The sequence below is a fragment of the Bacillus norwichensis genome, from assembly GCF_014836955.1.
GTDB lineage: Bacteria > Bacillota > Bacilli > Bacillales > Bacillaceae_C > Siminovitchia > Siminovitchia norwichensis.
This window is the reverse complement of sequence record NZ_JACSPV010000019.1, coordinates 1-57671: the sequence shown is the minus strand read 5'-3', so window position 1 is coordinate 57671 and position 57671 is coordinate 1. Positions and strand designations below refer to the sequence as shown.

The 57671-nt window shown below is 40.4% G+C and carries 62 protein-coding genes (1 of these 62 running past the window's edge); 51 read left to right on the top strand and 11 right to left on the bottom strand.

Features of this window, described 5'->3' with window-relative positions:
• The 37 genes from H9631_RS12240 to H9631_RS12055 all read left to right on the top strand — a co-directional run.
• A protein-coding gene (locus tag H9631_RS12240; protein WP_191813157.1) for an AAA family ATPase crosses the window boundary here: on the top strand, positions 1 to 537 show its 3' portion. Its footprint begins 792 nt before the window's first position; only the last 537 of its 1329 coding nucleotides appear in the window; the start codon falls outside the window, past its left edge; it ends in the stop codon at positions 535 to 537.
• Between the two features lie 3 nt (positions 538 to 540).
• Positions 541 to 1068, top strand: a complete 528-nt coding sequence (locus H9631_RS12235) for a hypothetical protein (RefSeq protein ID WP_191813155.1) — start codon at positions 541 to 543, stop codon at positions 1066 to 1068.
• Positions 1065 to 2159, top strand: a complete 1095-nt coding sequence (locus H9631_RS12230; RefSeq protein WP_191813153.1) for an ATP-binding protein — start codon at positions 1065 to 1067, stop codon at positions 2157 to 2159. The genes H9631_RS12235 and H9631_RS12230 overlap by 4 nt, the downstream gene beginning before the upstream one ends.
• A gap of 11 nt (positions 2160 to 2170) precedes the next feature.
• Complete coding sequence (locus tag H9631_RS12225) at positions 2171 to 2761, top strand: hypothetical protein (protein ID WP_191813151.1); 591 nt, start codon at positions 2171 to 2173, stop codon at positions 2759 to 2761.
• A 10-nt stretch (positions 2762 to 2771) separates the two neighbouring features.
• Positions 2772 to 2921 (top strand): hypothetical protein, encoded by a 150-nt coding sequence (locus H9631_RS12220; protein WP_191813149.1) that lies wholly within the window; start codon positions 2772 to 2774, stop codon positions 2919 to 2921.
• Positions 2911 to 5511, top strand: coding sequence for a DEAD/DEAH box helicase family protein (locus H9631_RS12215; RefSeq protein WP_191813147.1), 2601 nt, complete (start codon positions 2911 to 2913; stop codon positions 5509 to 5511). Before H9631_RS12220 ends, H9631_RS12215 begins: the two co-directional genes overlap by 11 nt.
• Before the next feature lie 43 nt (positions 5512 to 5554).
• Positions 5555 to 5926, top strand: a complete 372-nt coding sequence (locus tag H9631_RS12210; RefSeq protein WP_191813145.1) for a DUF7448 domain-containing protein — start codon at positions 5555 to 5557, stop codon at positions 5924 to 5926.
• A gap of 46 nt (positions 5927 to 5972) precedes the next feature.
• Entirely contained in the window at positions 5973 to 8189 is a 2217-nt protein-coding gene (locus tag H9631_RS12205) for an AAA family ATPase (protein WP_318246806.1), read from the top strand.
• A gap of 313 nt (positions 8190 to 8502) precedes the next feature.
• Positions 8503 to 8811 carry a MazG-like family protein gene (locus H9631_RS12200; protein WP_191813141.1) on the top strand — a complete coding sequence of 103 codons (309 nt, stop codon included), beginning with the start codon at positions 8503 to 8505 and terminating at the stop codon, positions 8809 to 8811.
• Positions 8804 to 9196, top strand: coding sequence for a RusA family crossover junction endodeoxyribonuclease (locus H9631_RS12195; RefSeq protein ID WP_191813139.1), 393 nt, complete (start codon positions 8804 to 8806; stop codon positions 9194 to 9196). Before H9631_RS12200 ends, H9631_RS12195 begins: the two co-directional genes overlap by 8 nt.
• 4 nt (positions 9197 to 9200) lie before the next feature.
• Positions 9201 to 9413, top strand: a complete 213-nt coding sequence (locus tag H9631_RS12190) for a hypothetical protein (protein ID WP_191813137.1) — start codon at positions 9201 to 9203, stop codon at positions 9411 to 9413.
• A gap of 5 nt (positions 9414 to 9418) precedes the next feature.
• Entirely contained in the window at positions 9419 to 9571 is a 153-nt protein-coding gene (locus tag H9631_RS12185; protein ID WP_191813135.1) for a hypothetical protein, read from the top strand.
• Positions 9572 to 9910, top strand: coding sequence for a beta barrel domain-containing protein (locus H9631_RS12180; protein WP_191813133.1), 339 nt, complete (start codon positions 9572 to 9574; stop codon positions 9908 to 9910).
• An 18-nt stretch (positions 9911 to 9928) separates the two neighbouring features.
• Complete coding sequence (locus H9631_RS12175) at positions 9929 to 10447, top strand: hypothetical protein (protein ID WP_191813131.1); 519 nt, start codon at positions 9929 to 9931, stop codon at positions 10445 to 10447.
• A gap of 192 nt (positions 10448 to 10639) precedes the next feature.
• Positions 10640 to 11215 carry a hypothetical protein gene (locus H9631_RS12170; protein WP_191813129.1) on the top strand — a complete coding sequence of 192 codons (576 nt, stop codon included), beginning with the start codon at positions 10640 to 10642 and terminating at the stop codon, positions 11213 to 11215.
• A gap of 68 nt (positions 11216 to 11283) precedes the next feature.
• Positions 11284 to 11610, top strand: coding sequence for a hypothetical protein (locus tag H9631_RS12165; RefSeq protein ID WP_191813127.1), 327 nt, complete (start codon positions 11284 to 11286; stop codon positions 11608 to 11610).
• Entirely contained in the window at positions 11607 to 11900 is a 294-nt protein-coding gene (locus H9631_RS12160; RefSeq protein ID WP_191813126.1) for a hypothetical protein, read from the top strand. The genes H9631_RS12165 and H9631_RS12160 overlap by 4 nt, the downstream gene beginning before the upstream one ends.
• Positions 11897 to 12205, top strand: a complete 309-nt coding sequence (locus tag H9631_RS12155) for an HNH endonuclease (RefSeq protein ID WP_318246805.1) — start codon at positions 11897 to 11899, stop codon at positions 12203 to 12205. The genes H9631_RS12160 and H9631_RS12155 overlap by 4 nt, the downstream gene beginning before the upstream one ends.
• Positions 12206 to 12347: 142 nt before the next feature.
• Positions 12348 to 12719, top strand: coding sequence for a hypothetical protein (locus H9631_RS12150; RefSeq protein ID WP_191813124.1), 372 nt, complete (start codon positions 12348 to 12350; stop codon positions 12717 to 12719).
• Positions 12716 to 14401, top strand: a complete 1686-nt coding sequence (locus H9631_RS12145) for a terminase large subunit (protein WP_191813122.1) — start codon at positions 12716 to 12718, stop codon at positions 14399 to 14401. Before H9631_RS12150 ends, H9631_RS12145 begins: the two co-directional genes overlap by 4 nt.
• Before the next feature lie 14 nt (positions 14402 to 14415).
• Positions 14416 to 14553 (top strand): hypothetical protein, encoded by a 138-nt coding sequence (locus tag H9631_RS12140; protein WP_191813119.1) that lies wholly within the window; start codon positions 14416 to 14418, stop codon positions 14551 to 14553.
• 34 nt (positions 14554 to 14587) lie between these two features.
• The gene (locus tag H9631_RS12135) at positions 14588 to 15805 is read left to right on the top strand and encodes a phage portal protein (RefSeq protein ID WP_191813216.1); all 1218 of its coding nucleotides are present in this window, start codon (positions 14588 to 14590) and stop codon (positions 15803 to 15805) included.
• The gene (locus H9631_RS12130) at positions 15768 to 16346 is read left to right on the top strand and encodes an HK97 family phage prohead protease (RefSeq protein ID WP_191813118.1); all 579 of its coding nucleotides are present in this window, start codon (positions 15768 to 15770) and stop codon (positions 16344 to 16346) included. The genes H9631_RS12135 and H9631_RS12130 overlap by 38 nt, the downstream gene beginning before the upstream one ends.
• 12 nt (positions 16347 to 16358) lie before the next feature.
• The gene (locus tag H9631_RS12125; protein WP_191813116.1) at positions 16359 to 17546 is read left to right on the top strand and encodes a phage major capsid protein; all 1188 of its coding nucleotides are present in this window, start codon (positions 16359 to 16361) and stop codon (positions 17544 to 17546) included.
• A gap of 18 nt (positions 17547 to 17564) precedes the next feature.
• Positions 17565 to 17834 carry a hypothetical protein gene (locus H9631_RS12120; RefSeq protein WP_225221008.1) on the top strand — a complete coding sequence of 90 codons (270 nt, stop codon included), beginning with the start codon at positions 17565 to 17567 and terminating at the stop codon, positions 17832 to 17834.
• The gene (locus H9631_RS12115) at positions 17827 to 18114 is read left to right on the top strand and encodes a phage head-tail connector protein (protein WP_404801739.1); all 288 of its coding nucleotides are present in this window, start codon (positions 17827 to 17829) and stop codon (positions 18112 to 18114) included. The genes H9631_RS12120 and H9631_RS12115 overlap by 8 nt, the downstream gene beginning before the upstream one ends.
• On the top strand, positions 18107 to 18427 hold the full coding sequence (locus H9631_RS12110; RefSeq protein ID WP_191813112.1) for a head-tail adaptor protein: 321 nt from the start codon (positions 18107 to 18109) through the stop codon (positions 18425 to 18427). The genes H9631_RS12115 and H9631_RS12110 overlap by 8 nt, the downstream gene beginning before the upstream one ends.
• A complete protein-coding gene (locus H9631_RS12105) occupies positions 18417 to 18821 on the top strand; it encodes a hypothetical protein (protein WP_191813111.1) in 405 nt (134 codons plus the stop codon). Before H9631_RS12110 ends, H9631_RS12105 begins: the two co-directional genes overlap by 11 nt.
• On the top strand, positions 18818 to 19156 hold the full coding sequence (locus H9631_RS12100; protein ID WP_191813109.1) for a hypothetical protein: 339 nt from the start codon (positions 18818 to 18820) through the stop codon (positions 19154 to 19156). The genes H9631_RS12105 and H9631_RS12100 overlap by 4 nt, the downstream gene beginning before the upstream one ends.
• A 2-nt stretch (positions 19157 to 19158) precedes the next feature.
• Positions 19159 to 19737, top strand: coding sequence for a major tail protein (locus tag H9631_RS12095; protein ID WP_191813107.1), 579 nt, complete (start codon positions 19159 to 19161; stop codon positions 19735 to 19737).
• Positions 19737 to 20066, top strand: a complete 330-nt coding sequence (gene gpG, locus H9631_RS12090) for a phage tail assembly chaperone G (RefSeq protein ID WP_191813105.1) — start codon at positions 19737 to 19739, stop codon at positions 20064 to 20066. The genes H9631_RS12095 and gpG overlap by 1 nt, the downstream gene beginning before the upstream one ends.
• 230 nt (positions 20067 to 20296) lie before the next feature.
• Positions 20297 to 23794, top strand: coding sequence for a phage tail tape measure protein (locus H9631_RS12080; RefSeq protein ID WP_225221007.1), 3498 nt, complete (start codon positions 20297 to 20299; stop codon positions 23792 to 23794).
• 11 nt (positions 23795 to 23805) lie between these two features.
• On the top strand, positions 23806 to 24651 hold the full coding sequence (locus H9631_RS12075) for a phage tail domain-containing protein (RefSeq protein WP_191813102.1): 846 nt from the start codon (positions 23806 to 23808) through the stop codon (positions 24649 to 24651).
• A 61-nt stretch (positions 24652 to 24712) separates the two neighbouring features.
• On the top strand, positions 24713 to 26179 hold the full coding sequence (locus tag H9631_RS12070) for a serine hydrolase (protein WP_191813100.1): 1467 nt from the start codon (positions 24713 to 24715) through the stop codon (positions 26177 to 26179).
• A gap of 12 nt (positions 26180 to 26191) precedes the next feature.
• The gene (locus H9631_RS12065; protein WP_191813098.1) at positions 26192 to 28189 is read left to right on the top strand and encodes a phage tail protein; all 1998 of its coding nucleotides are present in this window, start codon (positions 26192 to 26194) and stop codon (positions 28187 to 28189) included.
• A gap of 42 nt (positions 28190 to 28231) precedes the next feature.
• The gene (locus H9631_RS12060) at positions 28232 to 28624 is read left to right on the top strand and encodes a phage holin family protein (protein WP_191813096.1); all 393 of its coding nucleotides are present in this window, start codon (positions 28232 to 28234) and stop codon (positions 28622 to 28624) included.
• Positions 28625 to 28674: 50 nt separating this feature from the next.
• Positions 28675 to 29652, top strand: coding sequence for a LysM peptidoglycan-binding domain-containing protein (locus H9631_RS12055; protein WP_191813094.1), 978 nt, complete (start codon positions 28675 to 28677; stop codon positions 29650 to 29652).
• Positions 29653 to 29839: 187 nt separating this feature from the next.
• On the opposite strand, the gene H9631_RS12050 is transcribed toward H9631_RS12055, so the two are convergent.
• The 4 genes from H9631_RS12050 to H9631_RS12035 all read right to left on the bottom strand — a co-directional run bounded on the left by H9631_RS12050 (position 29840) and on the right by H9631_RS12035 (position 32405).
• A complete protein-coding gene (locus H9631_RS12050; RefSeq protein WP_191813092.1) occupies positions 29840 to 30541 on the bottom strand; it encodes a hypothetical protein in 702 nt (233 codons plus the stop codon).
• A 21-nt stretch (positions 30542 to 30562) separates the two neighbouring features.
• Positions 30563 to 31150: a hypothetical protein gene (locus tag H9631_RS12045; RefSeq protein ID WP_191813090.1), complete on the bottom strand. Its 588-nt coding sequence runs from the start codon at positions 31148 to 31150 to the stop codon at positions 30563 to 30565.
• A gap of 110 nt (positions 31151 to 31260) precedes the next feature.
• Positions 31261 to 32055 carry a helix-turn-helix domain-containing protein gene (locus H9631_RS12040; RefSeq protein WP_225221006.1) on the bottom strand — a complete coding sequence of 265 codons (795 nt, stop codon included), beginning with the start codon at positions 32053 to 32055 and terminating at the stop codon, positions 31261 to 31263.
• A gap of 182 nt (positions 32056 to 32237) precedes the next feature.
• Entirely contained in the window at positions 32238 to 32405 is a 168-nt protein-coding gene (locus H9631_RS12035; RefSeq protein ID WP_191813086.1) for a hypothetical protein, read from the bottom strand.
• Between the two features lie 335 nt (positions 32406 to 32740).
• Here H9631_RS12035 and mprF point away from each other — a divergent pair, with 335 nt between their 5' ends.
• The 4 genes from mprF to H9631_RS12015 all read left to right on the top strand — a co-directional run bounded on the left by mprF (position 32741) and on the right by H9631_RS12015 (position 39801).
• Complete coding sequence (gene mprF, locus H9631_RS12030; protein WP_191813084.1) at positions 32741 to 35272, top strand: bifunctional lysylphosphatidylglycerol flippase/synthetase MprF; 2532 nt, start codon at positions 32741 to 32743, stop codon at positions 35270 to 35272.
• Between the two features lie 247 nt (positions 35273 to 35519).
• Positions 35520 to 36008 (top strand): CarD family transcriptional regulator, encoded by a 489-nt coding sequence (locus H9631_RS12025; protein ID WP_404801738.1) that lies wholly within the window; start codon positions 35520 to 35522, stop codon positions 36006 to 36008.
• Between the two features lie 273 nt (positions 36009 to 36281).
• Entirely contained in the window at positions 36282 to 39242 is a 2961-nt protein-coding gene (gene fdhF, locus H9631_RS12020) for a formate dehydrogenase subunit alpha (RefSeq protein WP_191813080.1), read from the top strand.
• On the top strand, positions 39235 to 39801 hold the full coding sequence (locus tag H9631_RS12015) for a DUF1641 domain-containing protein (RefSeq protein ID WP_191813078.1): 567 nt from the start codon (positions 39235 to 39237) through the stop codon (positions 39799 to 39801). The genes fdhF and H9631_RS12015 overlap by 8 nt, the downstream gene beginning before the upstream one ends.
• Positions 39802 to 40512: 711 nt before the next feature.
• On the opposite strand, the gene H9631_RS12010 is transcribed toward H9631_RS12015, so the two are convergent.
• Complete coding sequence (locus H9631_RS12010; protein ID WP_191813076.1) at positions 40513 to 41451, bottom strand: helix-turn-helix transcriptional regulator; 939 nt, start codon at positions 41449 to 41451, stop codon at positions 40513 to 40515.
• Between the two features lie 87 nt (positions 41452 to 41538).
• Between H9631_RS12010 and H9631_RS12005 the strand changes: the two genes are divergently transcribed.
• Positions 41539 to 41982 carry a VOC family protein gene (locus tag H9631_RS12005; protein ID WP_191813074.1) on the top strand — a complete coding sequence of 148 codons (444 nt, stop codon included), beginning with the start codon at positions 41539 to 41541 and terminating at the stop codon, positions 41980 to 41982.
• Positions 41983 to 42059: 77 nt separating this feature from the next.
• Here H9631_RS12005 and opp4C read toward each other — a convergent pair whose 3' ends face one another.
• The 5 genes from opp4C to H9631_RS11980 form a co-directional block, all read right to left on the bottom strand.
• Complete coding sequence (gene opp4C, locus H9631_RS12000) at positions 42060 to 42971, bottom strand: oligopeptide ABC transporter permease (RefSeq protein ID WP_191813072.1); 912 nt, start codon at positions 42969 to 42971, stop codon at positions 42060 to 42062.
• A 13-nt stretch (positions 42972 to 42984) separates the two neighbouring features.
• On the bottom strand, positions 42985 to 43935 hold the full coding sequence (locus H9631_RS11995; protein WP_191813070.1) for an ABC transporter permease: 951 nt from the start codon (positions 43933 to 43935) through the stop codon (positions 42985 to 42987).
• 76 nt (positions 43936 to 44011) lie between these two features.
• Complete coding sequence (locus tag H9631_RS11990; RefSeq protein WP_191813068.1) at positions 44012 to 45667, bottom strand: peptide-binding protein; 1656 nt, start codon at positions 45665 to 45667, stop codon at positions 44012 to 44014.
• A gap of 87 nt (positions 45668 to 45754) precedes the next feature.
• Positions 45755 to 46750 carry an ABC transporter ATP-binding protein gene (locus tag H9631_RS11985; RefSeq protein ID WP_404801741.1) on the bottom strand — a complete coding sequence of 332 codons (996 nt, stop codon included), beginning with the start codon at positions 46748 to 46750 and terminating at the stop codon, positions 45755 to 45757.
• 20 nt (positions 46751 to 46770) lie between these two features.
• The gene (locus H9631_RS11980; protein ID WP_191813063.1) at positions 46771 to 47754 is read right to left on the bottom strand and encodes an ABC transporter ATP-binding protein; all 984 of its coding nucleotides are present in this window, start codon (positions 47752 to 47754) and stop codon (positions 46771 to 46773) included.
• A 382-nt stretch (positions 47755 to 48136) separates the two neighbouring features.
• Here H9631_RS11980 and H9631_RS11975 point away from each other — a divergent pair, with 382 nt between their 5' ends.
• Positions 48137 to 48583 (top strand): GNAT family N-acetyltransferase, encoded by a 447-nt coding sequence (locus H9631_RS11975; RefSeq protein WP_191813061.1) that lies wholly within the window; start codon positions 48137 to 48139, stop codon positions 48581 to 48583.
• Between the two features lie 456 nt (positions 48584 to 49039).
• Here the strand turns inward: H9631_RS11975 and H9631_RS11970 are convergent, their stop codons facing one another.
• Complete coding sequence (locus tag H9631_RS11970; protein ID WP_191813059.1) at positions 49040 to 49189, bottom strand: lmo0937 family membrane protein; 150 nt, start codon at positions 49187 to 49189, stop codon at positions 49040 to 49042.
• A 378-nt stretch (positions 49190 to 49567) separates the two neighbouring features.
• Here H9631_RS11970 and rodA point away from each other — a divergent pair, with 378 nt between their 5' ends.
• The 8 genes from rodA to H9631_RS11930 all read left to right on the top strand — a co-directional run.
• Positions 49568 to 50743, top strand: coding sequence for a rod shape-determining protein RodA (gene rodA, locus H9631_RS11965; protein ID WP_191813057.1), 1176 nt, complete (start codon positions 49568 to 49570; stop codon positions 50741 to 50743).
• A gap of 519 nt (positions 50744 to 51262) precedes the next feature.
• Positions 51263 to 51433 carry a hypothetical protein gene (locus tag H9631_RS11960; RefSeq protein WP_191813055.1) on the top strand — a complete coding sequence of 57 codons (171 nt, stop codon included), beginning with the start codon at positions 51263 to 51265 and terminating at the stop codon, positions 51431 to 51433.
• 33 nt (positions 51434 to 51466) lie between these two features.
• Positions 51467 to 52882, top strand: coding sequence for a purine-cytosine permease family protein (locus H9631_RS11955; RefSeq protein WP_191813053.1), 1416 nt, complete (start codon positions 51467 to 51469; stop codon positions 52880 to 52882).
• Between the two features lie 517 nt (positions 52883 to 53399).
• A complete protein-coding gene (locus H9631_RS11950; protein WP_191813051.1) occupies positions 53400 to 54758 on the top strand; it encodes a purine-cytosine permease family protein in 1359 nt (452 codons plus the stop codon).
• On the top strand, positions 54755 to 55573 hold the full coding sequence (locus tag H9631_RS11945) for a carbon-nitrogen hydrolase family protein (protein ID WP_191813049.1): 819 nt from the start codon (positions 54755 to 54757) through the stop codon (positions 55571 to 55573). Before H9631_RS11950 ends, H9631_RS11945 begins: the two co-directional genes overlap by 4 nt.
• Positions 55563 to 56210 (top strand): cyclase family protein, encoded by a 648-nt coding sequence (locus H9631_RS11940; protein WP_191813048.1) that lies wholly within the window; start codon positions 55563 to 55565, stop codon positions 56208 to 56210. Before H9631_RS11945 ends, H9631_RS11940 begins: the two co-directional genes overlap by 11 nt.
• A 21-nt stretch (positions 56211 to 56231) precedes the next feature.
• Positions 56232 to 57386: an iron-containing alcohol dehydrogenase gene (locus H9631_RS11935; protein WP_191813046.1), complete on the top strand. Its 1155-nt coding sequence runs from the start codon at positions 56232 to 56234 to the stop codon at positions 57384 to 57386.
• 73 nt (positions 57387 to 57459) lie between these two features.
• Positions 57460 to 57671, top strand: a 212-nt coding sequence (locus H9631_RS11930) for an arginase family protein (RefSeq protein WP_191813044.1), incomplete at its 3' end; no start/stop codon positions are given.

The window sequence follows — 57671 nt, the reverse complement described above, 5'->3', positions numbered from 1 at the left end:
ATCCAACAGATTGACGAGATTAATAGAAAAGTCAGGGCCAATCTTGATAAGGATAAAGCTGAAACAGATGCGAATGATTACAGAGCGCAATATGAAAAGTTGACAACTACCATTGAAGATGTTCGAAAGCAGAAAACGGAATTACTGGCAAATGCAGATTTACCACTTGAAGGTCTATCAGTAGAGGATGGAGATTTAATTTATAAAGGTCAAAAATGGGACAACATGAGTGGAGCTGATCAGTTACGAGTTTCCACAGCGATTGTCCGTAAATTGAAACCAGACTGCGGATTTATCCTACTAGACAAATTGGAACAGATGGATATTGATACACTAAATGAGTTTGGCCAATGGCTTGAACAGGAAGGTCTACAGGCGATTGCTACTAGGGTATCCACTGGTGACGAGTGCTCCATCATTATTGAGGATGGTTATGTCGCTGGACAGGAGCAAGTACAGCCACCTGTGCAACAGGCACCAACAGTTCAAGCACCATCTGCACCTGAACAGAAAACATGGAAAGCTGGTGAATTTTAAAAAGTGGGCGCATTTATTGATATAACTGGAAATAAATTCGGCCGTCTGACCGCAATTAAAAGAATAGGAACAAAAAGAGGTTCAGCACTATGGCTATGTGAATGCGAGTGTGGTAATACCGCGGAAGTTAATACAAGCAGGCTGAATTCCGGAAACACAAAATCATGTGGTTGTATCCATACTGAACAACTAGCGAAACGAAACCGCAAAAACAGGACACATGGTGACGCTGACAGTAGATTGTATGGAGTATGGCATGGAATGAAACAACGATGTTATGACATAAATCGTAAAGATTACCATGCTTATGGAGGTAGAGGGATAACTGTTTGTGACGAATGGAAGGACAGTTATTCCGCCTTTCAAAAGTGGGCATTAGAAAACGGATATGACGGTGAAGCTCCTTATATGCAATGTACATTAGACAGAATTGACGTCAATGCTCCTTATGCTCCATGGAATTGTAGATGGGTTGATGCCAAAACACAAGCGAATAACAGAAGGAGAAGAAAGGAGAAGGTCATCAAATGAATATCACTAAAGGAAAAGTAGCTAAGGCTCAAAAGTGTTGTATTTATGGTCCGGAGGGAATCGGAAAATCTTCTTTAGCAGCACAATTCCCGGATCCACTTTTTATAGATACGGAAGGTAGTACCGGAAATATGGACGTGGCAAGACTTGATAAACCAAGCAGCTGGACGTTTTTGCATCAACAAATTGATTTCATTAAACAAAACCGCCCTTGCAAAACCCTAGTCATTGATACGGTTGATTGGGCCGAAAGATTAGCTATTGAATTTGTGACCAGTAGAGCAAACAAAGATAGTATTACAAGTTTTGGATATGGTGAGGGTTTTATCCAATTAGAAGAAGAGTTCGGCAAATTCCTAAATAGATTATCAGATTTAGTTGAAATTGGAATCAATGTTGTCTTAACGGCTCATGCGAAAATTACTAAATTTGAGCAACCAGACGAAATGGGAGCCTATGATCGTTGGGAATTAAAGTTAGGAAATAAAACCACCGCTAAAACTGCAGCTTTAACAAAAGAATGGGCTGATATGGTCTTGTTTATGAACTATAAGACTTTCAGTGTTGCCGTAGACGATAAAGGAAGAAAGCACAAGGGGCAAGGTGGGGTCCGAACGATTTATGCAACCCACCATCCCGCCTGGGACGCTAAAAACCGCCATGGGTTACCGGACGAATTTCCTTTGGACTATGCTCATATCGCTCATATTTTTGATAATGGCACACAGGTACCGCCTGAACAGCCACAAACGCAGCCGCAGCCACAGGAACAACCACCTATAGAAATACAGCCGCCAGTGGATCCAGTCCAGACAACGACACCTGAGCCAATTCAAACGGCACCTGAACAACAAAACGTATCAGCAACTGAATTGAATCCAGCCATACCACAGTCATTGCGTGATTTAATGACACAAAACGGTGTATCTGAAGAAGAAATTCAAGCAGTCGTTAGTCAAAAGGGATACTACCCACTGGAAACGCCAATCACAAATTATGATCCAAGCTTCATTGATGGAGTATTAGTCGGTGCATGGGCGCAAGTATTCGGGATGGTTCAGGATTTTAGACAAAGCTTACCATTTAATTAGGAGGAATTTTCATGAGTCAAGAAATAGAACGTGAATTAGGTTGGGATGACCAAATAGAAAAAGATGGTCCTGAATTCGTCTTGCTTCCAGAAGGTGATTATAACTTTACTGTAAATAAATTTGAGAGAGCAAGGTTTCAAGGAAGTGCTAATCTTCCAGCTTGTAACCAAGCAAAATTAGAAATAACAATTCACTGCCCTACACATGGTGATCAAGTGGTTTTTCATAATTTGTACCTTCACACAAAAACAGAAGGATTCTTGTCTGAATTCTTTACTGGAATTGGCCAAAAGAAAAAAGGTGAAAGATTACAAATGAACTGGAATACTGTCCCAGGTGCAAAAGGCAGATGTCAATTAGAGCACAATAAATACACGGTTAAAGGCGAAGAACGTGTTAATAACCAAATTAAAAAGTTTTATCCATATGAAGAATTTTTAAAGCATAGTGGGGGACAAAATCAGCAGCCGCCACAACAAACGTATCAAGCACCACAGCAACAATATCAGCAACAGCAGCCGCAACAACAAACGGCTCAAAATCAAACGCCTTTTCCAACAGGTCAACAGCAACAAGGCGGATTTACACCGGGGCAATTTTAGGAGGTAAACGATGAAATCATTTGTTGAAACCTATAAATGTCATGATTGTGTTCTTGAATTTGGTGTTGATAGAGCAATGTATCGTCCTTTATGTCCTTCTTGTGGGGAACATTTGGATATTACAGAAACGACAGATACGGAGGTAAACGATGAAACTTAGAGATTACCAACTGGCTGCGCGTGAAGCTATTCAAATGGAGTGGGAAAAGGACATTAAGAAAACTTTACTTGTTCTTCCTACTGGATGCCATGCAGAAGATGAAAAGCTATTACTGGCCAACGGAGAAAGTATTAAAGTCCAAGATATTCGATTAGGAGATCGACTACTTGGGTTAGATGGAAAGGGTAGAAACGTTCTTCATATTCAAAAAGGTCACTCGGATTTATTTCGAGTGACTCCAGTTAAGGGAGAATCGTTTGTTGTTACCAGAGATCATAAACTTACTTTAGTTCACACGTCAACCGGAGAATTGGTTGATGTAACAGTAGAAGATTGGCTGTCTTGGAGCAAAAATAAGAAACATTTGCATAAATTGATTCGCAGTTCGGCGATTAACAATTTTCCTGATGCTGAGAAAAACACATTGCCTTTAGCACCGTACACACTTGGCGTAATGCTCGGTGATGGCGGGATGAAGTATTCGATAAATGTAACGACGCCTTATAAAGAGATTGCAAAAGAATTAGAGCTTGAGGCTGATCATTGGGGAATGTGGTTAGAAGAACTCCCAGCTGGAAAGGCTACAACTTACGTTTTTAAAGGCGGACAAGTCGGTTGCAAAGGTGGTAAATTACATCAGGTTTTATCCGATTTGGGATTACGAGGATGTGGGGCTGGCGAAAAGTTCGTACCACAAAAATATAAAACATTACCTATCGATTATCGCTTAGAAGTCATTGCAGGGCTTTTAGACACAGATGGCCATTACAGGGTTGGAGGATATGATTTTATTTCAAAGTCACGTCAATTAGCCAACGATTTAGCATTTATGTGTCGATCGGTTGGTTTAGCGGCATATGTCAAAGAAACAACCAAACGTTGTCAAAATGATTTTTCTGGCAAATATTTTAGAGTATCGATTAGTGGTGACTGTTCAATTATTCCATGCCGAGTAAAGAAAAAGCAATCAACGAAGAGAAAACAAAAGAAAGATGTCCTTCGTACAGGTTTTCGTATTGATAAATTAGATCCGGGTAATTATGTCGGAATAACTGTTGATGATGACAATCGTTATTTGATGGATGATTTTACAATTACTCATAATTGCGGAAAGACAATTGTCTTTTCCAAAGTCATTGAAGATAGAGTGAAAAAGGGCGAGCGAGTCCTCGTCCTTGCCCACAGGGGCGAACTCCTGGAACAAGCTGCAGACAAATTGGAGAAAAGTACAGGCTTAAAATGTGCTACTGAAAAAGCCGAGCAAACATCAATCGGCAGCTGGTACCGTGTTGTGGTAGGTAGCGTACAGACGATGATGCGGGAAAAGCGTCTGCAAAAATTTAGTAAAGATTTCTTTGACACGATCATCATTGATGAAGCCCATCATTGTATTTCAGACAGTTATCAACGTGTGTTGAATTACTTTGAGTCGGCAAATGTTCTTGGTGTAACGGCTACACCAGACAGGGGAGACATGAAGAACCTCGGCTCTTATTTTGAATCACTAGCATTTGAATACCAATTGCCCAAAGCAATTAAAGAAGGTTATCTCAGCCCGATCAAGGCCTTAACGATCCCACTTGAATTAGATTTAACAGGTGTCGGCCAACAGGCAGGAGATTTTAAGACAAGTGATTTAGGCACAGCACTGGATCCTTATCTTGAATCAATAGCTGATGAAATGTGGAAAAATGCCAAGGATCGTAAAATTGTCGTCTTTCTTCCACTAGTGAAGACAAGTCAAAAGTTTACCGAAATCTTGAATAAGAAAGGGTTCAAGGCAGCTGAGGTAAATGGAGAGTCGCAAGATCGTGCGGAGATATTGGAAGATTTCGATAATGATAGATATAACGTGCTTTGTAACTCCATGCTACTTACGGAAGGTTGGGACTGCCCTAGTGTTGATTGCGTTGTCGTGTTAAGGCCAACAAAGGTACGTTCTCTTTATAGCCAAATGGTCGGGCGTGGTACCCGGCTGTTTGAAGGAAAAACTGAATTATTGCTGCTTGATTTCCTTTGGCATACAGATCGGCATGAGTTATGCCATCCAGCGCATTTGATTGCTGAAAATGAAGAAGTGGCCAAAGCTATGACGAAACAAATTGAAGAAGCTGGCATTCCGCTTGATTTAGAAGTTGTCGAACAGCAAGCCGAGGAAGACGTTATTGCTCAACGTGAAGAAGCTCTTGCCAAACAACTAGCTGAAATGAAAAAGCGCAAGCGTAAACTGGTGGATCCTCTTCAATTCGAAATGAGTATCCAAGCCGAAGACTTATCAAGCTATGTGCCAGCGTTCGGCTGGGAAATGGGGCCGCCAAGTGAAAAGCAAGTGAAGCAATTAGAAAAGCTGGGCATCCTTCCTGACGAAATCGACAATGCAGGCAAGGCTACCAAACTATTAGAACGTTTGGATCGGCGTAAAGAACAAGGATTGACTACTCCAAAGCAAATAAGGTTCCTGGAACAACGTGGATTCCAACATGTGGGAACATGGCCTTTTGAAACCGCCAAAAAGTTAATTGATCGAATTGCCGCTAATGGCTGGCGCACACCAGCTGGGATAAATCCAAAGGAATATCGCGCTGAGTAGATATACACTGTGAAGCAAATAAATCAAAAAAAGGAGAATTCAAATGTACGGAAATTACTTAAATGTTGATGTGTTATTAGGTAAAACGTTGAGCGAAATCAAGAATAACAACAATCACGAATTGCTTTTTTATACAACTGATGGTGAGAAATACAAAATGTATCACGATCAAGATTGTTGTGAATCAGTGGGGATTGAAGAGATTATTGGAGATTTAGGTGATTTAATTAATTCGCCAATCACTATGGCAGAAGAAGTCACTAACCAAGGTGAAACTGACTGGGGAAGTCAAACTTGGACGTTTTACAAATTTGCAACAAATAAAGGTTATGTGACTATTCGCTGGCTTGGAGAATCGAACGGTTATTATTCAGAATCCGTCGATTTCGTAAAAGTAGAAAATGAAGAAAGTTAACCGCACAGTTCGGAGAAAGTATGACATAAGTCGCAAGAGAAAGTTGGTGAAACGTTTGGAAATAAAGGTGGATTTAATAGCATTACTGGAATATATTGATCCGACTTTTTTGGATTATCAAGAATGGGTCAATGTTGGAATGGCCCTGAAACATGAAGGCTATACAGCTGATGATTGGGACGATTGGAGCAAACGGGATGGTGGACGTTACAGTCCTGGTGAATGCTTCAAAAAATGGACCACGTTTGAAGGTAATGGCGTGACAGGTGCAACAATCACGCAAATGGCCAAAGAAAACGGCTGGGAGCCGAAGCGAAGAAAAGAAGATCACGAGCTTGATTGGAATGACGAAATTACCGGTAATGATGATTATGTCGTCATCGATAAAAACTGGATTGAAGGTATGGAAATCAGAGAGCCTACAAACTGGAATCCAGTCAGGGAATTGACCACATATCTGGAAACATTGTTCGAAGCATCAGAGAGTGTTGGATATGTCGTTTCCACATGGCAAAACGATGAAGGGAAGTTTTTGCCCACGAAAGGAAATTGGGATAGGACAGCTGGTGAGCTTATTCAAGCCTTAAATCAGTCAGATGGAGACATTGGCGCTGTCCTTGGTGACTATAACCCAGAAGCAGGCGCTTGGATCCGGTTCAACCCGCTTGATGGTAAAGGCGTAAAAAATGAAAACGTCACGGAATATAAATACGCTTTGGTCGAGTCAGACACGATGGACTTGGAAAAGCAAAACGCCATTCTCAGAGAATTGGAATTGCCTATTGCTGCATTGGTTTATTCCGGTAAAAAGAGCATTCATGCAATTGTAAAAATCAATGCTGCCAATTATGAAGAATACCGGAAGCGCGTTGATTATCTTTACAACGTCTGTAAAAAGAATGGCCTGAACATTGATAACCAAAACAGGAATCCTTCCCGGTTGTCTCGGATGCCGGGCGTTGAACGGAATGGCAAGAAACAATTTTTAATTGATACGAACATCGGAAAAAGCAGTTGGGAAGAATGGCATGATTGGATCGAAGACGTGAATGACGATTTACCGGATCCTGAAAGCTTAACAGAGTTTTGGGATAACATGCCGGAGCTGGCGCCTCCGTTAATTGAAGGAGTGCTACGGCAGGGGCATAAGATGTTGATGGCCGGACCGTCTAAGGCGGGAAAGTCATTTGCCTTAATTGAATTATCTATTGCTATTGCTGAAGGCATGCGCTGGCTAGGTTGGAAATGTACCCAAGGAAAGGTTTTATACGTGAATTTGGAACTTGACCGTCCATCCTGTCTCCATCGTTTCAAAGATGTGTACCAGGCCCTTGGATGGCAGCCTAACAATCTATCAAATATTGATATATGGAATCTACGTGGGAAGTCGGTCCCTATGGACAAGCTGGCTCCCAAGCTGATCAGACGTGCAGCCAAAAAGAATTATATTGCCATCATCATTGACCCGATCTATAAGGTATTGACTGGTGACGAAAACAGTGCTGATCAGATGGCCCATTTTACGAATCAGTTTGACAAGGTTTGTACGGAACTAGGGTCCAGTGTTATTTATTGTCATCACCATTCAAAGGGTTCCCAAGGTAATAAAAAATCAATGGACCGCGCCAGTGGTTCCGGGGTATTCGCTAGGGACCCAGATGCCTTAATAGATTTAGTAGAGCTTGAATTGACGGACGCTTTAATGCAACAGGAAGAAAATAAGGTTGTCTGCGATATTTATAAAAAAGCAATCGAACAACATAACTTTGATTATTTGGACGAACATGTTTCCCAGGATGATCTATTGAGCGCAGTCTCTATGGAAGCACACGCAAAACGGGCAATTCCAGAGCAGTTACCGAATGTACAGCAAGTAGTAAAAGAAGCTATGAATAAGGTCCGCATCCGTTCTGCATGGCGTGTTGAAGGTACGTTGCGCGAGTATCCGAAGTTTGATCCGGTCAATATGTGGTTTAGCTATCCGGTCCACTTGGTGGATGAAGTAGGCAGCCTAAAAGACATTGAGCCAGAAGGAGAAGCGCCACCTTGGAAAAAGAATTTCTCCAAGAAAAAGAGCGCAGAAGAACGGAAAAAGGAACGAAACGAAGCACTCGAAACTGCCTTTGAAGCATGTAGTATTGATGAAAAAATTACTTTAACTGCCATTGCTGAATACATGGGAGTGTCTGAAAAAACTGTCCGAAATCGGATAAAAGACCATGGTGGCTTTTGGATTGATGACGGAGAAATAGGAAGAAAGTAAAAAGGAAAAACTCGAAGAATTTCCCTTTCCCTCTATAGTGAAAAAGTCGAATATTTTCCTTTCCTTCTCTAGGGAAATTATCGAACATTTTCCCCGCTTTCTCTATGAGGGAAAATCTCGATAAATATCGACTTTTTCCCGAGGAAAGGAAAAAGTATATTACTACGTAATATAAAGGTTTCCCTTTCCCTCAAGGTCAAGGGGGTAAGTAGTCGTGCGTAAGCTATCGCACGACGACATACTTCCCCTATCCTTGACGAAAGAAAAATTTCAATGAACAAAATCCAAAATGTAAAATATTGGAGGAAAAAATATGCTGGACGATTTAACGATAATAATTAAAAAATGGGCCACTGAACGAAACCTTCATGAAGCGGATCCTAACAAACAGATTTTAAAGTTGGCTGAAGAGTTTGGGGAGTTATGCGAGGGCATGGCGAAGGATAAGCCTCATCAAGTCGAAGACTCCATAGGTGACATGTATGTTGTACTTACAATTTTGGCTATGCAATTAGGAACAAGCATAGAGAAATGCGCGTTACTAGCATATGAAGAAATTCAAGACAGAAAAGGCAAAATGGTTAATGGCGTGTTCGTGAAAGAAGCTGATTTGAATGACTGAATTTTTTATGGCCATGATTCCGCCAACAACGACACATCAACAAAAACAGGTGACTGTACGAAACGGTAAACCAGTATTTTATGAACCGGAAGATTTGAAGGCAGCGCGTGCGAAATTGATGGCTCATTTAAGTCAGCATGTTCCCGACAAAAAATATACTGGACCGGTTAGGTTGATTGCTAAATGGTGTTTTCCAATTACAGAAAATAAAAAAGATGGACAATACAAGGATACCAAGCCTGATAACGGAAATATGAATAAATTGCTCGAAGATTGCTTGGAGGATTTAGGCTTTTATAAAAATGATGCACAGATTGCTAGTTTGATTGTTGAAAAGTTTTGGGCCAAGATTCCAGGTATTTATATCAAAATCGAAGAGGTATAAGTGTATGGATTATAAAGCCTTTTATGCAGAGGTAGCTGATTGGATATACCAAAGCAATCACATGGCTATGAAGCATGGTTTAAACAGCAAAGAGTTTTGGAGTTGGGTTACTACTTCCACAGGTGAGCTTTGCGATAAATATAAAAATAATCCATTGGCACAAAAACAAATGATCATGCTGTACCAATGGCTTGAAGATTTTTCTCAAGGAGGATGATTTCTGTGAACGAAACGGACGAAAGCAAAGAGTGGTACGTAAAACAATTATTAGAAATGCCAAGCAACGGCTATGACCGCGATTCGTTGGAAAGGATGAACGTTGATCAATTATACAAACTTTATTGTGAGCGCATCGACAGGCAGGGGATGGTTTGAATGAGTGTAGAAATAGGTCAAACAATTTATGTCAGTGTAAGTAACATGTTTACGGAATCCGAGCCTAATTTAACTGAATATGTGGTAACGAAAGTAAATACAATGAGTTTCTATGCTCATAGAAAAGGCGACGATTTCGCCGAACGCAGATTTGATAAAAGGACAATGATCCATAATTCTTTTTGCGAAACATATAAAGCATATTTCACGGAAAAAGAGTATTGGGATAAGATTGCACTTCTCAAAGAAAAAATGCTTTTATGCAGCGAAATCCGACGATCGGTAGTAGATTTAGATATTAAAAAATTACGTCAGATACAAGCGCTTATTAATGCGTAGCATAAAGGGGTGACAGCAATGCCTAAACTAACTGACGAATACGTTGTACTTATATCTAAAACAGCCATAGAAGCATACGAGGATCATAAAAAGCAACAGGAGAAAAAGAGGCATGACAGACGCCTACGGAATATAAAACTTCTCCTCCGAAATTACCGTTTTTTTGTAAAACATTGTAAAGATATAAAGTTAGAGATCGATGACATCAATGAAGAAATTGAACTGGCATTTTTGGATTCTGATGAATTCAAATTGGAATCTATTAAACGTAGCAAGGAAAAAACATTGGTTATGGTTCGGTACATTGATAAAATGCTGGCTGTCTACAAAGTGATGTGTGAGCAGTCCGGGGATCCAGAAGAGATTCGGAGATATCAGACGATCTATCAATTCTACATTTCAGATACCAAAATGACAGCTGAGGAAGTTGCTGCAGGGCACTCCGTGCACAAACGAACTGTTTATAAAGACATAGATAATGCGTGTAAAACCTTGGCAGTATTGATGTTTGGCGTTGAGGGGGTGAAGTTTAGTTGACGTCAAAAAGAGGGCACACTTGTAGCATTCTTTATGTGTTAACATGATAGTATGCAACAATTATAAGCGTGCGGAAACACGCGAAATTGTGTTGATGTATCTGTCATCGGCGCTGTCCTGATGGAAAAGGGATGGCGCTAACTTAATTTAATTGGTAAGATATCCCTATATATATGTGTAGGGGGAGATGTCTTGAAACGTATCATTATGTTCTTATTAGTGTCTATAATTCTAGTCGGGTGTTCAGTTGAAAGAGTGTCAACCGAAGAAAGAGAAAAACTGCAAGAGCAAGAGAAAGAGCAAGAGAAAGAGCAAGAGAAAGAGACATTGAAGCAAACGGATCACTTGGATGCCTACGAAGAGGTTGACGGGATCGAGGAAGAAGGGCAAGAAAAAGACTTCGTAACAGAAGCAGAAGAAAATGCTGAGGAATATCCTGCGAAACCTGGTGCCATGCTTTATGATAAAACAGACGAAAAGTTTAAAGGTATGAACTACCATTTCAAAGGTGAGTTAGTCAAAATTGAAAAGGTTGAAGGTCTATTTGGGAATATGGAAGATGCCTTTTTGGTTAAAAATGATAATGGGTATATAATGCCTATCTTTCCACCGTATGCGATGACTGCTTCTGCAGGCGATGAAATAGAAGTGTGGGGTCCTTTATCCGGTGATGGGTATGCTTCATCAGACTTAGGGGTTGACAACGTAGTTGGCGTTGCAGGAGCGATGAACGCCACGAGGGTTGATATTAACGGGGAGATGCAATAAAAGATATATGTCGAGACATTCACTTTTAGTGAGTGTCTTTTTCATTTTATAAAAGGGGAGTGTTGATCATGGCGGACAATAAGTCGCGCGAAGATATGATGAAGTTTTTAAAAGCCGCACAGCGAGAAGCAAGAAAGGCCACACAAGCGTTAAAGGAACTGGAGGACCAGAAGAGAGATAAGTACCTTGTCATAACGTTAGATGAGTTAGGTGGCGTTCCAAGAGTTTTTTATAAAGGCGAAGAGATTACGATGAAGGAATTTATTAATTTCCAGTGGACAACAAGGACTGATGTTTATGGTAGTACAGATATTATCATTGATTACTATGATAAACCTACAAAAGAAAAAGTGGTTGCTGTGAAGAAATCAATTCGAGAAGGTGTAGTATCATGACCAAACCACTAACCGCACTTTGTAATCACTGTGAAAAGATTACTGATGTTGATTTCAAAATGAAGCATCATCCGAACAGAATAGAGGAAACGTATTTCAAATGTGAGCACTGTTATTATCATTACACTTCATTTGTGACAGACGGTAGAGTACGGAAGCTACAGCGTAAGAAGGATAGCATCAAGGGATTACGCAATGCAGCTAAACGTTTGGAGTTGCAAGAAGAGATCAACGAGAGAATGTCTCTACTTAAATATAATTTAATAAACTTTGGACGTGCTGATCTGTGACTAAACGTAACAAAAGAATTGGCCAGAAAGTTTATGACAGTAAAGCATGGCAGCTGTTAAGACAGGCATACTACGATAGTCAACATGGTATATGCGAATGGTGTGGTAGTCCAGGGGACATTGTTGACCACATCGAACCAATCACAAGTGAGAATGTCAATGATATTTGGATCACATTGAACTGGGAAAACCTTCAATTGCTTTGTCTTTCTTGTCACAACAAGAAGACTTTCCGGAAACATTTTGCGATTCGTGAAGGATTTGGGTTCGATGAAAACGGAGATTTAATTGTGTCAAAAACGTGAACAATTCTGACAAAAAGGACATCCCCCCTAGGTGGCGGGGATTTTTTTGAGCACGGCCGAGCGAGCGCCAAGTTTAACGTAATACACGGGAAGTTTCGCGTGACCCCCTACCCCAAATAACAAGAAATGAGGTGCTATTTTTATGGCCAAAAAGAAAGAGCTAACAAAAGAAGAACGGGTAAAAAAGGAAATACGCAGACTTAAAAGAATATACAAAGACTTGCCTAAAGATACCCTCATGCTTGTCGAGGGGTTGATTGCAGAGGCAGCTGACATGCGAATAAGACTAGAAGATATCCGCGAAGATTTGGATGTGAACGGATACGATGAAATGTTCTCGCAATCTGAAAACCAAGAACCATATGAGCGGGAGCGACCAAACGCAAGACGTTACATCGCAATGAACAAAAACTACCAAAGCATAATGAAACAATTAGGAGACTATTTGCCAAAACCTGAACCAAACAACAAGGATAAGAACGACGGATTTGAAGCGTTCGTGAACAGACGATGAAACGATATCCACTTACATATAATCCAATCATCGAGTACTGGAACAAGATTGAATCTGGTGAGGAAATTGTCAGCAGGAAAGTCAGAAGAGTTTACAAGAAACTTGTGGATGATATCCATGACCATTCTTCCGAGTATGAGTATTCGGCAGAGCGGGCGAACCACGCCATCGAGTTTGTAGAGAATTACTGCAAACATTCAAAAGGTAAAATGGGCGGAATGCCGTTTATTTTAGAATTGTGGCAGAAAGCGATGACCGCTGCAGCATTTGGATTCATCCATAAAATTGACGAGCTCCGGAAATATAAGGAGCTTATATTAGTTATTGCACGTAAAAACGGGAAGTCAGCTTACGCTTCTGCGATTGCTCTCTATATGCTTGTGGCAGATGGAGAACCGGGCCCGGAAGTCGTGTCGGCAGCAACCAAAAAAGACCAAGCGAAAATTGTTTGGCTGGAATCTAAGCGGATGGTCAGCAAATCTCCCGCACTTCGCAAACGGATCCGTTCCTTGGTGGCGGAATTGCTTTCTGACTTCAACGATGGGTCGTACAAGCCGTTATCCTCTGATTCCAATACACTGGACGGGCTGAACGTTCATTGTTCAATTATTGACGAACTCCATGCTATTGAGGATAAGAACCTCTATGACGTTATTATTGATGGAATGAGCGCAAGGGAGCAGCCGCTATCCGTTATCACAACAACAGCCGGAACAGTTCGTGAAGGTATTTTTGATATTAAGTATGAGGAAATTGAACGAATTATCAATGGTTTCGATGACCCGAACGGCTATAAAGATGAGCACGTCCTTCCGATTGTCTATGAGTTGGACAGTCGAAAAGAGTGGACGGAACCGACTAATTGGAAAAAAGCGAATCCTGGTCTTGGCACAATAAAAAATATCGCTGAACTTGAGAGAAAAGTAAATAAAGCAAAAGCAAATCCTTTGTTAGTGAAAAACTTGCTGACGAAGGATTTTAACATTCGAGAGACTTCATCAGAGGCATGGCTCACGTTTGAGCAACTGGACAACCAGGAGACGTTTGATATTGAAGTACTAAAACCAAGCTACGGTATTGGAGGAGCAGACCTATCCAGCACAACTGATTTAACTGCAGCTTGTGCTACATTTATGCTGCCAGACAACCAAAATATTTACACAGCCCATATGTATTGGCTCCCGGAGGAATTGCTTGAAAAGAGGGTGGCAGAGGACCGAGTCCCTTATGACGTTTGGAAAGAACAAGGATTTTTGAGAACAACGCCCGGAAATAAAGTTCACCATAAATTTGTAACTGAATGGTTTGTGGAACTAAGGGATAAATACGGCTTGTATTTACCTTGGATTGGTTATGACAGCTGGTCAGCAACTTATTGGGTTGAGGAAATGCAATCACAATTCGGAGTAGATGCTATGCTTCCGGTTATCCAAGGAAAGAAAACTCTCTCAGGACCTATGAAGGATATGGGGGCTGATCTCGAAGCTAAAAGAATTAACTACGGTAATAATCCAATTACAAAATGGTGCCTCTCAAATACGAGCGTTGACATTGATAAAAATGATAATATCCAGCCGTCAAAAGGCAAATCACAACGTAAGAGAATTGATGGGACTGCCTGTCTATTAAACTCTTATGTTGTCTTGCGGGATAAAATGAATGACTATCTAAATATGATTTGAGGGAGGTTTAGCCGATGAATGAAGTTAGAACTGAAATTAACAATCAACTACTTGCCATTTTAAAAGAAGTTGATTCAAAGATAGAAAATCCTTTTTCAAGGATTCAAATGATAAATAGTGTTGCGCAAGTTTATTCAATGGTTAATAAATAATTCACCTTACACTTGGTGACGGGAGGTGAGGATCATAGGTTTTTTCGATTGGATGTTTGGAAAAAAACAAACAGAACCGAAAACAACAACCAGTTACAAAATCATTACGGATGCGGGCGATGGATTTTATACATTTGATGGGCGCATCTATAAAAGTGACATTGTTCGCTCCTGCATTCGTCCAAAAGCCAGGGCTATTGGAAAATTGATGGCCAAGCATATTCGGGAAAATGCAAAAGGATTGTTAGTAAATCCCGATGTAAATATAAAATTTTTGCTTGAAGAGCCAAATCCATTAATGTCAGGGCAGCTGTTCCGCGAAAAGATGGCCACGCAATTGGATTTAAACAATAATGCCTTTGCGATTATTAAACGAGATCCGGATACATTCATTCCGTATGAAATATATCCGGTGCCGGCCATGAGTGTGGACATGTTGGAAGGTCCACAAGGAGATATGTATTTAAAATTCTATTTTTCGGATGGTAAACAGATGGTTGTCCCGTATTCAGATGTCATCCATCTACGTCAGGATTTTAATAATCATAATCTATTTGGAGATCATCCTGGCCAGGCACTCGTTGAGTTGATGGACGTTGTAACCACGATTGACCAGGGCATGAAAAAGGCTATTAAAAGCAGTGCCCTAATTAAGTGGATCTTAAAGTTTAAAAGTGTATTGAAAAAAGAAGATGTCGAAATGCAGGTCGATGAGTTTATAGACAGCTATCTGAACATCGAAAAAAAAGGCGGAGCTGTTCCATCTGATCCGCGTTATGATTTGGAGCAAGTGAAAAATTACAATTTTGTTCCGGATGACAAACAGATCACCACGACAACAAAGCGCATTTATGATTTCTTCAATACCAATGAAAAAATTGTACAAAGTCGATATAACGAAGATGAATGGAATGCTTACTATGAATCTGTTATCGAACCAGTTGCATTGCAGCTGGCCGGAGAATTTACAAGAAAGCTATTTACCAGGAGAGAGCGGGGACATGGAAATAAAATTGTCTTCGAATCATTAAACCTCCAATACGCCTCTATGCGTACGAAGTTGGGCTTAGTAGGAATGGTGGATAGAGGGGCGTTATTACCTAACGAGTGGAGAGAGGTACTCAATTTAGCGCCAGTTGAAGGAGGAGACAAGCCAATACGCAGATTGGATACCGCCGAAGTGGACGATCATCAAGATAAAGGGGGTGAGGATGATGGAAAAAACGGAAACAAGGGAACTGATGACGAGTAAGATTGAAATCAGGGAAGATGATGACGGGAACCGCACGTTGTCCGGATATGCTGTCAAATGGGAGAGAAAATCACAGGTTTTAGGTTATTTCTACAAGTTTCGCGAACAATTTAAAAAAGGTGCATTTGCTGATTCTCTTTCAAAAGACGATCAGCGTTTTTTGTGGTCACATGACACTGGGAAGGTTCTTGGTAGAACAAAAAATAATACATTACGCTTGGAAGAGGATTCTATCGGGTTGCGATTTGAACTCGATTTACCTAAAACAACCCTTGGTAATGATACCTATGAATCTATAAAACGTGGTGATGTTGACGGTGTTTCGTTTGGATTTCGAATGGAAGACCATGAAATTGAAGAGCCGGATGACGATTTACCATTACGAACGGTCAAAAAGGCTAGGCTGTTAGAAGTCAGTGCAGTTGCGTTTCCCGCCTATCCCGATTCAGAGGTAAGCGCACGTGGATATGATCCGATGAAGCATTATGCCGAGGAGCAGGAAGAATTACGTTCAAAATTATATGTTTTAAATAACATTTAGGAGGATATGAATATGAATCGCATTAAAGAAATTTTACAAAGAAAAGCAGAAATTAATGAAATGTTGAAAGACGAAAAGCGCAGCAAGGATTTGGATTACAAAGCTCTTGAAACGGAAATTCGTGAGTTGAATGAGGAGTTGGAAGAACTACAGACCCGTGAACGATTGATGAAGGAAACTGAACAGCTTAACAATGGAGAAGTTGAAGGGCGTACCATCGAGACGTTTAATGGGAACAACCATGAAAAACGTGAACTTGGAACTGACTCCATTGAATACCGGAAAGCGTTCATGGATTATGTGTTGAAAGGCGAGAAAATCCCTGCTGAACTCCGTGCTGATCAAGTGACTTACACGAAAGATGTAGGTTCCGTCATTCCGGAAACAGTTTTAAATAAAATCATTGAAAAAATCGAAGCTGTTGGAATGATTTTGCCGCTGGTTACACGCACTGCAATTAAAGGCGGGGTTACCCTTCCGACTTCTAGTGTAAAACCTGTGGCTACATGGGTAGCGGAAGGAAAAGGCAGCGATAAGCAGAAGAAATCAACAGGCTCCATCACATTTGCTTATCACAAATTGCGTTGTGCGGTCGCAGTTTCTCTTGAAGTCGATACGATGGCCCTTCCGGTGTTTGAAGCAACACTTATCAATAATGTTGTAGAAGCCATGACTAAAGCCATTGAGCAAGCGATTATTTCCGGATCCGGCACAGGCCAACCTAAAGGAATTTTGACTGAAACTCCTGAAGATGGCCAGGCTTTAGATGTGGATGAAATCACTTATCAAACATTGCTTGATGCAGAAGCGGCATTACCGTTGGAATATGAGGCAAATGCTGTTTACTGCATGACCAAAAAGACATTTATGAAATACCAAGGTATCAAAGATGCTGATGGACAACCAATTGCACGCGTCAACTATGGTATTAGCGGAAAGCCAGAGCGTGTATTACTTGGACGCCCTGTTATTCTTTGTAACTACCTTGATAGCTTTTCAACAGCTGAGGAAGGTTCTCCATTCGCATTCTTGTTCAACTTCTCTGATTACGTCCTGAACACGAACTATCAAATGGGTGTTAAGAAGTATGAAGACAATGAAACTGATGATATGGTAACAAAGGCAATCATGATTGCTGACGGGAAAGTTGTTGATAAGAATTCGTTGGTAGTTCTTAAAAAAGGTGCTCCAACGCCATAAATACCAGGAGGGATATAATTGGACTTCCATAAAGTAAAAAAGAGATTTCGCGAACGTCACCAGGACATGAAAGATTATGAAGAAGGCGATCCTTACACTTATGAAAATAAGGAAAGGATTGCTTTTTTAATTGAAAAAGGCTATTTGGAAAAGAAAAATAAGCAGCCACCGCAGGCTAAGAGTAATCCAGAAATCAAGCATACTGGTGGCGGTTGGTACGAGCTTCCAGACGGGAAAAAGGTAAAAGGTAAGGCTAATGCTCTTAAAGCACTAGAAAGCGGTGTTTGATTTGCTGAAAAAGGTGAAAGTGGCATTACGTGTCTCCACAAATGATGACGGCATTAATGATGAAATTACTGATCTTATTTCAAGTGCCCGGTTGGATCTGATTCAGTCGGGCGTTTCCAAGTTAAAAGCGCAATCGGATGAGGATGCACTAATTCAGAGGGCAATTATTCTTTATGCAAAATCTCAGTTTGGCATCGACAATCCGCACGCAGAGCGCTATTGGCAATCCTACGAGTCACTGAAAAAGCATTTGTCCTATTCGGGTGATTATCGTGGCTAACTGGGGAGATGTGATTTATTTAATAGCATTAGAAAAGAGCGTGGATGATGAAGGATTTGAAAACAATCATCCGACTCCTGGGGAACCACGCAAAGTATATGCCAATAGAAAGTCTGTAAGGTCTGAGGAATTTCATGCTGCTAAACAAAAAGGAGTTACTCTCTCCTACATGTTTGAGGTTCGCTCCATCGAATATGAGGGGGAAGAACAGCTCAAATATAACGATAAAGATTATACGGTCTATCGAACATATGATAAAGGTGAAATTATAGAAATCATTTGCCATCGAAAAGGTGATGACCATGCATCTTGAATTTGAAGGTCTTGACGAGCTTATTGCAGAGATTGATCGCATCGAGGGTTTGACAGAAGACTTGAAAGACCAAGCATTGATTGCTGGGGGAGACTATCTCCGCGATCGAATAAAAGCCGAGGTATATTCACATGGTTTGCACCGTCGATCTGGGCAAGCTCAAGAAGCAATTACCAGGACCGACCCAGAAGGTGGAGAACTGTTTGTTGGTACAGAAGGCGGGAAGAAGCAGCCTGGCTTCTATCTCTATATGCATGAGTTTGGATATTGGAATGTTCGAGCACAGAGATTCATAGCGCCATTGCCAATGGTCTCTATTGTTTTTGAACACAGCAAGGGGCCAATTTTGGACAAATATGTTCAAGTGTTCCAAAAGGGGTTGGGTATGCGATGAATCTTGATAAATTAATTATGGATACATTAAAACCTCTTGGTGTACCAGTAGCGAAGGCGAGATACAACCAAACAGCTGACACATATATCGTTTTTATCGAATATAACCAGGCGCCTAGGATCAATGCCGATGACAAGGAACTTATTTCCAAGCACTTTTTTCAAGTCGATGTATTTTCAAGTGGAAATTACAATCAGCTTGTTAAAGATGTGAAAAAACGAATGAAAGAAGCAGGCTTTGGCCGGATGTTTGAATCGGAAACCTACGACGAGGACATGAACAAGTATAGGAAAATTTTGCGGTTCAATTACGAACCAAATATCTGGGAGGAATAAATATGGCAGTTAAAGGCTTGAAAGATCTTCATTACGCAGTGATTACTGAAGAAGATAAAGAAAAAACCATTTACGGCGAGGTAAAACCATTTGGACCAGCAATGGCTTTGAATTTGCAACCATCCATTAACCGCGGGAATTTACGCGCCGATGATGCAGTTTTATTCAGTGACTCAGCAAAAGGACCAATCACAGTGGCCGTAAATACGGCATATTTGGAGAAAGAAGTTGAAGCTGATGTGCTCGGAAAAACTATTCATCCAAACGGCGGTATAAGTGACAACGTGGAGGATGATGCTCCGTATATTGCTATCGGCGGAAAGGCACTGACTGCCCGCGGTGGCTATGAGTATTTTTGGATATATCGGGTGAAATTGGCGCCAGCAGAAGAAAGTAAAGAGACATTGCAAGAAACTCCTTCATACCAAACGCCGAACCTTACTGGTGAAGCAATTCCACGTCTACACGATGGGGAAGAGAAGTTTAAAGCATGGGATCAAGATTCAACAATTGCTGATAAAAGCATTTTTGATAAATGGTTTGATGAAGTAATTGATAAAGATTGGGTGGCGACTCCCTAATGCAAATTGAACTTTATATTGATGGAGAATTAAAGGTGTTTACGACTCCATTTGTACCACTGCGTGCCAAACGTTTGTATCTTAAAGTCCAGATGGAGGCTGAAAAAAAGGCCAGAGAAGATGAAAATTATATACCGTCTTATGAAGAACAAATGGCCGAAGAGGATGAGATTATCGGCATCCTTGCTAATGTCGTATTTGGAGGGCAATTTACAGTTGACCAAGTTTACGATGGTGCAAGTGATGAATATGTGTACAAAAAATTAGCAGAAGCGATATTTAATAAGTCCAAAGAGAAAAGTGAAGAGGGAAACGATCAGGGGAAGTGACGTGGGAAGAAGCGTACACTTCCCTTTTAAGTTTGTACAAAAAACTTATGTTTCCGTCACCTAACTATATTTATGGACAGCCAGTAATAAGAACAGGATGGACGATGTCTCAAATTGATGAGATGGACGTCCATTTTTTTGATGATTTGATGTTGCTTGATGATGACGAGCTGCAACCACAAGAAAAAGAAGTTTATCTCAGTGAGATCTGGTAGAAGGCAGGTGAGAAAATGGCAAGCAGAGATATAGGTCAATTACGGACAAGGCTATCTTGGGAAGACGAGGGAGCCAACAAGTCCCTAGAAGGGTTTAGGCGAGATTTGAAGGGGCTGCGCTCTGAAATGAACCTTGCCCGTTCAAAGGGGCGCGAGTATGCACAGAGCATGAAAGGGATGCGGGAACAGTCTGATATTCTTTCCCGGCGCTTTAAGACCCAGCAAGAGCGGGTCCGCGAATTAAAGAAGCGTTATGACGAATCGGTAAAAGCTAAAGGCGAAGATGCGAACCAGACAAGAGATCTGGCGGCTCAATACAACAATGCTGTCTCTGAGATGAACCGAACAGAAGATCAGTTGAACCGTTTGAATAAAGCTATTCGGGAGCAATCTAGCCCTTGGACCCGACTTGGCGATAAAATGACCTCTACTGGTGAAAAAATGCAAGAAATCGGGAAGGGAATGACCGATTTTGGTAAGTCTTATTCCATGAAAGTTACTGCTCCGATCGTTGCAGCTGGAACGGCATTTTTCAAATCAGCTTCTGAATTTGAGACTGCTTTTGCAGGGGTCCGAAAAACTGTCGATGCTACAGAAGATCAATTCGCCGAACTTAAACAGGGTATTCGAGATATGGCCAAGGAATTGCCTGCCTCTGCCAACGAGATTGCTGGTGTCGCGGAAGTAGCTGGACAGCTCGGTATTAAGCGGAAAGATATTCTCAAATTTACTCGAGTAATGGTGGACCTTGGGGTAGCGACAAACATGTCTTCCGAAGAAGCTGCTACTGCATTAGCCCGTCTTGCAAATATCACGCAGATGCCTATGAAGAATATTGATAGGCTTGGGGCAACTGTCGTTGATTTAGGTAACAACCTTGCCACGACAGAATCTGAGATTGTTGACATGTCTTTGCGTTTAGCAGGTGCTGGATCACAGATCGGTCTTACCGAGGATCAAATTGTTGCATTTGCAGGGGCTTTGTCTTCAGTTGGTATTCAGGCGGAGATGGGTGGATCCGCATTTTCCCGAGTTATGATTGAAATTGCCAACGCTAGTGCTATGGGTGATAAAGCCGTTAAAGATTTCGCAGATGTTGCCGGTATGTCTGCAAAAGACTTCCAAAAAGCGTTTAAAGACGATGCAGCGTTGGCTGTTATTGCCTTTGTTGAAGGTCTTGACAGAATGAAGAAGGAAGGCGAGAACGTCTTTGGTGTCTTAGAAGATCTTGGCCTGTCTGAGATTCGTGTGAGGGATACTCTTTTAAGGGCAGCTGGTGCAGGAGATTTATTCCGGGAGTCACTTGAACTTGGTAGTAAAGCTTGGGAAGAAAATACGGCGCTCACAAACGAAGCTGCGGAAAGGTATAAAACCACCGAATCGCAGTTGAAAATTCTTTGGAACCGGGTAAAAGACGTTTCAATTACACTAGGAGAAGCTCTCATTCCTGCTGTTATGGACGCGATAGATGCGGCAGAACCTTTGATTAAGAAAATTGAATCCGGTGCGCAGAGCTTTTCTGAAATGGATAAGGAGCAACAAGCAACTGTATTAAGTTTGTTAGGCATAGTTAGTGCGATCGGTCCTGCATCTGTAGCTCTCGGAGGATTGACTAGCACAATCGGTGGAGTGCTAAAGGTTGGCGGTAATGTTTCAAAAATGTTCGGCAAGGTTGGAGGAGCCGGATTAATTGGCCGAATCGGGTTACTGAGTTCTGGACCAGGGATGCCAGTTGGACTTGCAATTGCTGGAGTAGGGGCATTAGGTTATGGAATTTATAAGCTTACTAAAAAGAGTCAAGACGCGAAAAAAGTTACAACAGAAGTGGCAGATTCGCTTCTGGAACAAGCAGATGCACTTGAGCCAAACATCGAAAAGTATGAGTCTCTACAACAAAAGAGTGGGCTTACGGCAGATGAATTTGGAAGGTTACTTGATATACAGTCGGAACTTAACAAAACACAAAATCCAGCATTAGTAGAACAATTACAAGAAGAATATAATAAATTAGCCGAAAAGAGTGGACTGTCAAACGAACAACTGGATGAAATGATTGAATTGAACAGCACGATTATCGAACAAGCTCCAACGGTTGAACAGAAATTCACTGATAAAGGTAATGCGATAATTGAATCTACTAAAGCTGTGCGAGAGTATATAGATTCTTTAAGAGAAATGGCTTTTGAAGAACTTAAAGAAGAACAAGTCAAAGCTTTGGAAAGAGAAAAAGAGCTTAGAAAAGAAAATAAGTTTTTAGCAAAAGAAGCCAGCAAAGTTGAAGCAGACATTAAAGAATTGATTGATAAGCGTGATATGTCCCTTGAAGAAGTAAATAAAAGGTTACAAGAAATACATGTTAATACAAAGCATGGGTTAAACTCTCATAAGGAAGTAATGGAGTTAAGAAGAGAAGAACAAATATTACTTGCCATAAAAAATGGAACTATAGCGGAAACCCTTGAAAAGTTACAGGGAGAACGCAAGGAGTTGAATAAAAAGCAGAAGTTAAACGAAGAAGAATTATCAAAGCTTGATCAAATCAATGCAAGAATGGCTGAGGTTCTGCTTGCAGAGGTAGATATTAATTTCGAAAAAGGTAAAGGGCTAAAAAAGCTAGATGAGAAAATAGAAAGCTTAAAAAATGAGCGCCAGGAGCTTATGACGAATGCTACCGAGGAGCAAAAACGCAATGGGCTTTATGATCAGCAGATTCAATTATTGGACGATTCTATATCAAAACATGAAGCAATCAAGAAAAAAATCCTGGAAGAAACAGGATACCAAGCTGAATTTAATATAAAACAAGAAGCCCTTCAAACGATATTAGGATTTAACGATGGTCTACTTAAGTCTTCCTTGAAAAGAATGCTAGAAATGGCAGCTGCACAGCAAGGTACAAATGCAGAAATAGACAAAGGTACTGGGAAGGCACAGGATTTGACCAATGAGCTAGGAAAAAATGTTCAAAAAGATGTGAATGTGAATACTAATCCATCGGTTGATGCTCTAAACCAAGCTCTAAGTAGCCCCGTCAGAAAAGCTATTAACCTTTCTGTATCAGCTGCAAAACTAGCGTTATCTCCATTTCAGTTATTAGGATATGCAGACGGAACACCATTAGGAGGCCATAAAGGTGGGGCGTTCCTTGCGGGTGAAGAAGGATTCGAGCTTGGCCGTCTTGGTAATAGATGGGAGTTACTCAATTTTGGTCTGTATGATCGTCCACGCGGTTATGAGGTATTCACTCATGATGAATCCAAAAAGATTCTTAGGGCTTTAAACAATCTGCCTGGGTATGCCGCAGGTGCTAGGGATCCGGGTGAAGCCAATCGAGTGGTCAATCAATTAAACAACCAGCAGGCTATGTCAGATGGCAATGCTACAGTCGTCAGGCTTTTAAAAGACATTGTACAAGGGATTAAAGACGGGAAGATCATCCAAATCGACGGGAACACTGTTACTAGAATTGTTAATGAAAATAACGCAGTTGATAATATAGGAAGGTATTTTTAGGAGGTGTCTACTTGTTTATTGTTTATGACGAAAACATGAACTTGAAGCCTTTCCCGTCTGGTGTGACACCTCTTGATATTTTTATATCCTCTATCCGAAAAAAGAGAGAAACTGAGGCTGTGGAAGGTAGACATGGGTATATTGATAAAGGACATACGCAAGAAACCAGGAATATTGAGTTGCTTTTTCGGCTACAAGCTCATAACACGCAAGATTATAGGCTATTAAGGGATGAAGTGTTTGCCTATTACAGTCAAGGTGATTTCTTTTATGTATCGGAGGAATATCAACCAGGTAAAAGGTATAAAGTGATTGCTGTTGAACCGTTCATACCAGAAAGGGTTAACCGGAAAGTAGCATCAGTTGGAATTCAATTAGAAATGGTTGATCTGCCGTTCGCCGAGTCCATTGGTACTACTCAGGACATACAACGAAATGGTATTAATGCAAATGATGGACTCTGGGGCTTTGGTATGGGGCTTGAATCTGTAGACGATACGTTGATTTACACGCATAATGCAATTGCCGGCAACACTTTCCGGATTTTTAATGCTGGTAACGTGCCTATCCATCCGTTTGAGCAGGACTTGAAAATAACGATTAGTAATGTGGTCGGCAGCACAGAGTTATTCCAATTGGTGAATTTGACTAATGGCAGCCGTTCAAGGATCGATGTACCACTCAAAAATACGGACAAAGTAATTTATGACGGACCAAACGTGACACGGAATAGTCTAGCGTTTTTAAGAGACACTCGGAAAAATTTTATTGAGTTGTCGCCAGGCTGGAACTTATTCCAAATCTACAACTGTAACAGTGCTACGATTGCATTCGATTTTCCTTTTTATTACCAATAGAGAAGATTGTGGGAGGGAGATAGCTACCTCTCTTTTTTGTATGTCAAAAGGAGCGAGAAAAATGGCAATAAAATTAATTAGCGTTTTATGGGATAGGGAAACTAGAAATAATATTAATGATAATTTTCGAGAGTTGTTTGATCTCGGCACAGAAATAGAAAGTGAAATTAAACAAAATTTATCAGATTATATACCGGCTGGGGCGATCACAACCGATAAAACCAGTTTTATCAGAGCAGGAAAAAATCTATTTAATCAACATGATACAGTCAGTGGCCGGGTTAGTGTGACCGGTGAAATCATCGACGATGGAGTTAATGTTACTGCAGATTATGAATTGATCAAACAGGGGCAAACATATATAACGAATAACCCGATCTATACGGCACAGTATGATAAAGATAAAAGTTTCATTAGATTTTTATACGTTGCTAAAGGAGATACGCTGAAAACGGAAAATAACGCAGTATATATCCGAATTTCAGTCAATCGGACGTTAGCCAGTGGATTACAGGTTGAAGAAGGTAATGCATTAACGCCTTATGAACCATATATGAAAACGCTGGTCGGAATTGACATTAAGGATGTAAGTGAAGCTAAAACAAGTGATGCAAAAGGTAAGCATTTTACAAACATTAAAGCACGTTTTGAGGAAATAGAAAGAGACGTTGCAGATATCCGCCCACCTGATAGTAATGTTGTTTCTGATGAAGTTGCAGAACAAGTCTTCATTGCCGAGATGAATAAAAAGGCAGCTCGATTAGGGTGTGATAACCCAAATTTTAAGAACTCAAGCGGGTTATCAGCTGCGGGCCAATTGACAAGCCCGAAGGATATGACATTGATTACTCGACATGCTGCAGGGATTGCGGAGTTAACCAAAGTTTGGGGAACTAAAAATTATGAGGTTGCCATTAAAGGATCCAGTGCACGAACTATTAATATTACTTCGTCAGTGCAAGATGCTGCATTTGAACAAAGCTATACGATTTTAGGTGGAAAAACTGGAACTTTAGGTGTGGTCCACAATTTATGTCTAGTCGTACAGCATAAGCAAAAAGGCCATGTATTAGCGGGTACAATATTAAAGGCAGACGGTGATCGATGGATCGCAATGAAACAGTTATTCGATGAAGCGATAAAAATTATAGAAAATAACGGAAGCGCAAGTCCTACCATTGACGCAGTAGGGGCTTGTGCTATTTTATTGCCTGCGAATCCTTTATTGCATACAGGGACGCCATTAAATGAGCTTTTTCTTAAAGGAAATACAGAGAGACAATCTCCTGCAAGTACGACGAAAATCTTAACAAGTTTGATTTTAATCGAAAGTGTTCCCGATTTAAACGAATCGTTCAGCTTTAAAGCCAGTGACAAGGTTGAAGATTCGCTTGTCTTTAATGAGGGTGATCGCATTACATTTAAAGATGCTTTGTACCTCATGATGTTGCATTCACATAATACAACAGCCAAAGCGGTTGCGCGCGCTGTAGGACAGCGGATTGTGAAAGCAAGAGGTTACGCGTAAAGGAGTGATGTTTTGTATCTGACCGACTTAAACAACCGGCATTATGTCACTCAAATGACTTATCAGATTGAGGAAGAATTAAACGGCAACAAAGTTTTATCTGCGGTCATTAAACCCACTAAACCCAATCTTGTATTTTTGGAAAACCTTGAAAAAATGTGGACGTTAGTAGACGATGACGAGAACTTTTACAAAGTCGCCTTTGTTAAAAAGCAAGGGGAAGGGAAACTGTTATCCGCAGAGATCAGAGCCATTCCATCATTTTACGATGACTTTGACAATGACCGGGTATATGAGGAATATAATCGATCGCTCACAGCGAAAGTTGCATTTGACATCATCTTTGCTGGCAGTGGCTATTTTTATCAAATGTCAGGCGACTATTATGCAATAGACTGGGAAGGGTTTGGTGGTGGATCCACGCGCTTAGAAATGTTCCAGGACGCTCTCAACCGGTACGGAGCAGAGTTCACCGTCATGGGACAAACTGTCTTCATAAAGAAGCTAATCGGTGAGGACTTAAACGTCATGTATCGTCACCGGCTCAATGCCTCAAATATCGTACAAGAGACTGACGCAACGAGCTTTTGGACATATGCCAAAGGATACGGTGATTACGAAGGTGACAAAGAAGCAGGAGATTGGAAAGATGCTAAACTTATTCGGGAATACACTTCTCCCATTGCAAATATCCCTGGTATTGGCAAGCGACATGCCCCGCCTATAAAGGATGGACGGGTTAAAATCGCCTCTGTGATGGATGCCAATTTAAAAAGGCTAGTGGATGAATCACTGAAAATCAGCGTGACCGCTGACATACACGATCTAACCAAGCAAAAATACCCTATCGCCCAGACAAATGTTGGTGACAGGGTATTTCTCATCGATGAACGCATTTTATTAAATGAAGAGGTTCGTGTCGTCAATAAATCAGTAGTTAGGGACTGGCGCGGAAATATACTTGATATTCGGTTGACGTTTGGATCACAGGATATTGTCAAACGGCATCAGGCGAGTCTTTCTAATGCGGCAAAGACAGTAAATGAGCTTTTCAACGGTAGAAAGAAACTGCCTTTAAATGCGTTAGCTAGCGAGGTTGCCAACGTAACCAAAGCCATTTTATCTGCCCAAACGGAACTTGATTTTACAAATGGCATCATTGCCCGGGATCCTTACAACCCTAACCTGGTCGTTATGCTTACAAGCGCCGGGCTAGGCGTGTCACAGGATGGTGGTAAGACATTCCGCAACGCTATTACTGGCCGAGGCATACTAGCAGAGCATATTCTTGCTGGGACGATAACAGCAGGTGGCAATAAGCGAATCGATATTTCTGATGGTTCAATTTGGTCTTATTTTGGAAATAAATTGACGATGAATTTTGGTCAATATTCATTAGATTTTTACCATACAGATGAGAGTCTGATCGGAAGTTTCGGACGGGGAACCATTCCCATGAGCAATGGATCAACCTATGCCCGGGGACTTAATTTGCTTGTTGCCAACTCATTTTTTGACATCATTCATTTACGGAATGATGTCCGTAATTTCGCATTCAGAACAGCAGCTTTTAATATAGACAACAACTATACAGCCGTTGCTGGTCCACAGGCATGGGCAGGTAAAAGTTTTTTGGGATTATACACGGATGCCGAGTTATGGAAAAATAATCGCCGTACAGACCAGGCTTGTATGGTTTTTGAGCAGACGCCGACAGAGCACAACACTCACCTGTTTTTTGGCGGCAGAAGTGAAACGGGCGCACGAAAGGCTGGAACATTTGGAGTCATCTATAATGATAGCGAAGACACAAGCCAATTGATCGCTCAGGCCCAGAAGGACAGATGGTGGGTAAGGCAACTGCAAGCAGGCGAAAAGGCATATGTATCGAGCACATCAAACTCCGCCAGATTTGGCGTTAGTGATAATACCTACATAACCATTAATGATAATGGTTATGTCTTTTTTGTTGTCAATGGCGTGGTAAAGCATACATTTAGTCCCGATTAGGGCTTTTATTTTGCTTAAATATTAAATAGAAGGGTGAGTTAGATGGACATGATACAATGGTTGTCGAGCTTCTTGGAAACAGATAATACTAAACTTATTTACATCCTAGCGCTCATTATGGGAGCGAACATTATTGATTTTACAGTGGGCTGGATTAACGCAAAGCTTAATCCAAAAATAAAATTTTCATCTAGCAAAGCAATTTTTGGGATCGCCCGGAAGTTGCTTTTATTTATTTTGCTCGTTTATTCGATTCCGGTCGCTTTGTTGATGCCAGAGCCACTCGGGATCAGTGCATTATATGTGCTCTACATTGGATATTTGGCAAGCGAAATCAACTCGGTACTTAATCATTTTAAACTGGCCGAGGATGATAAGACGATGGATCCGTTTATAGATTTCTTTAAAAAAATATTTAGCAAGGACAAGGAGTGACGCATAAGCGTTGCTCTTTTTTAATATTTATTAGGAGAGGTAAAACTAATATGGGAATTATTATGGACATATCACATCATCAGAAGTCAAGCGCTATAAACTGGGTGAAAGCCGCTAAAGAAGTGGACATGGTAATAATAAGAGTACAGTATGGGTCTAACCTCATTGACCGAGAATATAAAAATCACGTAGCCAATTGCAAAAAGCACGGCATTCCTTTTGGGCATTACGCGTACGGCATGTATGTATCTGTGAACGACGCAATTGTAGAAGCGAATGACTTTATCAAACGAGCCGATAAAGACGCCTTATTTTTGGCTTTGGATGTTGAAGGTGATACAGTCAAATCATGTGGTACTAAAAACCTTTCAAAGGCTTCACAAGCATTTATTGATACATTAAAAAACGCTGGGTACAAAACAGGTTATTATGTGTCTCATGAGTTGTATAAAAAATATGGACTGGACGAGGTAAAAGCAGACTTTCTTTGGTTGCCGCGTTACGGAAAAGATAACGGTAAGCCTCATTTAAAGCCGAACTATGCTTGTGATCTATGGCAGTATTCGCAGCATTGTAAAGTCAGTTGGTATAACGGAGGTCTAGATTTTAATTTAATAAATGGTAATAAGCCTTTAAGTTGGTTCATTGGGAAAACGACCGTATCTGTTAATAAACCCGCGGCCTCCAAGCCGACACCCAATAAAAAACCAGCTACTAATACTCACATCGTCAAGGCTGGGGACACGTTGTCTGCAATTGCTAAAAAATACAAGACGACTGTCGCCGAACTGGTCAAGATTAACGGTATTAAGGATCCTGACGTTATTCGTGTTGGGCAAACAATTAAACTGTCTGGATCTGCACCAGCGGCACCTGCTCAAAAGGCTGTTTACCATACAGTCAAGCACGGTGATACAGTGAGTGCCTTGGCTCTTAAAAATAAGGTAACGCAAGCTCAGATTAAAAGCTGGAACAACCTTAAAGACGTCAATAAGATTAATGTTGGCCAACGATTGAGGGTTAAATAATATGTTATAATTAACGTATTAGGGCATCGATTGCCTAAGAGGGCGACCTATCCAATTATGGACGGGGCGCTTTTTTGTTAAATAAAAACAGGCCCGGCGTTGACCGGGCTTTAGTGAATATTTTGAAACGCAATCCATTGAATTGAATCCTTCATTCATATATTTATTTCAATCCCTAACAGCAAGTCTACAGGGTTGTGACAATAGATACAACTCTATTTGTTGGCTCATTAACAACTAAGAATATATCTTTAAAAACACTAGCTAATAATCTTATTACATAATTTTTTTGTAAATCTTCATTGAACAATAATCCATTTGGCTCAACTCCAAATTCAGGTTGACAGATTGTCAGATATTCTATAAGCTCGTTTTCTTGGTTAAGTTCATCATATTCTAGTGTTTTCACTGAGCCTTTTTTTAATTGGAAAAAAATATTTTTTGTTCTATTTAATTCCCAGTATCCTAAATCTTTAAATTTATTATGAGGGCTTAAATATAGTTCTTTAACAAATCTACAAATGCTTAAATTTTGTTTTTGTTTTTCGAATTGTATCAATGATTCTTTGGTCGCGTTCATTAACTGAATAAATTTTAATTCATCATTGGAATAGAGGTACAGGGATTCTTCAAAATGGGTTGAATATTGTTGAATTCTATTAATCCCAAATTTTTGGGGATTACTTAATAACTCAGAAGAATCTCCAGGATATATATAGTACTTGGCTATTAGAAACTGTTCAGTACTTGACAAATCTCTATTCGCGAACAATCTGTTCTTCTTATTTTTTATAGTTTGCATATGATTGATTTCTGGTCTCTCTTGGGGTCTTGGAGAGGACATCTTGAAATAATCATCATTAGTTAATTGGATTGTCCAATTTTTCATTTATCCTTCAACCTCAACTATTTATTTTACTTTGAATTTCGCTGACCAAATAGATTTCACCGTTAAAGGCAATTCATGATAATAGCTTAACAAGTATCCTTCAACTCTAGCTTCATATGTACCTTTTATTGCATGTTTGGTTTCTACTTGTCGATATACTGCTCTTGCATGACTTAGATTTTTTAATGTCATTGATTTTGAACTTGCTAATGATCTGACACCATTTTTAACCGTATAATAGGATATTGTAATTTTCCCACCATAAACTGGATCTATGGGGAAAAGAGCTATATCACAAATTGATTTACCAGTATAGCCCTTACAAGAAAGTGTACCGCCACCAGCAGCTGCCATCGGAGTTATACTTTTTAAAGTAGAATTATTTTGTTGAAGTATTTCTATATTTCTAATTATGGACACATCATCTTGTTGAGGTTCTTCTTGTTCTTCAGTTTCAAAATCCGCAGTATTATCTTTTATTTCTTGTACATCTGTTTGCGGTGACAATTCCTGACCCACTGCGCTAACTTCATTGGCTAAGGCGTTTTGTGGCAACAAGAGCAATGCCAAAATTCCGATTAAAAAGTAATTTAAAAATATTTTTTTCATAATATCCTCCTTAGATTTTTAAGCCCCCATATATTAACTAATTGGACAAAATTTTACATTCTCCTCCTTTTTTTAAATTTTTCCTAAAATGTTAATTATTTTTATAACATTTACCATTCGCTCATAAACTCCCGATCAAAATAAAGCTTGTCCATTAAGTTATTGACAATGCCGTTAAAGTAACCAAATTTGTTATTCATTCGCACGCCTGCTTTAACCTTCATCACAAATTCTTTTATCGCTCTGATGCCGATAGTAAGCTCCTGGTCACTATTAAATGCTCTGTCGCCAGTGAAGAAATCTACAACACGGTTGCATTGCTTAATAACCTTCCAAAATTCTTGGATGGTTGATGCGTCTTTATAAAAATAGCTGACCAAAGAAGCGAAGCGCTCCGGTACCCAATGTGCAACAAAATTAGCATTAGCGGGACCGTCGTTACGTTTATTTAAAGAACTAGATTTAGAGCTTAAAGAAGAAGCTGTTTGATTTTCTGAAATTCCTTGCTGAACGTTGTCGTAATGCGGTTTTTCTCCACTCTTACGGTTGGACATTTGCGCCTGGACATCAAGGTCATAAGAAGGTAGAATCTGATAAATATTGGCTCCTTGCCCACCTTTAATAGGGCGTGTCGTCTTAGCTTTTTTAATAGCTTCCATTTCCGTTAGCGACTTAATCGCACGTTGAACAGTCTTAATAGACATACCAATCCCGTCAGCGATTGTTGCTAGTTTTAAATGGGCAGCACCAATAAACTTCACAGCATATTTGCTAATAAACCATAGGACTTTAAATTCAGTTGCCGTTGTTTTATCGCGGAATCCATTAACGTGATGATTTAATTCCTCTACGCTGTTAAATGTTGCATATTCGGCTAAATGCCCAAAGTGATAATTATTTTCCATCATACTGTCTCCTTTAAGGAAACAAAAAAGCAACGGCCTGTGTAAGCAAACCGTTGCTAAATAAACCCTATGATTGTAAAATGTTCATAAGGGTACAGCAAGTGTTTGCCTGGTACTGCAGGCGGACGGTGTAAGGGTGTGGGGACACCACTTACACACGCTGTGCTCTTTTGTTTTTATTTTTATAATTGGTAAATGACTTGGTAATTCTCGACTGCTGGGTCATACATTTCTAGTTCTTCCTCTAACCCTTGTTTGGTTATAAAATATCGCTTGAATGAGTGTCCGAAACTGTTAATGTGTTCGAGTACGAATTCGTCGTTTTCTTTGTATAAGAGTAGTTTTTTCATGTTCAGTCTCCTCGTTTTGTGGTAACATATTTGGTAACAAACCAATAAAACAGAACGCTTATTCTTGTATTTGACAATTAATCTAAACACTTAATATAAAGGTTTTTAGCTTAATATTAGACCGATGGGAAAACCGCCTAATTGATTCCCACCGTCTCCACCAAATACATAATTTGGTGGTTTTACTTTTTTAGGAGCATATTGCCATATTTTTAACAATAAAGGTGGCCTTCCGTTTCTGGAGTAGCCACTTTTTTCTATTGGAAATGGATGCTGGATTTAGGGTATTCTATACATGAAGTAATATTTGAGACTTTGGCAAGCGGGGGATAGACATGCAAAAAATGATGATTAACAGGATAGTTTCTTTTCTCAAGATCGTTTTCCCGCTGGCTTTGCTCGTTTTAGCTGGGTATGAGATTCAAAAATTTGCTAAAGGCTTGGATTATGGGTTACTTAGCCGAGAAATGTCCCAAATTCAATTTGTCGACATGGCTGTCACTCTATTGGTTGTGGCTGCCGCGATCATTCCCATGTTTTTTTATGATGCAATCATGGTCAAACTGTTAAGAGTTAACACGCCGAAAAAAAAGCTCGTGAAACAGTCATTGATTGCGAATACTTTTTCTAACTTAATCGGATTTGGCGGACTCATCGGGTTAATGATCAGAACCTATTTTTATCGGGATCATAAAATGGACAAGAGGACTCTGTTAACGACGATCGCTTCAGTATCATTGTTTTACCTGACTGGAGTTTCAGTCCTTTCATGGATAGTTCTTATAGGATATAGGGACATTCCGCTGCTTGTGAATACCAAGTGGCTTTATCTAGCTGTGATTGGAGTCGCGCTATACCTTCCAGTTCTGTTGTTTTTCGTTCATAAAAAACATAAGCATACGGAAATGGATATAAAAGTGCGTACTCAATTGGTTTTTGTTTCTCTTTGTGAGTGGGGAGCCATTTTTGTAGTTATCTGGTTTTTGGCTAGAACGCTTCATATACATATTAGCTTTCATGATTTGTTTCCCATTTTTATTGTGGCCAGCTGTGCCGGCATCGTAAGTATGATTCCGGGAGGTCTGGGTTCCTTCGACCTTGTTTTTATATGGGGAACTGATTATTTGGGGATACAGGACGAGAAAGTGATGGTCCTTTTAATGATGTATCGGATTGGGTACTTTTTTATACCTTTTATTATTGCAGGGATCTTGTTTCTTAAGGATTATTGGGACAGGTGGAATGTGGCCTGGAACAATGTTCCAAACAATGTTATTCAAACAATCAGTCACTTTACCCTAACTATATTGGTCTTTGTTTCTGGTTTGATCCTGCTTTTGTCCGCTTCAGTTCCCGGAATTCTAGAACGATTAAGAGCGGTTGAAGAGTTCTTATCGCTACCTATTATGAATGTGTCCCATCAGTTAACAGTGGCTGCCGGTTTTATTCTCCTTGGTCTGTCACGAGGAATCGAATACAAAGTGAAGTGGGCATATAAAATTACTTTAGCGGTATTGTTTGGTGCAGCTGTACTTTCCTTGTTTAAGGGACTAGATTATGAAGAAACAATCTTTCTTCTCGTGGTGATACTGCTATTAAGAATTTCAAAGAACCGCTTTTATCGGGAAAGCTATGTTTTGACATGGGGAAGAACTATTTTTGATATAGCTGTGATTCTTATCATCACATCGATCTATATTTTAGTCGGTTACTTCAGTTTACCGACAGCAAAGGTAAGTATGCCGACAAAGCTGATGCCTTACGTCATAACGGATTATCAAGACCTGTTTTTTAGCGCTGCGATCGGATTGTTGATTGCTTTGGCAGTTTTTGCTGCGGGATATTTACTAGGCAGATCCAGGAAAATGGTGATGGAAAAATCCGAATTCCAGGAAAAAGAGATTTTTGAACATGTCAAAAAGTTCAAAGGAAATGTCTTGACCCATTTGATTTATTTGCATGACAAATATATATTTTGGAACAGCAAAAAAACGGTACTATTCTCTTATCAACTCTATGCAGATAAACTGGTGATTCTCGGGGATCCGGTTGGAGAATACGTGGATTTTCCGGACGCAATTGAGGAGATTCAACGATTTTCAGACCTTTACGGCTATACACCTGTGTTTTATGAAGTGAGTATGGATATGCTGCCGTACCTTCACGAAAATGGATTTGACTTTTTTAAATTAGGAGAAGAAGGATTTGTCGGTTTGCAGGAATTCTCTCTATCAGGTAAAAAAATGAAGGGAGCCCGCGCTGTCTTCAACAAGGTGAAAAGAGAGGGGGGCGACTTTCAAATTATTAAACCGCCTTTCAGCCGGGCATTGTTTGATGATTTAAAAGAGACCTCAGATGAATGGCTTCAAGGCAGAAAGGAAAAAGGCTTTTCCTTAGGCTTTTTTGATGAGAGCTATCTGAATAAATCCGATATTGCTATTTTAAAGGATTCTGGTGGGCAAATTATTGGATTTGCAAGCTTAATGCCAGTCTATGATGGTGAAACGATCTCGGTTGATTTGATGCGATTCAAGGGTGGTTCATCTTCCGGAACAATGGATTTCATTTTTCTCTCACTATTTGAATGGGCAAAGCAGTCAGGGTATAAAAAATTTAATTTGGGCATGGCTCCTCTTTCGAATGTCGGTCTTTCCAAGTATTCATTTTTAGGTGAAAAGATCGCTGCCCAGATTTACCTTCATGGGCAATTTTTCTACCATTTTCAAGGGCTGAGAAAATTTAAAGAAAAATATGTAAATGCTTGGGAACCGAAGTATCTGGCATATAGAAAAAAATCATCTTTGCTGATCACGATGTTGCAAGCGGCGCTACTGATTGATAAAAAAGTGCAGCGATCCGAAAGGTAAATGGATGTAGAGCGGGCTTTTGCCCTTTCTTTACTGTTTCCGTTAGAAAATGCAAAGACAGTTAGCCGAACAGATTGTCCGGCCAATTATTTTTGTTTTTTTTAATGACATGAAAAAGCTTAGTTATAATTGTAAACAAAAAATGATATTTTTTTAATCAAATGTATTGATTCAATAAAAAAATCATGATAAAATATTAAATTTAACAAATTTACTTATTTGTGATATAATGAACAGGTAAGTAAATTTGGAGGTGGACAATTTGTTCCAAGTTGGTGATAAAGTTTTTTATCCGATGCACGGAGCAGGTATTGTGACAGCCATTGAGGAAAAAGAATTTCGGGGAGAGCTGGAAAAATATTGCTCAATTTCAATTCCAAGCAGTCAAATGAATGTAATGCTACCTATAAAAAAAGCATCAAAATCGGGTTTACGTTCGGTGATTGACCAGCGGGCGGCAAAGATGATGCTTGAGAATTATTATCACGCAGAGCATGAACCCCAACTCCCATGGAAACAAAGGTTTAGTTCGAACATGGAAAAAATAAAGACTGGGGCGTTTGAAGCGGGTCTTGAAGTGGTGAGTGATCTCGAATATCGGAGTAAGGAAAAACCGCTCAACACCAGCGAGAAACAAATGCTGAATAACGCGAAAAGATTGATTGCTAGTGAACTGTCTTTAATCAAAAATATAACTGAAAGCCAGGCAGAGGGCTTGTTGAAGCTGCCAAGTTAAGAACTTTTTCTCCATTTGTCAAAATGGAGGGAAGGTCTTTTTTTGTATGGATTCTACAATGAGGGTTGTTAGATAAAATTAATTATATGGAACAGGCGCTATTGAAACTCGTTATGTGATTGCAATATTGCGTCTTTCCAAATGGTTTATAATTATTTAAAGAAGGTAAAGCTGGATGTAATGTATTACCGTTCTTTTGAAAAATACGCGTTAAAATGGTAGACTCGAATATAATCGGAACTTTCGAATTATTTATGAAGGGAGAGCTGGATTTTGGCATCGGAATATAAAGTAACCATTGATGGTGAGCGGATACAGGTTAAAGGGTCAGGTACTGTAATGGAAATGTTGAAAGCGCTTAATATACCTATTCCAGATGTTTGCTTCCACCCAAGCCTTGGTGCAATTGAAACGTGTAACACCTGTATTGTGAAGGTAAATGGTAATTTGGTTCGTTCCTGTTCCACGGAAATAAAAAGCGGTGATGTAGTAGAAACGGGAACGAAGGAAACTAAAGATGCACAAGTCATTGCAATGGATCAAATTTTGCATAATCACGAGTTGTATTGTACCGTCTGCGATTACAATAATGGCACTTGTGAGGTACATAACACTGTAAAAGATATGAAAATCAATCACCAAAGCATCCCCTTTGAGCCTAAGCCTTACGAGGTGGACAACTCACACCCTTTTTATAGGTATGATCCTGATCAATGTATTCTTTGCGGCCGCTGTGTGGAAGCATGCCAAAATGTCCAGGTGACTGAAACATTATCGATTGACTGGGAACGGGAACATCCGCGTGTCATTTGGGACAATGATATTCCAATCAATGAATCATCCTGTGTCTCGTGTGGACACTGCTCAACGGTCTGTCCCTGCAATGCTATGATGGAAAAAGGAATGGTCGGAGAAGCGGGGTATTTGACCGGATTAAAGCGAGAAACTCTGCGCCCAATGATTGAATTGACAAAGGACATAGAAACGGGCTATGGTTCTATTCTCGCTATTTCAGATATGGAATCCGCCATGAGGGAAGAGCGGATCAAAAAGACGAAAACAGTTTGTACGTATTGTGGGGTTGGCTGCAGCTTTGATATTTGGACAAAAGGCAGGAAGATCTTAAAAGTGGAACCGAATGTTAATGCCCCGGCTAATGGAATTTCCACATGTGTTAAAGGAAAGTTCGGTTGGGATTTTGTGAACAGTGAAGAACGTCTAACCAAACCCCTTATCCGTGAAGGAGAAGCTTTTCGTGAAGCGGAATGGGATGAAGCACTGGACTTGATCGCGGAAAAAATGACGTCTATCAAAAAAGAATCAGGCGCCCATTCATTGGCTTTTATCAGCTCCTCCAAATGTACGAATGAAGAGTCCTATTTAATGCAGAAGCTTGCTAGAGGAGTCATTGGAACGAATAATATCGACAATTGCTCGCGCTATTGCCAGTCGCCCGCCACAATGGGGTTGTTCCGCACAGTGGGCTATGGCGGAGACTCTGGGTCCATTAAAGATATCGAACAAGCAGGTATGGTGCTGATTATTGGTTCAAACACAGCAGAATCACACCCTGTGCTTGCGACCAGGGTCAAACGCTCGCATAAGCTCAAGGGGCAAAAGCTTGTTGTCTCAGATTTAAGAGAACACGAGATGGCCCAGAGGGCCGACAAGTTTATTAAACCCAAACCATCTTCAGATCTTGTCTGGTTATCGGCCGTTACGAAATATATCATTGATCAAGGCTGGGCTGATAAAAATTTTATCAATGAAAAAGTAAACGGTTATGATGAATACTATAGAAGTCTGGAAGAATATACATTGGAATATGCGGAACAAGTGACAGAGATTTCCAAAGATGATTTAGTCCAAATTGCAGAAATGATCCATGAATCCGACAGTCTTGCGGTTCTTTGGGCCATGGGAGTTACGCAGCAGATAGGTGGAAGTGACACAAGTACAGCGATTTCCAATCTGCTGCTTATCACAGGAAATTACGGGCGGCCGGGAGCTGGTTCTTATCCGCTGCGTGGCCACAATAATGTGCAGGGAGCAAGCGATTTCGGCAGTATGCCGGATAGGTTTCCAGCTTATGAAAAAGTGGCTGATCCTAAAGTGCGTGCCAAATATTCTAAGGCTTGGGGGACAGAGATTCCCGAGCACCCGGGCTTAAACAATCATGAAATGGTGGACGCGATGCATGCCGGAACATTAAGGGCTCTATATTTAAAGGGAGAAGAAATGGCTTTGGTCGACTCCAACATTAACTACGTCCGAGCCGGGTTTGAAAAACTTGATTTCTTCGTTGTTCAGGATATATTCTTTTCAAAAACGGCTGAATACGCCGATGTTATTTTGCCAGCCTCTCCAAGTCTGGAGAAAGAAGGGACTTTCACAAACACTGAACGGCGTTTCCAACGGCTGTATCAGGCATTTGAACCACTTGGAGATTCAAAGCCTGACTGGCAAATCATCATGGCAATCGCCAATAAGCTTGGGGCAGATTGGAAATACGAGCATCCAAGTGAAATCATGGAAGAAACGGCAAAGCTAGCGCCTTTATTTGCTGGTGTAAGATACGAATTACTGGAAGGATATAATACGCTCCAATGGCCTGTAAAAGAGGATGGCACAGATACCCCGCTTCTTTTCACAGACGGTTTTCCATTCCCGGATAAAAAAGCAAAGCTTTTTCCAGTCAAATGGACAACGCCGCTTGAATATGAGGATGAATACGACATCCATTTGAATAATGGACGTTTGCTGGAGCATTTCCATGAAGGAAATCTCACATACCGTTCCAAGGGGATTTCATCAAAGACACCAAGTGTTTTCTTGGAGGTCTCTTCCGAGCTTGCAAAAGAAAGAGGGGTTGCAAGTGGAACACTTGTCAGGCTTATATCTCCATATGGACAGGCAGTTGTCAAATGTCATGTGACGGACCGCGTAAAACGAAAGGAAGTATATCTGCCAATGAATGATGCCGGAAATGCGGCCATCAACCTATTAACCAGCAGCTTCGCAGATAAGGATACGGATACCCCAGCCTATAAAGATATCATGGTGAAAATGGAAATAGTCGAGAAGAAGGGAGAAGACCCTCTACCAAGAATCAATCACCGTTTTGGAAATCCCAATCCTCAAAAAGGGGTGGAGGTTGAGAGGAAATGGGCTAGAGATGATTATAATTTCCCTGGTCATTTTGTGAAAGGGAAGGGGCTGGAGAAAAATGGCTGAGCCGTTAAAAAATATCCAATTTAAGCAGGTTGACGAGGAAACCCAAAAAAAGAAGGATTTTTTGGAAATTGAAGAAGCTCTTTTGACCAATAAAGACTCCATAATGGAAGTCATCGAAGTCATTGGTTACTTGAAACAACGAGGGATTCTGGACATAGCCAAAGGGGTACTTGGACAAGGGGACAAAGTTCTCGATATTGCAGTCAATTTAGCCAACATGCCTGAAAATAAGAATTCTATCAAAAATCTCCTTTTGCTTATCGGAACTATTGGCATGATTAACGTCACCCAACTTGAACCAATTTTATTAAAAATAAATGCAGGAATCGCCAGGGTTGCGGAAATAGAAGAGAAAGAAGCAGAAAAAACAGGCTATCTTGGTATAGCACGAGCATTACGTGACCCTGAAATCAATCGGTCGATCACCCTGCTTTTGGAATTCCTAAGGGGCATGGGGACAGATGTCAGCCATTTAGAAAAAAACGAACCAGCCCCAGCAGATCCATCCATGAACACAGGAGGGACGCAGGAACCTAAAAAGGAAACGAGCCGCGGGTAAAGTAGCCCTCGGCTTTTTTTGAGTAAAACTTATTTCGGAAAATTCAAGGGAAGTTTTACTTTGTCCAGCTACGACGTACAGGAAGTACTAGTGCAAGCGAAGCGACAGGACGTCGCGATTTGAGCCTGCCGACGTACAGGAAGTACTAGTGCAAGCGAAGCGACAGGACGTCGCGATTTGAGCCTGCCGACGTACAGGAAGTACTAGTGCAAGCGAAGCGACAGGACATCGCGATTTGAGCCTGCCGACGTACAGGAAGTACTAGTGCAAGCGAAGCGACAGGACGTCGCGACTTGAGCCTGCCAACGTACAGGAAGTACTAGTGCAAGCTAGGCGACAGGACGTCGTTACTTGAGCCGGCCGAGTGCTATTAGCACAGGGATCAAGTCATGGCTAAGAGACTGTCTCCTCGCAATCTTTGTGCTTGTCCTAAGGCTTCGCGACCTTTCGCATTCCTATTTAGGCAAGACTAAGTGGGGAAGGATACTAAACAAATGTGGGTGTAGATGCTGAAATACAACGAAAAAATCAAGTCCGAAAAAAGCGGTACTGCCCAGAAACTCGAAATATGACCCGGTTTACTAGGAATATTGTCCTATTCGTAAAAATAAAACTGGGAAGCTAATTCGCTATTGGAAGCTGCGCACTTTGATCTAATTAATTGCCGCATCAATTTGCTGTTCTATTAATAGAAGTTTTCACAAGGAAGTTCTAAATATGATCGAGTAAGTCTCTATAGTACTGTCTTAATTTTTCTTTTAAAATAGTAGGTTCGATAATACGTATGGATTTTCCAAATCCTGCAAGGTATTTGATGATGAAGTCAACTTCGTTTGGCTCATACCAACCAATAATAAATGTACTTTCTGTTTTATGGACTAGCTTCATTGAAGGATAATGTTCTTGTTGAAAGTGTTCTATCCCGGTTTGAGTGACCGTACATTTCAATTGAAGCGCTTGTTCGGATGGTTTCCAAAGTGAATGAGCATTTTGCATGTTCATTTCATTTAAATTCTCTAAAGGGGGGATATCCGTTAATTCAGCGGACATGATGCGGTCGCAACGGAAAACACGGTAAGCTTTTTTATCAATATCATAAGATTGACAATACCAATAGCCTTTCATTGAATAAATAGAGAGCGGCTGAATGTGACGAGTGCTCTTTTGATGAGCTTTTTGATACTCTATTTTTAAAACACTATTTTTCACAGCTGCCATTAATAACATTTCTAAATGCGCACTATCCTTGATTTGCTCAGTATGCCGAAAAGATATTCTATTTTGCATTCTTTCTATTTCTTGTCTTTGGCTTTCCGATAATTCGCTTATAAATTTTGCATGTATGGAATGAAAAGATACTTGAAACGGCAAATTTGAAAAGCTTCGAAGGGCTTGCATTGCAAAATAAAGTGCGTAGATTTCTTGGCTACTAAAAGAAATGGGAGGAAGCGGCATTTGATGAAGCAGGCGATATCCTCCATAGCGGCCATACTCTGCATAAATTGGCGCTCCTAATTCCTCTAATGAAGCGACGTCTCTTAATGCTGTTCTTTTTGAAATTTGAAATTCCTGCATTAAATCTTGAAGGGTAAAATGTTGTTGCCGATTAATGAAGCGCAGCATTTGATTGAGACGCTCTGATTTTTTCATAAAAACACCCCTTAAAGGTGCCTTAAATTGTCACCTTTATTCACTATACTTGTAAGTGTAATTAAAATTAGTGAGGGAGGCAATAAAATGAATGTTGAAGTAATCCCATTTTTATCTTTGAATGGCAATGCAGCTGAAGCTATTACATTTTATGAAAAATATTTAGGAGCTAAAGTTCTTTTTAAGAAAAACTACAAAGACATGAAGGAAATGAATCCTCGTTTTAGTTATGAGGAGGGGCAAGATGAATATATAACACACTCTGTTTTGGAAATAGGTGCGAATAAACTAATGATGGCGGAAGAAGAAATGGATACTTCGCGCCCCTGGCAATTAGGCAATAGCTCATCATTGTGTATACAATCTAAAGATAAGAATGTTATTCAAAATCTATATGAATCTCTCGCTCAGCATGAGAAAGTGACTGTTTTAACACCATTTAAAGAAAATGTATTTAGCCCCGGGTATGCGATTATTCGCGATCCGTTTGGAATCGTTATCCAGCTTTGTGTCACCGTCCATGATTTTTAAACGATAAATGTGAAAACCGGCTCTGCTCATGAACAGAACCGGTTTTTTTGGTTTTACCCTATTGAGGACTCGTTACTTTAATCCCCCTTAGGATCAAGCGCATCCCTTAGACCGTCTCCTACAAAATTAAAACACAAGACTGTAATCAAAATCATCAATCCGGGAAATGCCGCATACCAAGGGGCTTTAAGTAAAACCGTGAAGTTTTGAGCATCCTCAAGCATATTTCCCCAGCTTGGAGTAGGAGGTTGGACGCCCAGGCCCAAATAGCTTAAGGCAGCTTCCGATAATATGACTGTGCCTACTAACAATGTGGCCGTGACAACAATGGGTCCCATTGCATTAGGTAAAATATGACTGAATATAATTTTTACTGGACTTGTCCCAATGGTTCTGGAGGCGAGGACAAACTCTCTTGTCCGCAAGCTTAAAAATTCTCCGCGTACCATTCTAGCGGTGGTGGTCCATGAGGTAATAGCAAAAATAAGAATCAGTTTGTCTACGCTTGGCTGAAAAATCGTTACAATCGTGATCAGCAGGAATATCGTAGGAATGGAGATGATGACATCGACAAATCTCATTAAGACAGAATCAATCATTCCACCGTAATAACCGGCAATGGCACCAATCGTCGTTCCAATCAATAAAGCTCCTGCTACAGATCCAAAGCCTACAAGCAAAGAGATTCTGCCACCAAATAATAACCTTGTAAAAATATCTCTTCCAAAACGGTCGGTTCCAAGCCAGTTTTCCGAGCTTGGTGGAGCCAGTTTATTCGCTAAGTCGGTGGTTCCCGGATTGTATGGAGCTATCAATGGGGCAAGAATAGCAGAAAGAATGATGATTGCCAAAACGATCGCCCCAAATACGGCCAATTTATTTCTTGTAAATTTCCGGAAGAATATTTTTGTAAGAGTTTCCGGCTTTTCTTTTATTTCGGGGTTCATATTTAGGTTGTTCATTGTCGGATCATAGTTTGTTTGTGCCATACAAAATCCCCCCTTAATACTCAATCCGCGGATCAAAAATGGCATATAGAATATCTGCTAACAAGTTTCCGATGACAACAAATACAGCTGTTAAGACTGTCAATGCCATGATTACAGGGTAATCTCGTGTAAAGGCTGATTCAATAAACAATCTTCCAATACCAGGCCAGCTAAAAACCAATTCGGTTATGGCGGCTCCTCCGATGAAATTGGGTAACATCAGACCGAACATTGTAATGATAGGGATAAGTCCATTTCTCAAACCATGTTTCCATACAACAGCTCGTTCTCTGAAGCCTTTGGCTCTAGCCGTTCTGATATAATCCTGTTGCAGGACTTCGAGCATGCTGGAACGCGTATAGCGGGTTAATGCAGCCATATCTGCTGCCGCCAGGACAAATGCCGGCATAATCAGATGATGAAGCCTGTCCCATATACTGAATGGTGCGTTCAGTGTCGCTACGCCGCCGGTAGGAAACCACCCAAGTTGCACACCGAAGAGAATAATCAACATAATACCAAGCCAGAAATTCGGGGTGGCTACACCAAGAAAAGAACCTACCGTGACAGTATAATCCAGTTTCGTATAGGGTCTCATAGCGGAAAAAATACCGAGCGGCACGGCAATGAGGAATGCTAATATTGTGGAGGTTACCATTAGCAGCAGGGTATTTGGCAGTCTATTTAAAATCATGTCACTGACGGGCACCCCTCTCCGGATGAGTGATGTACCAAAGTCTCCCTTAGCCATATTTCCAAGCCATTTTCCATACTGAACATAAATAGGATCATTCAATCCGTATTTTTCTTCAAACTTTATCCTGTCCTCAGGTTTTGTATTTGGATTCATTAGCAAAGCTGTCGGTCCTCCGGGAGCGGCTTTAATGATCACAAATGACAGAATGGTGATCCCGAGCATCAAAGGGATGGCCATAAGGATCCGCCGAATAATATATGAAATCATTCGCTATGCTCCTTTTCGCTGTTTAATCAATTAAGGATATGGGAAATGGGTGCTCATTTCCCATATCCTAGCGTTATTATTTATTCAGCCACCACTGCTGCGGCTTGTAAATAACCTCTTTAGCATGGAATTCGTAGCCTTCTAATTCAGTAGGCATCGCTCGGAATTCTATTGGATAATAAAGGAAAGTATACGGTTGATCTTCGGCAAGATTGGTCTGGATTTGACCGATTAATTTTTTTCGTTTGTCCCTATCCTTCTCCTGAAGCTGTTGCTCCATCAATTTATCAAGCGCTGGATTTGAGTAACCGATAAAATTTAAGCCTTTTTCAATCTCCTTCGTATGGAAAAGCCCACTTGGATCTGGATCGGTTCCGAGACCCCAGCCTAAGACGACTGCATCGAAGTTCCAGACTCCAGGGTCCACATCGGCTATAAGGGAACTGAATTCTACTACTTTCGGTTTCGCTTCAATGCCAACTTCCTTTAGTTGCTCTTGAAGCAGCACAACGATGTCTTCTCTTACTTTATTTCCTTGATTTGTCTTTACCTCGAAGGAGAATTTTTTACCGTCTTTTTCAAGAATGCCGTCACTACCTGGTTTCCAGCCGGCATCTGTCAGCATTTTCTTCGCTTTTTCCGGATCGTAGTCAAAATGCGGTACGTTCTCATTATATGCCCAGCTCAATGGACTTTCGGGAACATGAGCCACTTCCCCATAGCCTTCCATAATTTCATTTACAATCGTCTCACGGTCAATCGCATGAGTGATTGCCTGACGCACTTCTTTGTCTTTAAATAAATCATTTCTTAAGTTTCCTGCAAAGAATGTATAGGAAAGTGCCAAACCCTCTTCAATTTTTATGCCAATATCATCTTGGAAAGATTTTATTGTATCAATATCAGAAGGGGGGACTCCTGCCCAGAAATCTATATCCCGATTTTGGAGCTGTGTCAGCATGGCGTTAGCATCCGGTACAAATTTCATTGAGATTGAATCTAAATGTGGGCGGCCCTGGTAGTAGTCTTCAAATGCTTCCACTTTTAGATATTCGCCGTCTTTCCACTCCACAAATTTAAAGGGACCTGTACCAATCGGATTTTTTGTATTGAATTCATGTTCTCCAAGTTCGCTGACAGGAACGTCTTTTAAAATATGCTCCGGTAAAATGCCGAAGCTCAATCCGACAGTGTGGAACTGTGCATCTACTTTTTTCATATGGAACTTAATAGTTAAGTCATCAACTTTCTCAATGCTTTTCAATGCTTCGAAATAGGACTTGCGGGGTCCGTCATAATCTTCATTTAGCGGTATGTTGTAAGTAAACACGACATCATCTGCTGTCAAATCTTCACCATCGTGGAATTTGATACCTTCTTTTAATTTAACCGTATACGTCAATCCATCCTCGGATTCTTCGACGCTCTCAGCCAGTTCATCCGTATTGGGCGTGAAGTCTTCTTTATTCGAGCCTACAAGCCTATCAAAAATCAAGTCTTCGACATCCCCGCTTGCAGTATCATCTGAGTACATCGAATTAAACATAGTAGGTGATCCCGAATACCCCATGACAAGGTCTCCGCCATCCACTGGTTCTGTATTCTCAGTTGCTTGACCATTGTTCGAGGATTTCTTCCCGTCCGTTTCTATTTTATCCCCGTTGCTGCAAGCGGCCAGAAACAACGAAAGAACAAGCATCATGCACAATATTAACCCAGCCGGTTTTCTCATTGCTCAATCCCCCTATTACAAAATTTTTGTATTCAATAGATAATCAATCTGTCGTGAATCCCCCCTTTCAAGTATTGGAGATCAGCTTTACTGATATAAATGACAAGCAATAAAATGCTCTGTTTCCAACTCTTGAAATTCAGGCGTGACCTTCCGACATACATCCATTGCTGCTGGACATCTTGTGTGGAAGACACACCCAGAGGGCGGGTTAGCCGGGCTTGGCAGATTCCCTTTTAAAACAATCCGTTCTCGATCTTTCCCGCCGCTTTTTCTAGGCACAGGAACAGCAGAAAGCAAGGCTCTCGTATAAGGGTGGAGCGGCTCTCCATATAAATCTTTTTTTCGTGCAAACTCCATGATTTTTCCCAGGTACATGACCGCGACCCGGTCGCTTATATGGCGGACAACACTCAAATCATGGGAAATAAAGATATACGTAAGGCTAAATTCTTCTTGCAGATCCTTCATTAAATTAATAATTTGCGCTTGGATGGAGACATCAAGGGCTGAAACTGCCTCGTCTGCTATGATCAATTCTGGGTGAAGAGCCAGGGCCCGCGCTATCCCAATCCGCTGACGCTGTCCACCTGAAAACTCATGTGGATAACGGTTAATAAAGGAAGGGTTGAGTCCCACTCGATTTAATAGTTCAGAAATTTTCTCATCGCGGCCTTTCCTATCATATAATTGATGTGTGATAAGCGGCTCGCTTAAAATTGATTTCAGCGTTTTCCGAGGATTCATGGATGCATATGGATCTTGAAAAACCATTTGAATATTTTTTCTGACAGTACGGCTGAGAGTGGTTTCAGAAAGGTGTGAAATATCATTCCCTTTAAAAAGAATTTTTCCTTCTGTTGGCTCATACAATCGGATGAATGTACGGCCAGCAGTTGATTTTCCACAGCCAGATTCACCTACAATCCCCAGTGTCTCGCCTTTTTTTACAAAGAGGGAGATCCCATCGACTGCTTTGATATGCCCGGTAGTCCTTTGAAAGACACCTGATTTAATTGGAAAATACTTGGTCAAGTTAACAGCTTCAAGCAGGTATTCTGTTTCATTTTCCTTCAAAGGCATCCGTTTCTCCAGGCTTGTCGTCATAATGTGCTCTCCTCCTCGGCGTATAAAAAGCAGCGTACCAACCGGGAGCTTTCAGCTGCTGTCAGGTTGGGGTTTTCCTGAATGCAACGGTCAAATGCATGAGGGCAGCGGGAAGCAAAGCGGCATCCTTTTGGATAGTGTTCAGGGGAAGGCACGCCACCCTGAATCGGTACAAGTCTTTCAGAATCATTGTCCATTGATGGTATTGAATTCATGAGGCCGGCAGTATATGGGTGTAATGGTTTGTTGAACAAGTCATCAACCAAAGCCTCTTCTACAACCTGTCCACAATACATAACAAGTACTTTGTCGGCGATTTCGGAAACGACACCAAGGTCATGAGTAATCAATAGGATGGAGGTCTGAAACTGCTCACTCAAATTTTTCATCAAATCGAGGATTTGAGCTTGAATTGTTACATCCAATGCAGTTGTTGGTTCATCGGCGATGAGCAATTTCGGATTACAGCTCATGGCAATGGCAATCATAACGCGTTGTCTCATTCCACCAGACAGTCTGTGTGGATATTCAGCAAGCATCTCTTTGGCACGGGGAAATCCCACCATTTTCAGCAGATCGACAGCCTTTCTAGCCGCCTCTCTTTTGGATAGCTTTTTGTGATAGATCAACACCTCGGTGATTTGCTCGCCGATTGTCAAAACGGGGTTTAAAGAGGTCATTGGCTCCTGAAAAATCATAGATATATCATTTCCACGGATACGGTACATTTCATCCTCCGGAAGCGCTGCCAAATCAATGCCATCAAAATTGATGATACCATCTACGATTTCTCCTGGTGGACTTGGAACTAATTTCAAAATTGAAAGGGAGGTAATGCTTTTTCCAGAGCCGGATTCCCCGACTAGGGCAACAGTTTCCCCTTTGTTGATTTTAATGTCAACACCGTCCACTGCAGGGATTACTTTCTTATTGGTAAAAAAGTGAGTTTTTAAATTTTGTACATCTAATAAAGCTGTCAATTTTCAAATCACCATCCTTGGGTTCATGTTGCTGTGAAGTTATTTAGGGAATTGTCGGTGTCGAAAAAAAGTTATTTTCACTATATCAATCTTTTAATTTAAACACATGAGCCGTATGGGCTATTCCTAGGACTGATGAAGGATATTGTATAGCTTCAAATCTATTCAGTCATAGTAAAATATGCATCTTCATAGAGAAATATGATTATTTTAAGCTGAATGCCTTGCTACTAGCATGATCGCATCTTCAGAAAGTTAATGGTTCTTACTAAATTTATGATCTATCCCATTAAGCATAGCACTAATAAAGTCCTAATAACCCACCACTATAAATGGGTTCTGTTATAATTCAATAAAAATAGTAAGGGGGATGATACCGGAGATGGAGTGGAAATTAAAAGCTTTTGATGAAATGAGCATAGATGAGCTTTATAACATATTGCGAGAGCGTGTGGATGTTTTTGTTGTGGAACAGCAATGCGCATATAGGGAGATCGATAACTTTGATCAGTCTTCATATCATCTATATGCTTGCGAAGGGAAAGAGATTGCTGCCTATGCTAGAATACTGCCTACAGGTACTGCGTATCAGGAGCTGTCCATAGGAAGAGTGTTGGTTAAAGAGTCATACAGAGGACGCGGCTTGGCTACTGAATTGATGACCAAGGCTCTGGATTTTATACGTGAAGAACTGAAGGTAGAGGCGGTTAGGTTACAGGCTCAGGAATATTTACTAAACTTTTATGGTTCTTTCGGATTTGAAAAAATTTCAGAAGTGTATTTGGACGAGGGAATTCCGCATGCTGATATGCTCCTGAAATTTGAATAAGCATGAAATGGGAGGGCCAGAAAGGTTTTTTCATTACTTAATGAGCGAAGGCAGGTGCGGACCTTAAGCGGTTTACAGTTAAGCGGGGTACGGTTGGCGTGCCCATCTTAAATCGCTTTTAGTCAAAACGGTCACAATAATAGAAAATAGCTGTCAAAATAAAAATCAGCCGATGAAATTGCTTTCGGCTGATTCATTTTAGGAGCTTTTTAGAGACCAGTTTTAACTTTATTCAGCAAAGGTCTTCTGTCAATGGTGAGATGAAAGCCTATTGGTATTCCATTCAGTGGGGTTCAAACCCAGGATCAAACAAGTTAAAGCCTTCGGCGGATGCCTCATGTTCATTCTTTTTAGTACTTTGTGATTATAGCATTTGTTCAGCTACAGTAAAAATCTTTATTGTGTTTTCTTACACTTACCAAGGAGTTTTCATATTGTGACTGAGTTTAAATCTGATTACCTCGCTTTATTTCTTCTCATAACCAAATAAACGATAAAGATGATGACGGCCGCTACAAGCAGAATATGAATGAGTGCTCCGCCGATCTTGGCGACAAGGCCTAGAATCCATAATACAATCAATATACCAATGATTGTCCAAAGCATCTTTTCACTTCCCTTCGTTTGGATACTTGATATTTTATGTTTACCTAGTACAAGTCGATTTAAAACATTTTCTTTTTGGTAAAAGCAGGATGCAGTAGTTGTGTAATAGGATAGGAAAAGTATGGTTTTTCCGTCGTTTAAGGGAGCGGATAGAGGGCATTATAAAAATAGTTGATCGGTAACTTAGCACTGTTTTATGTTAAAGTAAGGTAGTAGTCTTTGGAAGCATTGCTGAAAGTAAAATGTGCTATTAAAAAAATTCCGTTTTTCGTATTTTATCGGAAATCGACATAAATTGTTGCTTTTTAAATCATTCATCATTCAGTATAATGTTAAGATGGTTACAGCGTTATTTTTTCATTAAAGAGGAGAATTGGAATGACCTCACAGAGAAGACAAATTCCCAAAATCGATTACGGGATCATATTAACTTTGATGCTGATGATGATCGCAAGCTTGGTCATTATCTATAGCGCCCAGACAACGGGGCAGTATAAACAAAACTTCGTCTTTCAGCAGGTATTTTGGTATACACTCGGATCAGCTGTGGCTGTTTTTGTTATGCAGTTTGATTCGGAACAACTGAGAAAAATTTCCTGGTACTTATATGGAATAGGGCTTTTTATGCTGATTGTTTTATTTCTTGCGCCGGATAATATTGACTTTACAAGAAAGGTAAACGGCGCACAAAGTTGGTTTTTCATACCTAAAGTTGGAGCTATTCAGCCATCGGAATTCATGAAAGTATTTACGATATTGGTGTTGGCTAGAATTGCTACTGATCATCATGTGAAGTTTATCCATAAAACGACGAAAACGGATTTTTGGCTATTGCTCAAGCTTGGGTTTGCGATAGCGGTGCCTGTGTTATTCATTTTAAAGCAACCTGACCTCGGAACTTCTCTTGTATTCTTGGCCATTTTCTTGGGAATGGTTCTCGTATCTGGAATCACATGGAAACTATTGGTCCCTATTTTTTCAGGAGTTACTCTGTTAGGGGGAACGGTTCTTTATATTGCGATTGAAATGCCGCAGTATTTAAAGTATTTTGGCGTAAAACCATATCAGTTCAAACGGATTTATTCTTGGCTTGACCCGTATACATATCAGTCGAATGAAGGTTTCCAGCTTGTAAAATCACTACAGGCAATCGGTTCGGGGATGACAAGCGGAAAAGGATTTGGAAACAGGGAAGTATACATGCCGGAAAGCCATTCGGACTTTATCTTCAGTACGCTTGGAGAGGAGTTCGGCTTTATAGGTGGAAGCATCGTCATCAGTCTCTTTTTCCTGCTGATTTATCAGATTACAAGAGTCGGTCTTGATACGAAAAATCCTTTTTATTCCTATATTTGTGTTGGGGTTATCTCGATGATTACATTTCACGTTTTTCAAAATATCGGCATGACCATAGGACTTTTGCCGATTACAGGTATTCCGCTTCCTTTCATCAGCTATGGTGGAAGTTCGCTGCTCTCCAATATGCTGGCGATCGGGATCATCATGTCTATCCGTTACCATTTTAAAAAGTATATGTTTTCTTCGAATGATTAAGTAAGGGCGGCTCGCTTAGGCGGGGCGCTCTTTATTTTTGCATTTTAATTCAAATATGAATTAAAATGCAAAAATAAATCAAGTTTTGTAGTTTGGATTCATATTTGAATTGCCCTTTTTCGACATATGTCAACATAAGGGTTAGTGAAGGGCTATTTTATTTGGCATGCTATTTGCATTATAAATTGGAAAGTAAGCATAAAGAACTATCTACGCTGTAAGAATGAGTGGACTGATTTGTATACGCTTCATTTTGGGAGGAATGTTATATGTATTGAAAAGGTCATGTGCTGACTAAGATCCTTGCAATTTTAAAAGAAAGGTTTTTCTAAAGAGAATGAAACCGATGCCAGACTACAAATTAGTTTCTCGTATTAAAGATTATCAAAATCAGGCTTTAATTACTGAAATGAGCTTGAAGGTACTAAAGGATTAGAATCCATTAAATAATATTTTTCCGAATTTTTGCATGTTTGAATGTGCTTTCATTTGAAATATTTAGAGTTGGGGGGAGACAGGATGAACACTTCTGAATTCGATCAAGAATTTGTGGAAGAGTTGGAAAGAAGAATCGAGATAATAAATGATTCAGATACACCTGAGAAAAGGTTAAAGGGCATTGATTATGTTTTAATATGGATTTTTGGCATTTTTTCTATTGTATTATTATTTCTCGGTTGGCAGATATAAAGGAGTTATTGATAACGAAAGAGGTGTTTTAAATTGGGGAAATCTAATGGACAAAGCGATCTTCTGCCTCTTCTTCCCAAAGAGAGAACTTGGGGCAGCTTTGACTTTTCAATGGTAAATATTGGACTTGCTATTGCAACATGGAGCTTTTTAATTGGAGGTACGTTGTCACTTTTCGTTGGTCTGAAAATGGGGTTTATTGTTACATTAGCAGGAAACACGATTTCTGTTCTTTTTGTTGCTTTATCAAACGCGATACCGTCAAGCAGGTACGGAATTGATCAGTATGTATTTTTACGAAGTGTATTTGGAAAAAAAGGAACCAAGATTCCAGTTATATTAATGGTAATTGTAGAATTTGGATGGGTGGCAACGTTGGCTGTCATGTTCGGAAAGGCAAGCAGTAATGTATATGGTGCCGTCACGAATACACCGCCAGTCTCTAACAAAGTTGTCATCATTTTTGCTCTTTTAGCAATAGTGATAAGCTGGGCAATTGTTTCAAGGGGTTCAAATTCCATCAATTGGTTGAATCGTATTGTCGCCCCATTGTTAGTCACTATGTTAATTGTGATGTTTTACATGCTGTCTCAGCAATACAGTTTTAGTGAAATGTTAGCGTTGCAGCCAATAAGCCCCTTTTCAAGCGATTTACACAACTATATAGTTGCGTTTGAATTGGGCCTTGGTTCAGGGTTTTCCTGGTGGCCGATCATGGGAGGGTTGGCACGTTTAACAAAATCTGAGCGTGCTTCCTTATGGCCAAATATGGTAGGGATTAATATTTGTGCGGTTTTGGGAACGATGATTGGACTCTTAGCTGGACTCGCCATCGGGGATAGCGATCCAACAGCATGGATGATTCCGATAGGTGGACCGATACTCGGTTTGATCGCTTTAGTTTTTATTGCTTTTGCCAATGTTACCTCTATGACATCACTTGTCTATTCTACTTGTTTAGCTTTAAAGCAGATAAAGTTTTTTAGAGTAATGAAGTGGGAAAAACTAACATTGATATTTTTAGCCTGCACTGCTGTGTTTGTATTCTTCCCTGACGCAATCTATGGGAACTTTAGCCTGTTTTTAGCAGCATGTGGAACGGTCTTTGGGCCATTATCAGCTATTATGTTTGTGGATTACTATATTTTACGAAAACAGCATGTAAACATGAGAGAGCTTTATATCGATACACCTGAAAAGCCTTATGAATTTGTTCGAGGTTATAATATTACCCCTGTCGTATCAGTTGCTGTTTCGGTGTTCATATACTTTTTAATACTTGATCCGATTAGTCTTGAAGGGTCAGCATTCTTTGATTATGCTTCGGCTACATTGCCGGCTATGCTTTTAGCGGGCATCCTATATTACTTAATTACAAAATTTTTTGTTATTCCAAAAGGGTTGGGCGGTTATTATGGAAGCAATAAAAAACAAAAAAGTGCTTCATAAGCTTCATTTGCTCCTGTATTCGAAAAGTTCACTTCTGTAAGTGGCATTAGCATCTTAGCTCAGTGGGGGCGCAAATACGTCAAGGCGCATTTGGTTTGCGTATTTTCAGCATGAAATTCGCAATTTAACTAGGTGCTTCTGTAAGTCGAGCTTTGTCCTTTATCTCGGTTGGCTAGGCTTAGTCTGGTCACCGTATAAAAGATTTTTACTGAAAAACATAGGAAGATGGGACACTAAGGAGAACTTGCTGGAAATCAAGATAGCTAGTCCGGATTAATTGTTGGTGAACAACATGATTTATGCCTCAATGAATATGAAAATAAATGAATATGTTTAATTCAAATTTAAATTAAAATACATTGATGCATCGATAATATCTGTTTTAATCCAAAAACGAATCAAAAGAGAATGTAAACGCCATCTAACCAATTGTTTTTGTTGGCACGTTTTTTGCGATATTTAGTTAGAAAGGAAGGCAGAAAAAAATATATTCAGGTAAATAAAAGGGGGAATGAAGATGGCTCGTTTGCAGGCCGCGTTGGGAAATGATAATATCCGCCCGCTGTCAATGCAGCAGCGAACAGTAGGATTTTTTGGTATTTTTTCAATTTGGGTAGCAGCTAACTTTGTGATTACGACTATATTAACTGGGATGTTGTTGCTGCCCGACATATCCTTTTTGGATGCACTAAAGGTTATTTTTTTAGGGTCAGCCATTGGAGCTATCCCAATTGCGCTGATGGGAAGGGTCGGTACAAATACTGGCCTGCCGACGATGGTTATCACAAGAGCAGCCTTTGGTCAGAAAGGTTCCCTTCTGCCGGCAGCTGCCAATACGATCATACTTGTCGGCTGGAGCTGGATTCAAGCATATATGGCAGGCTTGAGCTTTGATTATGCTGTTCAATTTTTAACAGGGTACAGCAATATTAATTTATTTACTATTTTAACGCAGGCTATAGTTGTGCTAATTACAATCTATGGTATACGCGGAATTGATACAGCACAGCGCTTTATTTCAACAGCCATGCTCATATTGTCATTTATGGTCTTTTATAAATTATTTACGGCATATGATGTCCATGCTCTGATTCAACTTCAGTTATCTGAAAACCCTGAAACAACATTCATCATTGCTTTTGATATCGTTATTGCAACCGCTTTTTCCTGGATGTCTTCTGTTTGCGATTACAACCGAAGTGCTAAGTCGGAAACAAGCGGAATGATTGCCACTTATATAGGGTATGTACTGGCCTCAATGGTAGCATTTGGTCTCGGTGCAGCTGTGGGTGGTTTCAGCTTAGTGCTTGGAATGGAGCAGACGTATGATCCAGTGGTATTGCTTGCGGCTCATGGATTCGGGTTAATTGCTGCAATTGTGGTGTTCCTATCTGTCGTCTCAACGAATGCGATGGCCCTTTATAGCGCCAATATGTCATTTTTGAACGTGTTTCCAAAAACGTCCTTTTGGAAGACGGCCATTGTACTAGGCGTCATTACAGTAGCTGGTGCACTGCTCAAAGAGAGATTGATGACACATTTCTTTGATTTTGTCCTTTTTATCGCAACATTATATATTCCTATTTTCGCCATTGTTTTGGCAGACTATTATATCGTAAAAAAGAGAAACTATGACGCAGAAGATATTGCTTTTAATACTAAGGGCTTATATCGCTATGTAAAAGGTGTTCATCCGGCAGCATATGTTGCCTATGTATTGAGTGCTGCTTTTGCTCTCTTCTTCACGTATGTAAGTCCACTGGCAATTGGTTCGACGGTTCTGACATTCTTTGTATCTGGAATTCTTTATGTTGTACTGACAAAAGTGATGCGTTCAAGTTCAATAGAAAATCTGAAAGGTAAAAAAGCGGTATGAAGAAATGGAAACTAGCTGTAGTACAGGATGATTTCAACTACGGAGAAAATTTAACTTTAATGGAGTCACATATTATGGACTGCGTGCAAAAGCATCCGGAAACAAAGCTAATTTTGTTTCCGGAAGCGGCAGTTTCCGGTTATATATTTTCGGAAGAGCACGTGAGAAACAAAGCTGAGTCTGCAGACGGCCCTTCTTTTCGATTCGTATCAGGTTTAGCGAAAAAGTTTGAACTATACATTGGTTACGGCTTTATTGAAAAAAAGGATGACAAACTATTTAATTCCATGAATTTTATTAGTCCTGAAGGTGATCTTTTGGCAACTTATCAAAAAATGCACCTTACGCCTTTGGAAAAACATCTTTTTTCAGCGGGTAACAAGCTTGTTACCGTAAGAACTGAGCTGGGGAATTTCGGCTTTATGATCTGTTGGGATATGGCCTTTCCAGAGCTTGCACGTTTGCTTGAACAACAAGGGGCGGACATCATTCTCGCACCAAGTGCATGGGAGAGGCCTTATGAAGGTTCTTACTGCCGAATGGCGGCGGCAAGGGCAATGGATAATACAGTTTATTTGGCTACGTGCAACTATACCGGTGAGGACGAGGATATTCAATTTTTTGGAAGGTCTGCTGTTTATGGTCCGGATGGAGAAAGAATAAGTGGAAGCCAGACCGAGGAGGGCAGCGTTGTTACTGCGGAGATAGATATCGCCAAAAGGCAGGAGCTTAAAGAAAAATTTTATTCGATGCGTTCCGATGAACGGATAGATTTATATGAGATTCAATGGAAGGGAAAACGCGATGAATATTAAAAAGATCGTGGACTTAACCTTGTCATTGGAAAATGATCTTCCAATCTTCCCAGGGGATCCGAGACCAAATATCCGGGCAGCAACCACGATTGAAAAACATGGCTATAATACTTCTTATTTGGATATAGGTTCACATACTGGAACACATGTGGACGCTCCTTTTCATTTCAGGAAAGAAGGTAAGAGTATTGACCAGCTTCCTTTGGAAAGTTTTATTGGCGAAGGAGTTTTGATTCCCGCTACCCATAAAACAGGTGGGGAGGCGATCACAGTTGAGGATGCTGCTCCATATTTCGATAAACTCGGACCAGGAAAAATAGCTTTAATTCATACTGGTTGGACAAGATATTTAGGTGAACAGGAATATTTCAATCACCCTTACGTTGATATTGAAGTCATACTCAAAATGCTGAAATTGGGTGTCCGCACCTTTTTAATAGATGCCTTGAATATTGATCCGCCAAGTGGAGAAAGTTTTCTGGCGCACGAGACCATTACAATGGTGAATGGGATTATTGGAGAGAATTTTACGAACTTTGATCAGATCACTTTTGATCATCCGCTGATTGTCGCACTCCCGTTAAAAATTTCTCATGGAGATGGATCGCCTGTGAGGGCCATTGCGATAGATTGTTAACATAAAAGGAGCTGTATATAAATGAACTTTCAATTTACGATGCAAACAAACGTATTATCTGAGCCGGGTGTAGCTAAGAAGTCCGGATTTTATTTAAAAGAATATGGTGCAAAGAATGTACTGATTGTGACAGATCAAGCAATTGTTAATGCCGGTCTGTTGGATGGAATTTACGAGAGTTTAAAACAGGAAGGTTTAAACATCACCGTTTTTGACCATGTCAATCCGAATCCAAAAAATACAGAAGTTGAGACTGTCGCCAAGCGTGCGCGGGAGGATTCCGTTGATGGTCTTATTGCTGTTGGTGGTGGCAGTGTAATGGATTTTGCTAAGGGAGTAGGTGTTTTACTGACTCATGAAGGCAGCATAAAGGATTGGGAAGGCGATTTTACGCTTGAACGAAATATCACTCCTTTAATTTGTATTCCTACTACAGTAGGTACCGGTAGTGAAGTAACATGGATTGCAGTTATCACAGATACAGCAAGGAACTTTAAGATGGGAATTGTTGATCCAAAGGTAGCTCCAAGAATGGCGCTATTAGATTCTGATTTAATTAGAACCCTTCCGCCTTCTGTTTCGGCAAGTACGGGAATGGACGCCTTGACACATGCAATAGAAGCTTATACGTCCCGTTTTGCTTCACCGATGACAGATGCGTTGGCATATAAGGCTATCGTCATGATTAAGGAAAATATTGAGGACTTGGTCAGTGATTCAAAGAATCAGGAAGCCGGTCAGGCGATGTTAAATGCAAGCATGATGGCAGGAATTGCTTTTAACAATTCTAATGTAGGGAGTGTACACTGCCTTTCCGAAGCGATAGGCGGTTATTACGATTTACCACATGGTGTTTTAAATAGTATCTTTTTACCTTTTGTATTTAGGCGTAATATTACAGCTGATTGGTCCAGGCATGCTGAGATCGCTTATTTATTGGGAGCCGATAAAAATGTTACATCCGAAGAAGAGGCTGCTTTAGAAGGATTCAACCTCATAATGAAATTGAGGGAAAAATTGAACTTACCAAAGTTTAGTGAATTAAAAAAAGTGTCTCCAGAAGACTTTAAACATTTAGCCAAAGTAGCAAAAGAAACTCCAATGGATGAAAGCAATGCTAAAGAAATATCCGAAGAGGAGTACCTGGAAATTATAGAAGAGGCATTTGAAGAATAAGAGCAAAATCGGTAAGACTCGTAAGTTAGAAAAAATCTTAACTTCATATTTTTTTACAAGGAGGGCTCTAATGATGCCAAAGTATAGACCGATAGACTCATCCCAATCTCCACGCTTTGTGGGCAATAGGACTTTTATGAGATTGGAACAGGTCAGAACAACTGATGATATTGACTTCGCTGTGCTTGGTGTTCCTTTTGACACGGCGGCATCCAACCGGACAGGTCAACGGTTCGGCCCCCAGCATATTCGAGACTTTTCTGTGTTGCTCCGTCCGTACAATCC

Bases quoted from the DNA above. Each gene is read 5' to 3' on its own strand.
- H9631_RS12230 (WP_191813153.1), top strand. From the start codon at position 1,065: ATGAATATCACTAAAGGAAAAGTAGCTAAGGCTCAAAAGTGTTGTATT.
- H9631_RS12225 (WP_191813151.1), top strand. From the start codon at position 2,171: ATGAGTCAAGAAATAGAACGTGAATTAGGTTGGGATGACCAAATAGAA.
- H9631_RS12220 (WP_191813149.1), top strand. From the start codon at position 2,772: ATGAAATCATTTGTTGAAACCTATAAATGTCATGATTGTGTTCTTGAA.
- H9631_RS12215 (WP_191813147.1), top strand. From the start codon at position 2,911: ATGAAACTTAGAGATTACCAACTGGCTGCGCGTGAAGCTATTCAAATG.
- H9631_RS12210 (WP_191813145.1), top strand. From the start codon at position 5,555: ATGTACGGAAATTACTTAAATGTTGATGTGTTATTAGGTAAAACGTTG.
- H9631_RS12200 (WP_191813141.1), top strand. From the start codon at position 8,503: ATGCTGGACGATTTAACGATAATAATTAAAAAATGGGCCACTGAACGA.
- H9631_RS12195 (WP_191813139.1), top strand. From the start codon at position 8,804: ATGACTGAATTTTTTATGGCCATGATTCCGCCAACAACGACACATCAA.
- H9631_RS12190 (WP_191813137.1), top strand. From the start codon at position 9,201: ATGGATTATAAAGCCTTTTATGCAGAGGTAGCTGATTGGATATACCAA.
- H9631_RS12180 (WP_191813133.1), top strand. From the start codon at position 9,572: ATGAGTGTAGAAATAGGTCAAACAATTTATGTCAGTGTAAGTAACATG.
- H9631_RS12175 (WP_191813131.1), top strand. From the start codon at position 9,929: ATGCCTAAACTAACTGACGAATACGTTGTACTTATATCTAAAACAGCC.
- H9631_RS12165 (WP_191813127.1), top strand. From the start codon at position 11,284: ATGGCGGACAATAAGTCGCGCGAAGATATGATGAAGTTTTTAAAAGCC.
- H9631_RS12160 (WP_191813126.1), top strand. From the start codon at position 11,607: ATGACCAAACCACTAACCGCACTTTGTAATCACTGTGAAAAGATTACT.
- H9631_RS12150 (WP_191813124.1), top strand. From the start codon at position 12,348: ATGGCCAAAAAGAAAGAGCTAACAAAAGAAGAACGGGTAAAAAAGGAA.
- H9631_RS12145 (WP_191813122.1), top strand. From the start codon at position 12,716: ATGAAACGATATCCACTTACATATAATCCAATCATCGAGTACTGGAAC.
- H9631_RS12140 (WP_191813119.1), top strand. From the start codon at position 14,416: ATGAATGAAGTTAGAACTGAAATTAACAATCAACTACTTGCCATTTTA.
- H9631_RS12130 (WP_191813118.1), top strand. From the start codon at position 15,768: ATGGAAAAAACGGAAACAAGGGAACTGATGACGAGTAAGATTGAAATC.
- H9631_RS12125 (WP_191813116.1), top strand. From the start codon at position 16,359: ATGAATCGCATTAAAGAAATTTTACAAAGAAAAGCAGAAATTAATGAA.
- H9631_RS12105 (WP_191813111.1), top strand. From the start codon at position 18,417: ATGCATCTTGAATTTGAAGGTCTTGACGAGCTTATTGCAGAGATTGAT.
- H9631_RS12100 (WP_191813109.1), top strand. From the start codon at position 18,818: ATGAATCTTGATAAATTAATTATGGATACATTAAAACCTCTTGGTGTA.
- H9631_RS12095 (WP_191813107.1), top strand. From the start codon at position 19,159: ATGGCAGTTAAAGGCTTGAAAGATCTTCATTACGCAGTGATTACTGAA.
- gpG (WP_191813105.1), top strand. From the start codon at position 19,737: ATGCAAATTGAACTTTATATTGATGGAGAATTAAAGGTGTTTACGACT.
- H9631_RS12080 (WP_225221007.1), top strand. From the start codon at position 20,297: ATGGCAAGCAGAGATATAGGTCAATTACGGACAAGGCTATCTTGGGAA.
- H9631_RS12070 (WP_191813100.1), top strand. From the start codon at position 24,713: ATGGCAATAAAATTAATTAGCGTTTTATGGGATAGGGAAACTAGAAAT.
- H9631_RS12060 (WP_191813096.1), top strand. From the start codon at position 28,232: ATGGACATGATACAATGGTTGTCGAGCTTCTTGGAAACAGATAATACT.
- H9631_RS12055 (WP_191813094.1), top strand. From the start codon at position 28,675: ATGGGAATTATTATGGACATATCACATCATCAGAAGTCAAGCGCTATA.
- H9631_RS12050 (WP_191813092.1), bottom strand. From the start codon at position 30,541: ATGAAAAATTGGACAATCCAATTAACTAATGATGATTATTTCAAGATG.
- H9631_RS12045 (WP_191813090.1), bottom strand. From the start codon at position 31,150: ATGAAAAAAATATTTTTAAATTACTTTTTAATCGGAATTTTGGCATTG.
- H9631_RS12040 (WP_225221006.1), bottom strand. From the start codon at position 32,055: ATGGAAAATAATTATCACTTTGGGCATTTAGCCGAATATGCAACATTT.
- H9631_RS12035 (WP_191813086.1), bottom strand. From the start codon at position 32,405: ATGAAAAAACTACTCTTATACAAAGAAAACGACGAATTCGTACTCGAA.
- mprF (WP_191813084.1), top strand. From the start codon at position 32,741: ATGCAAAAAATGATGATTAACAGGATAGTTTCTTTTCTCAAGATCGTT.
- H9631_RS12015 (WP_191813078.1), top strand. From the start codon at position 39,235: ATGGCTGAGCCGTTAAAAAATATCCAATTTAAGCAGGTTGACGAGGAA.
- H9631_RS12010 (WP_191813076.1), bottom strand. From the start codon at position 41,451: ATGAAAAAATCAGAGCGTCTCAATCAAATGCTGCGCTTCATTAATCGG.
- H9631_RS12005 (WP_191813074.1), top strand. From the start codon at position 41,539: ATGAATGTTGAAGTAATCCCATTTTTATCTTTGAATGGCAATGCAGCT.
- opp4C (WP_191813072.1), bottom strand. From the start codon at position 42,971: ATGGCACAAACAAACTATGATCCGACAATGAACAACCTAAATATGAAC.
- H9631_RS11995 (WP_191813070.1), bottom strand. From the start codon at position 43,935: ATGATTTCATATATTATTCGGCGGATCCTTATGGCCATCCCTTTGATG.
- H9631_RS11990 (WP_191813068.1), bottom strand. From the start codon at position 45,667: ATGAGAAAACCGGCTGGGTTAATATTGTGCATGATGCTTGTTCTTTCG.
- H9631_RS11985 (WP_404801741.1), bottom strand. From the start codon at position 46,750: ATGCCTTTGAAGGAAAATGAAACAGAATACCTGCTTGAAGCTGTTAAC.
- H9631_RS11975 (WP_191813061.1), top strand. From the start codon at position 48,137: ATGGAGTGGAAATTAAAAGCTTTTGATGAAATGAGCATAGATGAGCTT.
- H9631_RS11970 (WP_191813059.1), bottom strand. From the start codon at position 49,189: ATGCTTTGGACAATCATTGGTATATTGATTGTATTATGGATTCTAGGC.
- rodA (WP_191813057.1), top strand. From the start codon at position 49,568: ATGACCTCACAGAGAAGACAAATTCCCAAAATCGATTACGGGATCATA.
- H9631_RS11960 (WP_191813055.1), top strand. From the start codon at position 51,263: ATGAACACTTCTGAATTCGATCAAGAATTTGTGGAAGAGTTGGAAAGA.
- H9631_RS11950 (WP_191813051.1), top strand. From the start codon at position 53,400: ATGGCTCGTTTGCAGGCCGCGTTGGGAAATGATAATATCCGCCCGCTG.
- H9631_RS11945 (WP_191813049.1), top strand. From the start codon at position 54,755: ATGAAGAAATGGAAACTAGCTGTAGTACAGGATGATTTCAACTACGGA.
- H9631_RS11940 (WP_191813048.1), top strand. From the start codon at position 55,563: ATGAATATTAAAAAGATCGTGGACTTAACCTTGTCATTGGAAAATGAT.
- H9631_RS11935 (WP_191813046.1), top strand. From the start codon at position 56,232: ATGAACTTTCAATTTACGATGCAAACAAACGTATTATCTGAGCCGGGT.